This is a genomic window from Neisseria maigaei (genome assembly GCF_958267405.1).
In the GTDB taxonomy this organism is placed as follows: domain Bacteria; phylum Pseudomonadota; class Gammaproteobacteria; order Burkholderiales; family Neisseriaceae; genus Neisseria; species Neisseria bergeri.
Genome location: NZ_CATQFT010000001.1, coordinates 170741 through 224493 on the forward strand (window position 1 = coordinate 170741; position 53753 = coordinate 224493).

A 53753-nucleotide genomic window follows, 5' to 3' on the forward strand; every position below is an offset into this window, starting at 1 on the left:
ATCAACATCTTCAGCGCCGTACACTTTTTGGGCAATCGCACGGATTTTGTCTTTAATGCTTAACTCAACATCGTAGGCAAAGCCAAAGTTATTCGGTTGGTTTTCAATGGCATTGACGACTTTGCGTGCCAAGTCTGCACCACCTGCGCCGCCTTTGCCCCATACTTCAGTCAAAGAAACTTCAACGCCGTGTTCCGCACAAGCTTTTTCAATCATGGCCAACTCGGCATCGGAATCGGACACGAAGCGGTTGATAGCGACGACGACGGGCAGCCCGAATACATTTTTCAGGTTGGAAATGTGTTTCAAAAGATTGGGCAGACCTTTTGCCAAAGCGTCTAAATTTTCTTCGCCGAGGTTGGCGCGTTCCACGCCGCCGTTGTATTTCAAAGCGCGGACGGTGGCGACGACGACGGCTGCATCGGGTTTCAAACCGGCAAGGCGGCATTTGATGTCGCAGAATTTTTCCGCGCCCAAATCCGCGCCGAAGCCTGCTTCGGTTACGGCGTAATCGGCAAGGTGTTTCGCCAGACGGGTGGCCGTTACAGAGTTACAGCCGTGGGCGATGTTGGCAAACGGGCCGCCGTGTACGAAAGCGGGCGTGCCTTCGATGGTTTGTACCAAATTGGGCTTAATCGCATCTTTGAGCAATGCCGCCATCGCACCGTGGGCTTTCAAATCTTTGGCGTAAACGGGGCCGCCGTCTTTGGCGTAGGCGACGAGGATGTTGCCCAAACGCTCTTTCAAATCACTGATGTCTTTGGCAAGACAGAATACCGCCATCACTTCGGAGGCAACGGTAATGTCGAAACCGTCGGGACGCATCACGCCGTCAACAGGTTTGCCCATACCGTCGATGATGTTGCGCAACTGGCGGTCGTTCATATCAACCACGCGCCGCCACAGCACGCGTTTGGGGTCGATGTTCAACTCGTTGCCTTGGTAGATATGGTTGTCGAGCATGGCGGCGAGCAGGTTATTCGCCGCGCCGATGGCGTGAAAGTCGCCGGTGAAGTGCAGGTTGATGTCTTCCATCGGCAGAACTTGGGCATAGCCGCCGCCTGCTGCACCGCCTTTAACACCGAACACCGGGCCCAAAGAAGGCTCGCGCAGGGCGATAACCGAATCTTTACCGATATGGCGCAACGCATCCGCCAAACCGATGGTTACAGTGGTTTTACCCTCACCCGCAGGAGTCGGATTAATGGCGGTAACCAAAATCAGACGGCCTTGTTTTTGCGGCAGCTTGAATGCCTCGGCAGGATTGATTTTGGCTTTGTAATGACCATAGGGCTCGATGTTGTCAACGTTCAAACCCAGCTTGGCGGCAATTTCACCAATCGGGCGCATGGTGGAAGACTGGGCAATTTCAGCATCGGTTTTGAAGCTCATGATTTTCCTTTATTGAGAGAGGGAAAGGCCGTCTGAAACAATCTCAAGAGACGGCTGGAAGAAAAAGAATATTCGTTCTATTATAGCGTTTTCCAAAGACAAACCGCAGTGAAAATTTTGATATTTCATCAACAAGCGGACTCATATTGTCAACAATTTGAAACAAAGGAATAAAACATGAGCAGCAACGCATGGCTGTTTTGGGCATTGGCATCGGCAGGCTTTGCCTCATTGACCGCCATCTTCGCCAAAATGGGTTTGCAGGGCATAGATTCCGATTTCGCCACCTTTATCCGCACCTTGGTCATCCTCGCCGCTTTGGTACTGTTTTTGACCTACACCGGCAAATGGCAGGGCGTAAACGGCTTTACCGGCCGCAACTGGACGTTTCTGATTTTATCCGGACTCGCCACCGGCGCATCCTGGCTCGCCTACTTCAAAGCCCTGCAACTGGGCAACGCCTCGCAAGTCGCGCCCGTCGACAAATTCAGCCTGGTCTTGGTCGCGCTGATGGCGGTGGTTTTCTTGGACGAACGCCCGAACACGCAGGAGTGGATAGGCTTGGGGCTGGTAACGGCGGGCGTGTTGACGCTGGCGTTGAAGCGGTAAACCCACAAGAAATAAATGAAATGCCGTCTGAAAAACTGTTTTCAGACGGCATTTCCGTTTCTGTCCATCCTCAGCACTCAACCACGCGCACGGATATGGGGATAGCTTTTTTCTGGAGTGTGGCGGCGAGTCCGGCAAGCGAGGTTTCTTTGTAGGTCGCCTTCATATCCCGACCGGTCTGCAACATGGTTTGGATGACTTCGTCGAGCGAGACTTTTTTGTCCGTGCCGTCTTCCAAGAGCGCGAGCGTGCCGAGTTTGAGGGCTTTTTCGGCGGCGATGCCGTTGCGTTCGATGCAGGGGATTTGCACCAGTCCGCCGACGGGGTCGCAAGTTAAGCCCAAATGGTGTTCCATCGCCATTTCGGCGGCATTTTCCACTTGTTTGGGTGTACCGCCGATAACTTCGGCGTATGCGCCCGCCGCCATCGAACACGCTACGCCGACTTCTCCCTGACAACCGACATCCGCACCGGAAATGGAGGCGTTGGTTTTGTAGAGGATGCCGATTGCGCCTGCGGTGAGCAGGAAGTTTTCGACGCGTTCCTGTGTGGCGTGAGGGTTGAACTTGCGGAAATAGTGCAATACGGCGGGAATGATGCCTGCCGCCCCGTTGGTCGGCGCGGTAACGACGCGTCCGCCGGCGGCGTTTTCTTCGTTGACCGCCATGGCGTACACCATCGGCCAAAGCTGGGTGTTGACGATTTCGGTTTCGCGCAGGACTTTAAGCTTGGCGGCAAGCTGCGGGGCGCGGCGGCGGACGTTCAATCCGCCGGGCAGTTCGCCGTCCGCACCCAAACCGCGTTTGATGCAGCCTTCCATCACGTCGGCAACGGCAGCAACGCGGCGGCGGATCTCGGTTTCACTGCATCCGGCAAGCGCAGCCTCGTTTGCCAACACGACTTCGGAAATATCCAGCCGGTTCAGACGGCATTGGGCAAGCAGCTCGGCACAACTGTTGTAAGGATAAGGAACGGCTTTTTCCGTTTCCGACTGCCGCTCGAAATCTTCTTCGGTAACGACAAACCCGCCGCCGACCGAATAATAAACCTGCTCCTTCAAGACTGCCCCGTCTGAAGCATAGGCGGTAAAACGCAGTCCGTTGGGGTGTTTGGGCAGCACTTGATTGCCGCGTATGTGCAAATCGTGCCGGGGGTCGAACACAATTTCATTTCCGTTAAGCAGCAGGATATGCCGGGAGCGGATACGTTCGAGGCGGTCGGGAATGCCGGCAAGCGGAATATCGTGCGGCAGGCTGCCTTCCAAACCGAGCATCAGCGCGTCAAACGTACCGTGCCCGTATCCGGTCAGGGCGAGCGAGCCGTAAATGTCGATGGCGATGCGGGCGGTTTGCGCGTCCAAACCTGCGGCAAATGCGGCGGCGGCCTTCATCGGACCGACGGTGTGCGAGCTGGAAGGGCCGATACCGATTTTGAAAATGTCGAAAATGCTGATCATGGTTTTGCTCCGAAAGGCGGTTTCAGACGGCATGGCTTCCGTTTGACAAACCAAAAGGAGACGCGGCAAGCTGCCCGTCTCCTTTCTTAAAACGGCACTTATGCGTCGATATTTTGGGCAATCAGCGCGTTGTTTTCGATGAAGGCGCGGCGCGGTTCGACTTCGTCGCCCATCAGGGTAACGAACACTTCGTCGGCGGCGATGGCATCTTCGATGCGCACTTTCAACAGACGGCGCACGGCGGGGTCCATCGTCGTTTCCCAAAGCTGCTCGGGGTTCATCTCGCCCAATCCTTTATACCGCTGGATGGACATGCCTTTTTGGGCGTTTTGGAGCAGGATGTTCAGCGCGGCTTCAAAGCTGTCCACATCGTACTCGTTTTCGCCTTTGTAAAGCTTGGCGCCCTCGCCGACCAAGCCTTTGAGCGCGGCGGCGGTTTGGGTGAGGGTTTGGTAGGCTTTGCTGTTGAGGAACTTGGGTTCGATGTAGCTGACCATGACGTTGCCGTGCAGCTTGCGCGTGATTTTGATGAACTGGTGTCCTTCATGACCTTCGATGCGTTCGAGGGCGACTTCTTTTTCGTCGAGCAGACCGGAAAGTTCGGCAACGGCTTTATCGGCGTTTTCAGACGACGTCAAATCGATGGGCGACGCGTGCAGCATGGCGCGCAGGACGAGTTCGTCCACGAAGCGGCTTTCCTGTCCGATAACGGTTTTCGCCAACAGGAATTGTTTGGCGGTGTCGGCAAGCTCTGCACCTTCGATGGTGCGGCCGTCTGAAACGATTTTGGCTTTTTCCAAGGCGAGTCCGAGCAGCCATTGGTCTTTTTCCAACTCGTCCTTGAGGTAACGTTCCTGTTTGCCGTATTTCGCTTTATACAAAGGCGGCTGGGCGATATAGATGTAGCCGCGCTCGACCAGTTCGGGCATTTGGCGGTAGAAGAAGGTCAGGAGCAGGGTGCGGATGTGCGCACCGTCCACGTCGGCATCGGTCATGATGATGATGCGGTGGTAACGCAGTTTTTCGGGGTTGAACTCTTCTTTGCCGATGCCTGCGCCCAGCGCGGTAATCAGGGTGGCGACCTCTTGGCTGGCGAGCATTTTTTCAAAACGGGCTTTTTCGACGTTCAAAATTTTGCCTTTGAGCGGCAAAATGGCTTGGAATTTGCGGTCGCGGCCTTGTTTGGCAGAACCGCCTGCGGAATCGCCCTCAACCAGATAAAGTTCTGACAAGGCAGGGTCTTTTTCTTGGCAGTCGGCGAGTTTGCCGGGCAGTCCCAAGCCGTCCATCACGCCTTTGCGGCGTGTGATTTCGCGGGCTTTGCGGGCGGCTTCGCGCGCGCGGGCGGCATCGACGATTTTGCCGGTGATGATTTTGGCTTCGGTCGGGTTTTCTTCAAGGAAGTCGGTCAGGGCTTGGTTGATGACTTCGTTGACGACGGGGCCGATTTCGCTGGAAACCAGTTTGTCTTTGGTTTGCGATGAGAATTTGGGGTCGGGCAGTTTGACGGACAACACGCAGGTCAAACCTTCGCGCATATCGTCGCCGGCGGTTTCAACTTTGGCTTTTTTGGCGACTTCGTTGGCTTCGATGTAGCTGTTGATGGTGCGCGTCATGACTTGGCGCAACGCGGTCAGGTGCGTACCGCCGTCGCGCTGCGGGATGTTGTTGGTGAAGCACTGCACGCTTTCCTGATAGCTGTCGTTCCACTGCATCGCACATTCGACGCTCATGCCGTCTTTCTCGCCGAACGCGTAGAAGATTTTTTCGTGCAACGGCGTTTTTTTGCGGTTCATGTATTGCACGAACCCGGCCACGCCGCCGGAAAGGGCGAAGCTTTCGTGTTTGCCGTCGCGCTCGTCAATCAATTCGATGTCCACGCCGTTGTTCAGGAAGGAAAGTTCGCGGATGCGCTTGGCGAGGATGTCGAAGCTGTATTCGACGTTGCCGAAGGTTTCCGCGCTGGCGAGGAAGCGCACGGTCGTGCCTTTTTTGTCGGAATCGCCGACAACTTTCAACGGCTCTTCGGTTTCGCCGCGCACGAAGCGGACGAAGTGTTCTTTGCCGTCGCGGTAGATGGTCAGCGTAACCCAGTCGGACAGTGCGTTGACGACGGACACGCCCACGCCGTGCAGGCCGCCGGAGATTTTGTAGCTGTTGTTGTCGAACTTGCCGCCTGCGTGCAATACGGTCATGATGACTTCGGCGGCGGAGCGTCCTTCTTTCGGGTGGATGCCGGTGGGCATACCGCGCCCGTTGTCGGCGACGCTGACGGAATTGTCGGCATGGATGGTTACGGTGATTTTATCGCAATGTCCCGCCAGTGCTTCGTCGATGGCGTTGTCCAATACTTCAAACACCATATGGTGCAGGCCGCTGCCGTCCTGCGTGTCGCCGATGTACATGCCGGGGCGTTTGCGTACCGCTTCCAAGCCTTCGAGCACCTGAATGCTGTCGGCGCCGTATTCTTCGTGTTTTTGTTCAGTCATATTTTTTGCCGGATTTTGAAAAGATTTTGCGATGCCGCCAAAACAGTCCGCACCTTGTGGAAAAAGCGGGCGGGACGGCGTATATAATTGTGTATTATAGCCGATTTTGCCGCCTGATTCAGCGTTATCCGCATCCGTATGCCGTCTGAAAGGGCGGGCGGCGCATTGGCGGCCGGTAGGGGCGCGGGATTTGCCGGCAAAGTGGCAAAAGCGTTTTTTTGCCACTAAAATCTACGCCCTAAACTTTTCGGACAGGGGTGCGGAAATGGAAATATGGAATCTTCTGAACACTTGGCTCGATGCCGTCCCGATACGTGCGGAGGCGGTCGAATCCGTGGCGGCGGTTGCGGCTTTGCTGCTGGCGCGCGCCCTTCTGTTGAACATCCACTTCAGACGGCATCCGGATTTCGGCATCGAAAGCAAGCGGCGGTTTTTGGTTGCCAGCCGCAATATAACGCTGCTTTTGGTGCTGTTTTCGCTGGCATTTATCTGGTCGGCGCAAATTCAAACGCTGGCTTTGTCGATGTTTGCGGTGGCGGCGGCGGTCGTCGTGGCGACGAAGGAACTGATTATGTGTTTGTCGGGCAGTATTTTAAGGTCTGCCACCCAGCAATACTCGGTCGGCGACTATATCGAAATCAACGGCCTGCGCGGGCGCGTGGTCGACATCAACCTGTTGAACACGCTGATGATGCAGGTCGGCCCGAACCCCTTGGTCGGACAGCTTGCGGGAACCACCGTTTCTTTCCCCAACAGCCTGTTGTTGAGCCACCCCGTGCGCCGCGACAATATTTTGGGCGACTATGTCATCCATACGGTCGAAATCCCCGTCCCCATCCATTTGGATTCGGATGAAGCCGTATGCCGTCTGAAAGCCGTACTCGAGCCCTTGTGCGCGCCCTACATCCCCGCCATCCAACGGCATTTGGAAAACGTGCAGGCGGAAAAACTGTTTATCACGCCCGCCGCCAGACCGCGCGTTACCCGCGTGCCGTACGACGACAAGGCATACCGCATCATCGTCCGCTTCGCCTCCCCCGTTTCAAAGCGGCTGGAAATCCAGCAGGCGGTTATGGACGAATTTTTGCGCGTACAATACCGCCTGTTAAATCATCCCGCCGACTCCGAAACACTTTAACTTTCCCCGGTCGGCACCATTTCCGGCTTCAGACGGCATATTGCCGATATGCCGTCTGAAGCACAACACACAAAGGAACCCGACATGAACGATAACGTATTGCTCCACTTGGGCGAAGAACCCCGTTTCGACCAAATCAAAACCGAAGACATCAAACCCGCCGTCCAAACCGCCATTGCCGAAGCGCGCGAACAAATCGCCGCCATCAAAGCACAAACACACACCGACTGGGCAAACACCGTCGAATCCCTGACCGGCATCACCGAACGCGTCGGCAGGATTTGGGGCGTGGTATCGCATCTCAACTCCGTCGTCGATACGCCCGAACTGCGCGCCGTCTATAACGAACTGATGCCCGAAATCACCGTCTTCTTCACCGAAATCGGACAAGACATCGAACTATACAACCGCTTCAAAACCATCAAAAATTCCCCCGAATTTGCAACGCTTTCCCCCGCACAAAAAACCAAGCTCAACTACGACCTGCGCGATTTCGTATTGAGCGGCGCGGAACTGCCGCCCGAACAGCAGGCAGAACTGGCAAAACTGCAAACCGAAGGCGCGCAACTTTCCGCCAAATTCTCCCAAAACGTCCTAGACGCGACCGACGCGTTCGGCATTTACTTTGACGATGCCGCACCGCTTGCCGGCATTCCCGAAGACGCGCTCGCGATGTTTGCCGCCGCCGCGCAAAGCGAAGGCAAAACAGGCTACAAAATCGGCTTGCAGATTCCGCACTACCTTGCCGTCATCCAATACGCCGACAACCGCGAACTGCGCGAACAAATCTACCGCGCCTACGTTACCCGCGCCAGCAAACTTTCAGACGACGGCAAATTCGACAACACCGCCAACATCGACCGCACGCTCGAAAACGCCCTGCAAACCGCCAAACTGCTCGGCTTCAAAAACTACGCCGAGCTGTCGCTGGCAACCAAAATGGCGGACACGCCCGAACAGGTTTTAAACTTCCTGCACGACCTCGCCCGCCGCGCCAAACCCTACGCCGAAAAAGACCTCGCCGAAGTCAAAGCCTTCGCCCGCGAACGCCTGAACCTCGCCGATTTGCAACCGTGGGACTTGGGCTATGCCGGCGAAAAACTGCGCGAAGCCAAATACGCGTTCAGCGAAACCGAAGTTAAAAAATACTTCCCCGTCGGCAAAGTATTAAACGGACTGTTCGCCCAAATCAAAAAACTCTACGGCATCGGATTCGCCGAAAAAACCGTCCCCGTCTGGCACAAAGACGTGCGCTACTTTGAATTGCAACAGAACGGCGAAACCATAGGCGGCGTTTATATGGATTTGTACGCACGCGAAGGCAAACGCGGCGGCGCGTGGATGAACGACTACAAAGGCCGCCGCCGTTTTTCAGACGGCACGCTGCAACTGCCGACCGCCTACCTCGTCTGCAACTTCGCCCCGCCCGTCGGCGGCAGGGAAGCGCGTTTGAGCCACGACGAAATCCTCACCCTCTTCCACGAAACCGGCCACGGCCTGCACCACCTGCTTACCCAAGTGGACGAACTGGGCGTATCCGGCATCAACGGCGTAGAATGGGACGCGGTCGAACTGCCCAGCCAGTTTATGGAAAACTTCGTCTGGGAATACGACGTTTTGGCACAAATGTCCGCCCACGAAGAAACCGGCGAGCCCCTGCCGAAAGAACTCTTCGACAAAATGCTTGCCGCCAAAAACTTCCAACGCGGAATGTTCCTCGTCCGCCAGATGGAGTTCGCCCTCTTCGATATGCTGATTTACAGCGAAAGCGACGAATGCCGTCTGAAAAACTGGCAACAGGTTTTAGACAGCGTGCGCAAAGAAGTCGCCGTCATCCAACCGCCCGAATACAACCGCTTCGCCTTGAGCTTCGGCCACATCTTCGCCGGCGGCTATTCCGCAGGCTATTACAGCTACGCGTGGGCGGAAGTATTGAGCGCGGACGCATACGCCGCCTTTGAAGAAAGCAGCGACGTTGCCGCCACAGGCAAACGCTTTTGGCAGGAAATCCTCGCCGTCGGCGGATCGCGCAGTGCAGCAGAATCCTTCAAAGCCTTCCGGGGGCGCGAACCGCGCATAGACGCACTGCTGCGCCACAGCGGCTTCGACAACGCGGCTTGATCGATGTGAACAAAAAATGCCGTCTGAAACAATCAAACAGTGTTTCAGACGGCATCAGCATTTGCGCGGTTTCGCCATTTTCACAAAAACAGCAAGCCAAAATCCCGTCATTCCCGCGCAGGCGGGAATCCGGAAACTCAAAGTTGCAAGAATTTATTAGAAATGGCTGAAACTCAACGAACCTAGATTCCCACTTTCGTGGGAATGACGGGATATAGGTTCCCGTGCGGATGGATTCGTCATTCCCGCGCAGGCGGGAATCCAAAAACTCAAAGTTGCAAGAATTTATTAGAAATGGCTGAAACTCAACGAACCTGGATTCCCGCTTTCGCGGGAATGACGCGGAAAAGTTGCTGTGATTTCGGATAAATTTCCGCAACGTTTAATTTCCGTTTTACCCGATAAATGCCCGCAATCTCAAATCCCGTCATTCCCCAAAAACAAAAAATCAAAAACAGAAATCCCGTCATTCCCGCGCAGGCGGGAATCTAGTTTTGTCGGTACGGAAACTTATCGGATAAAACGGTTTCTTTAGATTTTATGTTCTGGATTCCCGCTTTCGCGGGAATGACGGAATATTTTTGCATTTTATTTTCCGACATCATTGAATCAAACCCAAATGCGACAAGAGCGTCCAAGTGCCGATGGCGATCAACACCAAACCTCCGGCAAACTCGGCGCGTTTGCCGAACAATCCGCCCAAAGCCCTTCCCGCCGTCAACCCGAACGCCACCATCACCGTCGTCGCCATACCGATGACGGCGGCGGCAAAGGCGATGTTTACCTCCATAAACGCCAAGCCCACCCCGACTATCATGGAATCAATACTGGTTCCAAAAGCAGTCAGAACCGTTATCCATAGGCTTTCCCGTTTGCTTTCGCGCACATTGTCCACCTCGCCGGACAACCCTTCGCGCATCATTTTCAGACCCAGCCCGCCCAGCAGGACAAAAGCCGCCCAATGGTCCCATTCGCTGATAAACGGCTTGGCATAAAAACCGCCCGCCCAGCCCGCCAGCGGCGTGAGTGCCTCAACCGTGCCGAACACCAAAGCCGTTGCCGCAATTTTGCGCGGGGGCATCCTGACCGCCGCACCCTTTGCCAATGCGACGGCAAACGCATCCATCGACATCCCCAGCGCAACCAAGAGCAAAGCGTAAAAACCCATACCGCACCCGTCCTTAAAAAGGGCGGATTATAGCAAAACAGCAAAGTGCGAAAAACGCCGCACGAAAACCCGCATCCCGTCATTCCCCAAAAACAAAAAAAATCAAAAACAGAAATCCCGTCATTCCCGCGCAGGCGGGAATCTAGGTCTGTCGGTACGGAAACTTATCGGGTAAAACGGTTTCTTTAGATTTTACGTTCTGGATTCCCGCTTTCGCGGGAATGACGCGGAAAAGTTTCCGTGCCGGTTTGAACCGGTGGGGATGGTGCGGGAATGACGGCGGAAAAGTGGGCTGTGGGGCGGGAATGACGGGATATTTTGCGTTTAATAAAAAACGCCCGCCGAAACGGCAAAGGCGGACGGAGGATACCGTCTGAAGCGGCAAAGGGGAATAGAAAATGCCGCCCGAGCGGTTCGGGCGGCATTTGTTTTCACGGCGGGGTCAAACCCGGTCATTGTCCTTATTTGGTGCGGCAGGAAGACGGCAGGAATTTGTCGTCCACAGTACCTTTTTTACATTCCCAAGAGAACGAGCCGGAGTTTTGTTGACCTACCAAAGTCAAAGTTTTACCTTTGATGTCGGCATTCACACCGGAAGATTTCATGGTAGAGGTAATTTGGGCACCAGACGTACCTACTTTACCAACTTCTACTTTAGCCACATATTTACCTGTAATTGTAGAAGCAGTAGCAATACCTGCGGAGGCATTGTTGGCAGGGAATACTCCGTTGTCGGAAAAATACTCGACCACTGCGGCTTTTTGACCTTCTGCCAAAGTCAGGGCTTCGGACATTTGGGCGCGCGCGGTGTAGTCTTGGTATGCGGGCAGGGCGACGGCTGCCAAGATACCGACGATGGCGATGACGATCATCAGCTCGATCAGGGTGAAACCTTTTTGGATTGCTTTCATTTGGATGACTCCTGTTTGAAAATGTTTAAGTTTGATTGGAATTTGCGGCATCCGCCGCAAACGTAAACCCGTAATGTATTTGACCGTGGTCTTTTTTGTTTCGGTTCGCCTTCTTTCCAGCAAGCGGCGTGCCAAAACCGGGTTCGGCTCGGCATTTTACAGAATATTTTTTTATTTGTCTGTTTGGTATGGGTATTTTTTTATATCAACGCGGTGTGGCCTGCGGCGGAATAATGCGGCGGGCTGACGTTTTTTGTCAGTTGTGACAATTTTTGTCAGTTTTGTGCTGACGTTTTTTGTCAGATTTTGTCAGATTGGGGTTTTTTTTTGGGGGGGGTGGGGCAGGGTGGGATTGGTGTGATGACGAAATATAAGTTTCCCGCCATTCCCGCGAAAGCGGGAATCCAGTTTTGTCGGCGCGGAAACTTATCGGGAAAAACGGTTTCTTTAGATTTTACGTTCTGGATTCCCACTTTCGTGGGAATGACGGGATATAGGTTTCCGTGCGGATGGATTCGTCATTCCCGCACAGGCGGGAATCCGGAAACTCAAAGTTGCAAGAATTTATTAGAAATGGCTGAAACTCAACGAACCTGGATTCCCACTTTCGTGGGAATGACGCGGAAAAGTTGCTGTGATTTCGGATAAATTTTCGCAACGCTTAATTTCCGTTTTACCCGATAAATGCCCGCAACCTCAAATCCCGCCATTACCCAAAAACAAAAAATCAAAAACAGAAATCCCGTCATTCCCGCGCAGGCGGGAATCTAGAGTTGTCGGCACAGAAACTTATCGGGAAAAACGGTTTCTTTGGATTTTACGTTCTGGATTCCCACTTTCGTGGGAATGACGGAGGAGGGGTTGCTGTTTTCCCGATAAATGCCCGCAATCTCAAATCCCGTCATTCCCCAAAAACAAAAAATCAAAAACAGAAATCCCGTCATTCCCGCGCAGGCGGGAATCTAGTTTTGTCGGTACGGAAACTTATCGGGGAAAACGGTTTCTTTAGATTTTACGTTCTGGATTCCCACTTTCGTGGGAATGACGGGATATTTTGCGTTTAATAAAAAACGCCCGCCAAAACGGCGGGGCGGGGTGTGGAAATGCCGTCTGAAGCGGTCAAACAACGTTTCAGACGGCATTTTTATGCCCGGTTATTTCCGGTAGCGGACGGCGCGGGACAGGATTTCTTCAATTTCCATCCACATAATTCCCCCTTACAGCAAACCGGGCTGTCCCAATGCAGGGTCGGTCGCGCGGGCGGCTTGTGCGTCTTCGACGGTCAGTCCGAGGGCTTTTGCCACGCCTTCGCCGTATGCCGGATCGCAACGGTAGCAGTTGCGGATATGGCGGTATTTGATGAAGTCGGGCGCGTCGCCCATTGCGGCGGCGGTGTTGCCGAACAAAGCCTGTTTCTGCTCGTCGTTCATCAGGTTGAACAAGGCGCGCGGTTGGCTGAAGTAGTCGTCATCGTCTTGGCGGTAGTCCCAGTGTGCCGCGTCGCCGTTGATTTTCAAAGGCGGTTCGGCGAAGTCGGGTTGTTGCTGCCATTGGCCGAAGCTGTTGGGTTCGTAGTGCGGCAGGCTGCCGTAGTTGCCGTCGGCTCGGCCTTGTCCGTCGCGCTGGTTGCTGTGAACAGGGCAGCGCGGACGGTTGACGGGGATTTGGCGGAAGTTTACGCCCAAACGGTAGCGTTGCGCGTCGGCGTAATTGAACAAACGCGCTTGCAGCATTTTGTCGGGGCTCGCGCCGATACCGGGAACGAGGTTGCTCGGTGCGAAGGCGGATTGTTCGACATCGGCGAAGAAGTTTTCGGGATTGCGGTTCAACTCGAATTCGCCCACTTCAATCAGCGGATAGTCTTTTTTCGGCCAAACTTTGGTCAGGTCAAACGGATGATAAGGCACTTTTTCCGCATCGGCTTCAGGCATGACTTGGATGTACATCGTCCATTTCGGGAAGTCGCCGCGCTCGATGGCTTCGTACAGGTCGCGCTGGTGGCTTTCGCGGTCGTCGGCGATGATTTTGGCGGCTTCTTCGTTGGTCAGGTTTTTAATGCCTTGTTGGGTGCGGAAATGGAATTTCACCCAAAAACGCTCGCCTGCTTCGTTCCAGAAGCTGTAGGTATGCGAACCGAAACCGTGCATATGGCGGTAGCCGGCAGGGATGCCGCGGTCGCTCATCACGATGGTAACTTGGTGCAACGCTTCGGGCAGCAGCGTCCAAAAATCCCAGTTGTTTGTGGCGGAACGCATATTGGTGCGCGGATCGCGTTTGACGGCTTTGTTCAAGTCAGGGAATTTACGCGGATCGCGTAGGAAGAACACGGGCGTGTTGTTGCCGACCACATCCCAGTTGCCTTCTTCGGTATAGAACTTCAAGGCAAAGCCGCGGATGTCGCGTTCCGCATCGGCTGCGCCGCGCTCGCCTGCCACGGTGGTGAAACGGGCGAACATCTCGGTTTTTTTGCCGACTTCGCTGAAGATTTTGGCGCGAGTGTATTGGGTGATGTCGTGTGTTACGGTAAACGTACCGAACGCGCCCGAACCTTTGGCGTGCATACGGCGTTCGGGGATGACTTCGCGCACGAAGTCGGCGAGTTTTTCATTCAGCCACAAATCCTGCGCCAGCAGGGGGCCGCGCGGGCCGGCGGTCAGGCTGTTTTGATTGTCGGCAACGGGCGCGCCGTTGTTCATGGTCAGATGGGTTACGGGGCATTTGGAGGCAGTCATCGCTCTTGTTCCTTTTCTCGGGTTGGTCAAATGGGGGGGGTAAACGGCTTACAGTACGATTTGGCGGAAAGCGTATTCGTAACCGGTTTCTTGATTGCAATAAATTTCTTGAATCGACATTTTGTTTTCCTTTTGCAAAAACTATGGATGCGACTATACGCCAAGATTTTCGCTATTAAAACTATGAAATCGATTTAATATTGTTATAAGCAATCGGTTTTTGATTTCCGTTTGTTTTTTGTTATCGGACAGAATCCGAACCCGCCCATTAAAACCATTTATAATGCAATGACGCTTTGCGGCATTTTTTGCGCCGGCAGGCTGAAAATAACAATTTTCCCCACATTATCATGACCTTACTCGGAATAAAGCTCAAACAGACCCAGCAGCTCGACCAGCGGCTGCAACAATCTTTGCGCGTATTGCAGATGTCGGGTATCGAACTTGAACGCGAGGTTGAGGACTGGCTGTCGGACAACCCCCTGCTCGAACGCAAAGAAACGGATGAATTTTCCGATGCCGAGTTCAGCCATTACACCGCGCCCGCGCGTCAAATCGGCGGAGACGAAGGCGAAGATATGCTGTCCAACATCGCCGGCGAAGAAGATTTCAAGCAATACCTGCACGCGCAAGTGTGCGAACACCCGCTTTCCGACCAAGAAGCCGCCTGTGTCCACATCCTTATCGATTTCCTTGACGAGCAAGGTTATCTGACCGACAGCATCGAAGACATCCTCGACCATACGCCCTTGGAGTGGATGTTAGATGAGGCAATGCTGCAACAAGCCCTGACCGCATTGAAAAAATTCGACCCGGCAGGCGTGGCCGCCGCCGATTTGAACGAATCGCTGATATTGCAGATAGAAAGATCGGACGGATGCACCGCCAAAACCGCCGCCCTGCATATCGTCCGAACCGCACTCGACAGCATTGACGGCAACCGCAGCCAAACCCTCGCGCGAATAAAAAAACGCCTGCCCCAAACCGACAGCGGCACGCTGGAAAGCGCACTCGACCTCATTGCCTCGCTCAACCCCTTTCCCGCCGCCGGTTTCGCCTCCGCCGCGCCCGTGCCGTATATCCGACCCGATGTTTGGGTGGAAGCGGATGGAAACGGCTGGAAGGTGCGCTTCAACGAAGATGCCCAACCCGCCTTGCAACTCAACCGCGAATATTGCGGACTGATGCCGTCTGAAGGCGTTTCCCCCGAATGGAAGGAAAAAATCAGCGAAGCCAAACAACGTATCGATTCACTGGAATTGAGGAAGGCAACCGTCCTCCTCCTTGCCAAATACATCGTCAAACATCAGGCAGACTTTTTCACTTTTGGTGAAATCGGACTTGTCCCCCTGCTGATGAAAGATGCTGCCGCCGAATTGGGTGTGGCAGAAAGTACCGTTTCCCGCGCGGCGGGCCAAAAATATTTGTCTTGCCCGCGCGGAGTGTTTGCGCTACGCTATTTCTTCACGCAGGCAGTTCAAATGGAAGAAGGCAAAGAAGCCGTCAGCCAACACGCCGTTAAAGCCGCGCTTTCCCAGCTTGTTAGCAGCGAAGACAAACGCAAGCCCTATTCTGACGAGGCACTCGCCAACCTGCTGGCTTTCCGCGGTATGGAAGTTTCCCGCCGCACCGTTGCCAAATACAGAGAATCCCTTGAGATTCCGGCAGCACACAAACGCAAAACCGCAGAATAATTTTTCAACACAATGCTACAACCCGTTTTTCCGTTCCGTCGCCGACGGACAGAACCCACCGAAGGAGCTGTATCATGAATCTGAAAATCACCGGTCTGAATTTTGACGTTACCGAAGCCATCAAAAACCACGTTTCCAAGAAACTGGAGCGCATCAACCGCCACGCTTCGGACATCATTTCTATAACTGTAACGCTGTCTGTGGAAAAAGCCGGCCATAAGGCCGAGGCAGACGTACACCTTGCCGGTAAAGACCTGCACGTCGAGTCCGACGGTCAGGACATGTATGCCGCCATCGACACCCTGACAGACAAACTTGACCGCGCCGTATTGAAACACAAAGAAAAAAGCGGCGAAATCCGCCATTGACCGAAAGTCCGTAACGGCAAAATGCCGTCTGAAACAGGTTTCCGTTTCAGACGGCATTTTGTTGCCCGATATATCGGGGCACAAAACCGTCCTCCGATATAGTGGATTAAATTTAAACCAGTACGGCGTTGCCTCGCCTTGCCGTACTATTTGTACTGTCTGCGGTTTCGTCGCCTTGTCCTGATTTAAATTTAATCCACTATATAGGCACAATCCCCAAAGAAATACGAAAAGGATACTAATTATGATATTTGGATGTAAGAAATTTTTTGCTATTGAAGTAACCAAGCTACCAATAAAATCCTATTATTCCACAATACCATTGAGAATTTGGATAAATTCTATACCGCTAGGAACATTTAATGATGAGACCTACAGTGGACGGTATGGCTACAATGATGCGGTAATTCATGTTAGTCCGTCATCGGTACAATCGCCTACACCGATACAACCAACACCACCGGTAACGCCGAATAAATAAGGCAAACTAAAACCCCAGCATTTGCTGGGGTTTCCTTTAATATCTTCTGATGAAAATTCGGTCTTTCGGTCGAACAGAATCGGGGCAATCTCCACCGACATCCCTACCGCCATTTTTGTACCATACATCAGTGCAGTATTCCAATTGCGTAATACGACCTTCACGATAGGCTTGAAGTCGCGCTGTCTCTTCACGAGTGTTCCACCAAACTCGACAAGCCCCATAACGTTCTTCCAAACGCCCTTCAAAGATAAAAGGACAGCCCGGAAAATCATTTTGTATTTTGTACAAGTAGGTGCGGATTTCCTCTGCCGTATAGCGAGAGCCACTGCGTTTTACAGTGGTTGAGCCAGTATTCAAAGCAGAGCAACCAGTCAAAACAACCAATGCGCAAACCATCAATAATTTTTTCATTTCAAGCACTCCTGTTCAATCAATTCATGTGGCTATATTAGCACATTGGTTGTCCTGTTATTCCCGTATTTATAGCCCGCCTTGAGCGATGTTTATCGAATCAAATTAGATTACCGGAAGATATTATTAATTCCAATACCAATAGGAAATTTTATTATCTAATCAATGATGAGACCACTAGTGAATATATTGTAGGGCTTGGGGATTCATTTGATGATTATCAAATGTATTATTTTAATAATAAAAATCGTGTTTCATTTTTATGGAAATTACGTGAAAATACATTTTCAAATTATAGCTATGAATACGATTGCAACGATTTATTTGAGTTTGAATTAGAGAAGAAGATAATTGAAAATAGTATACTAATTTTTAAGGAAGCTATCGATAATAATATTAAATATAATATTGTGAAAATAAATGAATGATTTTTAATAATTTTTTAATATAGGCTAAGACATCGGTGTTTGAATGTTTCAACACACAGGACGACACATAAAGCACCGCCCTATGTGCCGTCCTGATTTGGAAGGGCTTACACCCCCCAAAAATAAAGTCTGATCCTACCGCCCTAAAGGGCGGGGTTTCAACCGAAAAGGAAACACGATAAACAAACGGAACGCAAATCCGCATCCCGTTCCGTTTACTTCCAAGCCCCTGCAACGGCTTGAGCCTCTTTCAGACGGTTTACCGTACCGACATCCAGCCACAAACCCGTATGCTTCTGACCGCTGACGCGGTTTTGCCGCATTTCGCCACGCAATACGGGCGCGAGTTTCGCCACACTGCCCGCTTCGATACCTCCGAACATTTCGGGGCGGTAAATGCCCACGCCGCTGAATGTCAATCCGTTGCCGCCGGATACTTCCGGCCGCACGCTGCCGTCGGGCAGCAGGGAAAAATCGCCGTCGGGATGGTGCGGCGGATTGTCCGCCAGCCACAGATGGGCGGAAATATGCTCGGGCAAGGACGATGCCGTCTGAAACGCGGCGGTAAAATCGATGTCGGTCAGCACGTCGCCGTTGACCACCAAAAACGGCTGCCCACCCAACAGCGGCAATGCCCGTGCAATACCGCCTGCCGTTTCCAAACCGCCTGCGGGTTCGGGCGAATAGGCGATGTTCACACCATAAGCCGAGCCGTCGCCCAAAGCATCTTCTATCTGCCGACCCAGCCAAGCGTGGTTGATGACGATTTCGGTAAACCCCGCCTGCTTCAGACGGCATAAGTGCCAACCGATTAGAGGCTTACCCGCCACATCAAGCAGCGGCTTCGGAGTGGTGTCGGTCAAAGGGCGCATACGCTCGCCGCGCCCTGCCGCCAGTATCATCGCTTTCATATATATCTGTCCGAATATCAGTCTAAAGACCTAAACTGCCGTCTGAAATACAGCAGCGCGGGACGTTTGCACCCGCAGTTTTTGATTTCGTCGAGCCTGACGTAAAACACAAAATGCGTGCCGATTTCATGTTTGCCGACAATATGCCCGTGCAGGTGCGCCAACGCGCCCTCTATTTCAAGCTGTCCCGTTTTGCCGCGATGCCAGATGTGGTAGGCAAACCGCTCTTCGGGCGACAGGCCGGTCAGCCCGGCAAAATGTTCGGCAACATCCTGATGTTCGTCCGCCAGCGTATTGATGCAGAGGCTGCCGTTTTCCGACAGGATCGGAATGATTCGCGCACTCCGGTTGATGCACAGCATCACGGTTGGAGGCTCGTCCGTAACCGGTGTAACCGCAGTCATCGTGATGCCGTAACGTCCTGCCGATCCCTCTGTCGTAATGACATGAACACCTGCCGCGCAAGATGCCATCGCATCACGGAACGAAGTTTGAAAAGTTTTCTGCAAATCCGTCATTTTTCCCCTTAAACTGTCCCCTATATAAGAATGCTGCACACAAGGCATCCCCTATGTGCAGCAATCCTGATTCGGAATCCCGCCGTGCGGACGTTTCCGCACGTTACGGCGTATTACGAGTTCAACGCATCCTCGATTTTGGCAAGCTCTGCCAACAAATCTTTAAGCAGCAGCATCTTCTCGCGGGACAACACTTCTTCGATAGCATCGTAGCGTTCGTCCACTTCTTCGCCGATTTCCTCATACAGCTTCTCGCCCTCGGCAGTCAGCTTCAGATAAACGCGCCGTTGGTCGTTGGAAGGTTTCAGGCGGACGACCAACCCCGCTTTTTCAAGACGGGTCAGGATACCGGTCAGGCTGGGGCGCAAAATGCACGCCTGATTCGCCAAATCTTGAAAATCCAGCGTGCCGTTTTCCGCCAAAAGACGGATAATCCGCCACTGCTGATCGGTAATGTTTGCCTGACCCAAAATAGGTCTGAATTGGGTCATTAGGGCTTCCCTTGCCTGCACCAGGCCGATATTGATGGAAGCGTGTTTGGATGGGGTAGCCATTGCTCAAGTCTCCAAGTTGTCGAAAATCAAACCCTCAAACCGTCTGCGGGCATCATTTTGATACGACCGTTATACAACAAAACGAACAGATGGGGAAAATATGCCGCAAACCGCATCGGATTGCCGATTATCCTGTCCGAAAATATTTTAATGGTTATATCTTAATCTATTTTTCCCATAATCACAACAAGGGATTACACCGGCAGGCGCGCCGGCTCTTTCCCAAAAAACAAAAGCCGCCGCATCCGCCGTGCAAGGCATATGCCGTTTTATTCTCTACATAGCGGAAAGTTTAACAAAAACAAAGGTTAACCGAAAACATCCGCCTGAAAAATTCTTGCGCGTAAGCCCCAATAACTGCTGATTCCCGTCGTATAGTGGACCATTTTCCCATTTTTGACCAAAACGACAGTCGGCGTTGCCACAATCCGCCAAGCCCCTGACAGGCTGCCGTCTTCATCGTTGACCGTCGGAAAGCCCAAGCCGCGTTTTTCCATATACGCCGCCACTTCGGACGCGCTGCCGGAACGTACCGCCACGCCGACGACCGGAACGCCGTCCGCCGCCAAATCATCGATTATCGGCGACTGATAACGGCACACGCCGCACCAGCTTCCCCAAAAATACACCAAAACCGCCCTATCCCGTCCCAATTGTTCCAAAGTCAGCCGCTGCCCCGACAGCAGGGTCAAAGGCCGCCCTGCCGCGCCGGCAGGTTCGTCGGGCTTGCGTACCCAATCCAAAAACAGCGACACCAATAAAAACACCAATGCCGTCTGAACGGCAAATTTGATGCCCGAAAGCAATTTCTTTTTCATACGCCCCCTCAAACGGTACGCCCGCGCAACCGGCAGGCAAACAAAAAAGCCAAGTCCTAAAACTTGGCTTCCGGTTATCTGGTGGGTCGTGAGCGATTCGAACGCTCGACCAACGGATTAAAAGTCCGCTGCTCTACCGGCTGAGCTAACGACCCGATGAGCCGCGTATTATACAGCCCCGTTCCCCGCCGTCAAGCAATTTTTACAGGCTTGATTGCAGACCACTGTTTGCACGGGATATTTTGGCAACGGATTTTCACAATCCGCCGCATACCGTGTAAAAGTTCGCACAAGGAAAAGCAAACCGCCCGAAATCAATGTACACTTTCCGCCCGTTTCCCAAACTGCACACAGAAACACACATTATGAACATACAAAACATCCGCACCCTCCTCGACACCGTCGCCGTTCCGAATACGGCACGCACACTCGGCAGCGAAAAGGCCGTCCGCTCGGTCGAACAGCGTTCAGACGGCATCCATATCGCCCTGCATTTCGGCTTCCCTGTCGCGCACATTGCCGCCGCCGTCGCCGATTCCGTACAAGAAATCCTGATGCCCGAAACAGGCGACACACACATCCATCTGTCCATAGACACCGAAATCGGCACACACAAAGTCCAACCCGGCGTCGCCACCATCAAAGGCGTAAAAAACATCATTGCCGTCGCATCGGGAAAAGGCGGCGTGGGCAAATCGACAACCACCGCCAACCTTGCCGCCGCAATGGCGCGGATGGGCGCGCGCGTCGGCGTACTCGATGCCGACCTTTACGGCCCGAGCCAGCCCACGATGCTGGGCGTACACGACCGCAAACCCGATCAAAAAAACCAAAAACTCATTCCCGTCGAATCTTCAGACGGCATACAGGTCATGTCCATCGGCTTTCTCGTCGATACCGACCAAGCCGTCGTCTGGCGCGGGCCGATGGTCAGCCAAGCCTTGCAGCAGCTGATGTTCCAAAGCGAGTGGGACGAAGTGGACTATCTTTTCATCGACCTACCCCCCGGCACGGGCGACATCCAACTCACGCTGTCCCAACGCATCCCCGTAACCGGTTCCGTCATCGTAACCACGCCGCAGGACATCGCGCTGATAGACGCACGCAAAGCCGTGGATATGTTCCGCAAGGTCAACATTCCGATTTTAGGCGTATTGGAAAATATGTCCGTCCACATCTGCACCAACTGCGGACACAGCGAAGCCCTGTTCGGCACGGACGGCGGCAAAGACTTGGCGGCACGCCTCAACGTCCCCCTGCTCGGACAGCTTCCCCTAAGCCTGCCCGTGCGCGAAGCAATGGATGGTGGCACGACGGCACAACTGTTCGACAAGCACCCCGCCATCGCCCGAATCTACACCGATGCCGCATTCCAAATCGCCCTGGTCATTGCCGACAAAGGCAAAGACTTCAGCAGCCGCTTCCCCAAAATCGTCGTCGAATAAAGCCCCGCCCCCCGAAACCGCAACGCCGTCTGAAACCCCGCGCCTGCCGATACGCCGTCATTCCCGCGCAGGCGGGAATCTAGAACCATCGGCACAGAAACTTATCGGATAAAACGGTTTCTTGAGATTCCGCATCCTAGATTCCCACTTTCGTGGGAATGACGGGATGTAGGTTTGTGGGAATGACGGTTTAGGTATTTTTATAGCAAGCCGTAGGGCGCGATGCCGCCGGAGGGCATCATATTCTTGGAATAGCGCATTAAAAAGAGTATGATAATGGAAACACAAAAGATTCCGGCAATACCCGTGCGCCGTTCCCATCCGTCATTCCCACACGGGCAGGAATCCGAATCTGTCCGCACGGAAACTTATGCGCCGTCATTCCTGCGAAAGCGGGAATCCGGACCTTTCGGCACGGAAACTTATCGGATACAACGGTTTCTTGAGATTTTGCGTTCTGGATTCCCACTTTCGTGGGAATGACGGGATGTAGGTTTGTGGGAATGACGCGGTGCAGGTTTCCGTGCGGATGGATTCGTCATTCCCGCGCAGGCGGGAATCCAGACCTTTCGGCACAGAAACTTATCGGATAAACGGTTTCTCTAGATTCCGCATCCTAGATTCCCGCCTGCGCGGGAATGACGGTTCGGTTTTTTTATAAGGCAGATTCGCAAGGTGCGCCATAGAGTGGGCTGAAGCCCGCCCTACAGCCCGCCCTGCGAAACCCGCGAAACACCCTGCGAAACCTATGTTTCGGCACGCAGGGCGGCACATAAAGCGTCGCCCTGTGCGTCGCCCCGATTCGGAAGGGGTTGCGCCCCTCCCAAACAAAGTCTGATTCTGCCGCCGCGAAGGACGGATGTCCGAGCGGCGGGGTTTCACCCAAAAAGGAAAACGGAAAAGGAAAACGACATGTTTCAACACACAGGACGACACATAAAGCGTCGCCCTATGTGTTGCCCTGATTTGGAAGGGGTTACCCCCCCTCCCAAACAAAGTCTGATTCTACCGCCCCAAAGGGCGAGGTTTCAACCAAAAAGGAAAACGGCATGAAAAAAACACCCAAACGGCACTTGCTCCGCCATACCGCGATTTATACCGCGATGCTCTTGGCGGTATCGTCCCAACAGGCGTTCGGCGCGGACGATAGTGAAACTTTCAACTTTATCGTCAAAGACGACGGCAGCGTAGAAGGCGGTAAGATACCCGGCGGTCAGGGCGTACGCAACGGTCGGAAATTGTCTATTCAGAAGGGTCAACCCGGTTCGGTAAGCACAAAACAAGCGTGTACCGATCTAGGAATCACACCCGGAACTCCCGAATGTAATTTTATCGTGTCGCTGACTAATGAATTTACCTACGCAAATACCGACACGCTGCTTGCGGGCAAGGTCGGCAAGCTGATCCTCGGCGGCGGTTCCGCCCCGCTGTGGGGCAAGGTTTCTGGGCTTGATGCCGACAATATGGCGGGGCGCAAGACCGACAATTGGCTGACGACCACCCACAAAGGGAAGATGGGTTACGATTTTACCGGCATCAGCTGTGCCCTTAAGAATGTTGCGACCGGATCGTCGAATCAAAGCCGCCAGTGTCCCGATTTGCCTTTTAAATTTTATTTCAACTTTAAGGACAGCGCACTCGACCCCACATCGGCGGGAATCAGTCCGGACGGTCTGCCGATATACAAGCTGAAAGACCATCCGTGGTTGGGCGTTTCCTTCCAATTGACTAAATCGAGCGGCACTGCGCCGCAATGGATAACCATTAATAATGACCATACGCTGATAAACGAAATGATTACCCAGCCGACAGGGGAAAGAAGCAGCGGCAGAGCCTTCTCCATGCGCGCCAAGTTGCATCTGCTGGGCACTCCGAGCAGCCTCAACGCCCAAGAAATCAAACTGGGCGAGATTAATATGCCCGACTTCAACTTTATGCCGTATAACGCAAACGGCAGGGGACGGACAGGTACTCTGTACAGGGTGCGCGAACACGGTCATATCGACGTAAAACTCCAGCTTCCCAGCATAGGCGCGGGCGGCTGTACGCGGCCTCAATATACCGCCGCCGGCCCGGACGGCAGCCAATACGCCATCGTCGCCCCCGCCCCTTTGAGCGCGGGTTTCCCGGGCAAGGCGGCGGCGGTCGTTACCGATCCCAAGTCGGCAAGCAGCCGCATCCTCTTTTACACCTTGGATAAAGACAATAAGAAAAAAGGCGGCGCGGATTATCTGCCAAGCAAAGGGTTTACCGAACCCGTCTTTATCGGACGCAAGGCGGCAATCCGCCTGGCAAACGGCGTATCCTTGAGCGACAGCAATATTAACGGCATTACGAATGGCACATTCGGTATCGGCGATAATGGGAATAATCAGCAAGAGTGGAAAGACGTGTTATTGCGCTGGACCGACAGGCGCGATGGAAACGACAATCAGTTTAACTATTTTAACAATGCGATAGACGCTCAGACACGCGGCAAACTGTATAGCCAGCAATACCGCATCCGCGACAACGGCAAGCGCGATTTGGGCGACATCGTCAACAGCCCGGTAACGGCGGTCGGCGACTATCTGGCAACCGCCGCCAACGACGGGATGGTGCATATCTTCAAAAAAAGCGGCGGCGGCTACAATCTGAAGCTCAGCTACATCCCCGCTGAAATGCCGCGCAAAGATTTGGATAACGCGGATTCCACTTTGGCAAAAGACCTGCACAACTTTGCCAACGAAAACTACACGGGCGGTTTGTACGGCGTGGACGGCGGCTTTGTCTTGCGCCAAGTTGGCTTAAACGGGCAAAACCGCGTGTTTATGTTCGGCGCGATGGGTCAGGGCGGCAAAGGCGCGTATGCCTTGGATTTGACCAAAGCCGAAAGCAACCAAACCGGCGTTTCCCTGTTTGATGTAAAAGATAACGGCTTGGGCTACACCGTCGGCACGCCGCAAATCGGCAGAACCCACAACGGCAAATACGCCGCCTTCCTCGCTTCCGGTTATGCGACTAAGGACATTGACAGCCAAGAAAATACAACCGCGCTGTATGTGTATGATTTGGAAAGCAGCGGCACGCTGATTACAAAAATTACCGTACCCGGCGGCAAAGGCGGGCTTTCGTCCCCCACGCTGGTGGATAAAGATTTGGACGGCACGGTCGATATCGCCTATGCCGGCGATCGGGGCGGGAATATGTACCGCTTTGATTTGGGCGGCAACGACCCAACCAGATGGTCGGCACGCGCCATTTTCCAAGGCACAAAACCGATTACTTCCGCGCCCGCCGTTTCCCAACTGAAAGACAAACGCGTCGTCATCTTCGGCACGGGCAGCGATTTGACCGAAGAAGATGTGGCAAGCCAAGAAATCCAACACGTTTACGGTATTTTCGATAACGATACAGACTCTTTGCCGGCACAAGACGGGCTGGGCAAAGGGTTGCTTGAGCAAGTGCTGACAAAAGACGGCAACAATACGCTGTTCTTGAGCGACTACAAAAGGTCTGACGGCTCGGGCGATAAGGGCTGGGTAGTGAAATTGCAGCCCGGACAGCGCGTTACCGTCAAACCGACCGTGGTATTGCGTACCGCCTTTGTTACCATCCGCAACTACAATGCCAACGGCTGCGGCGCGGAAACGGCATTCTTGGGCATCAATACCGCCGACGGCGGCAGGCTGACGAAGAAAAGCGCGCGCCCCGTCGTGCCTGATTCCCGCGTGGCAAAAAAAGTCGGCGAGAAAAAAGACGCGAAAGGCAACAATATCCCCGTGGGCTGTATGGAAAAAGGCAATGAAACCGTCTGCCCGAGCGGATATGTTTATCCGAAACTGCTGACCGCAAGCTATTTGGACAGCCAAAAGACAAGCGACAACCCGACAACGGCAGACGGCGACGCGGGCGGCAGCGGCAATGACAACGCCCCCTTCCAAAAATCCGGCAACCGCTGCTTCTTCAGCAAAGGCGTGCACACGCTGCTGATGAACGATATGTCCGACTTGGACGTTGCCGGCCCGATCTGCAATATGAAACGGGTAAGCTGGCGCGAAGTCTTCTTCTGACCCACCCGCGCGTCCGATTCCCCCTCAAATGCCGTCTGAAAGCCCTTCAGACGGCATTTTTTTTGCATTTTTCGGGATGGGGGGCAAATGAAACGCCGACAAATTCGGGAGGGGGGAACGCCGTCAAACCGATGCCGTCATTCCCGCGAAAGTGGGAATCCAGAATGCAGGGTTAAGGAAACCTACATCCCGTCATTCCCACGAAAGTGGGAATCTAGGGACTCAGGACTGGAGAAACCTTCAGTTTTACCCGATAAGTTTCTGCACCGACAGGTCTAGATTCCCGCCTGCGCGGGAATGACGGTTCAGTTGCGTAGAACCGGATTGTAAAAAGGGGCGGATTCGGGGTATTCGATGAAAACGGTGGAAATGTGGGATTGATGGAATCGGTGTATTCGGTGGAAATGTGGGATTGATGAAATCGGTGGGCTGAAGCCTACCCTACAAGAGCGTTCAGACGGCATTTTTTGCGTTTTTCGGGAGGGGGGGGCAAATGAAACGCCGTCAAATTCGGGAGGAGGGAAAACGCCGTCAAACCGATGCCGTCATTCCCGCGCAGGCGGGAATCTAGAATGCAGGGTTAAGGAAACCTACATCCCGTCATTCCCACGAAAGTGGGAATCTAGGACTCAGGACTGGAGAAACCTTCAGTTTTACCCGATAAGTTTCTGCACCGACAGGTCCGGATTCCCGCCTGCGCGGGAATGACGGTTCGGGTATTCCTGACGGTTTGGGTATTCCTGACGGTTCGGGTATTCCCATAGTTTCCCCGGGCGGACGTGGGGAAATGCGTAACGGGCATAGTGGGCGCGGAGCGGGCGGTTTTATGCCCCGGATTTCCGTTTTCGCGCGAACATCTCAGCCCGCCGGACGCGTTCGCGCTTGAAATCGGGTAGGTTTCGTCTTAAAATATGCTGCTTTCAGGGTATAGGCACTTGCCCGAAAAGCACGTTACGCGCCTTTCTTGCGCGGCGTGTTTTTTTTTGACCGGATTTTTCCGACCGGATGACCCTGCCGAAGTCCCTTCAGACGGCATTGTCAAGAATTTTATTAAAAACAGGATTCCCACTCATGAGCACCCCCGCCCTCCTCGTCCTCGCTGACGGCAGCGTATTTCACGGCACATCAATCGGTTATGAAGGTTCGACTTCCGGCGAAGTCGTGTTCAATACTTCGATGACCGGCTATCAGGAAATCCTGACCGACCCTTCCTACTGCAAACAAATCGTTACCCTCACCTACCCACACATCGGCAATACCGGCACCAACGCCGAAGATGAAGAAAGCCGCAGCGTTTACGCCGCCGGCCTGATTATCCGCGACCTGCCGCTCTTGCACAGCAACTTCCGCGCCTCCGAAAGCCTGCACGACTATTTGGTACGCAACCAAACCGTCGCCATCGCCGACATCGACACCCGCCGCCTGACCACGCTGTTGCGCGAAAAAGGCACGCAAGGCGGCGCGATTCTGACAGGTGCGGACGCTACGGTTGAAAAAGCGCAAGAACTCATCGCCGCGTTCGGCAGTATGGTCGGCAAAGACTTGGCAAAAGAAGTTTCCTGCACGGAAACTTACAAATGGACGGAAGGCGAATGGGAATTGGGCAAGGGTTTCGTTACCCCTGACGAACAGCCTTACCACGTCGTCGCCTACGATTTCGGCGTGAAAACCAACATCCTGCGTATGCTCGCCTCGCGCGGCTGCCGCCTGACCGTCGTCCCCGCCCAAACCAGTGCGGAAGACGTGTTGGCACTCAATCCCGACGGCGTGTTCCTGTCCAACGGCCCCGGCGACCCCGAGCCTTGCACCTACGCCATCGAAGCCGTGCAAAAACTGATGGAAAGCGGCAAGCCGATTTTCGGCATCTGCTTGGGACACCAGCTCATCAGCCTCGCCATCGGCGCGAAAACCCTGAAAATGCGCTTCAGCCACCACGGCGCGAACCACCCTGTGCAAGATTTGGACAGCGGCAAAGTCGTCATCACCAGCCAAAACCACGGTTTCGCCGTCGATGCCGACACCCTGCCCGCCAACGCGCGTATTACCCACAAATCCTTGTTTGACAACACCTTGCAAGGTATCGAACTGACAGACAAACCCGTGTTCTGTTTCCAAGGACACCCCGAAGCCAGCCCGGGCCCGCAAGACGTCGGTTATTTGTTTGACAAATTCATTGACAATATGGAGGCGACAAAACAAGCATAATGGCTTTCAGACGGCATCCGAAAAGTATGCCGTCCGAACCCGCAAACAGATTCCGATACAAGGCATACGGACGGTATCCCGACACCGTTTTCCGCCCCAAAATCAGAAAGGACTATTTTGACTGAAAAACAAATGCGCATCCTTTCCGCCGCCGCCACCCTGACCGCCGTGGGTATGTACGTTTCCTACATCCCGCAAATCCAAAACAACCTCGCAGGCAACCACGGCTCGCCGCTGCAACCCTTCGTCGCCGCCATCAACTGCACATTATGGACTGCCTACGGCTTTTTGAAAGAAAAACGCGACTACCCCGTCATACTGGCAAACATCCCCGGCATCATTTTGGGTCTGATTACATTTGTTACCAGCTTTTAAGGAAGTTTTCAGACGGCCTGTGCGAAATAAAAACGCAAAAGGTCGTCTGAAAAAGAGTCACCAAAATATCAACGGCAGGAATTTTTCAGGTAGCCTTTATCGCAAGGCAGATAGAACAAACGTCGCGAGCATTTTTTCAGACGACCTTTAAACCCAAGTGGTAGGGTGTGCCGCAAGGCACGCACGCGGCGGGTTGGGGTTGCAGGGAAAATGGGGAACACGTGCGTGCGTTCCGCACACACCCTACATGCGGGCTACGGCTTGCTAAATTAGCATAACAGTTCATTTTTTAATTATAGGTGCAGATTTTTTAAAGGTGTTTATTTCATGTCTAAAAAGAATCAATCTTCTCGATTAACCAATCAGCATAAATCATCACAGGGAGTTATTGGGATATTTGGAGATGAAGCAAAAATCCATGATAAAACAGTTGGAGAAATTGCAAGACTTGTACAAAAGCAATTAGAGACTGACTACCCGAAATTATTATTTAGATATAGAACAACAGTAACAAAAGAAGAAATTAATCAATCATTAAAAGAACTTGATCCTGAACTAGGGCAAACCCTCTTTGTTGAAAATTCTAGTATCAAGCCTGACGGAGGAATTATTGAAGTTAAAGATGATTCTGATAACTGGAGAATTATTCTAGTTACAGAGGCTAAACATCAAGGAAAAGATATTGAGAACATCAAAAAAGGAATTTTAGTTGGCGCACAGAATAATCAGGATTTAATGGCTGCTGGAAATGCTATTGAACGGTCTCATAAGAACATTTCTGAGATTGCAAATCTAATGCTAAAAGAATCCTATTTCCCATATATTTTATTCTTAGAGGGTTCCAATTTTCTGACTGAGACAATTGAGGTTGCCAGACCTGACGGGAGAATAGTAAAGCTTGAATATAATTCAGGATTATTGAATAGATTAGATAGATTAACAGCCGCCAACTATGGAATGAGCATTAATACCAACTTATGTAAGAATAAATTTCTGAGGCATGGAGATAAAACAATTATGTTGCAAGCAACATCAATTTATACACAAGGGCAAGGCATTGCTTGGAATAAAACAGAAATGTTTAATATTATGTATGGTGTAGCCGACACCTCACTTCAAGTGTTAGGAAGTGATTTATTTAAACAACTAACTAAAAAATAGAATTACTATGACTCGAAACGTAGATCGTACATTTTTAAAAAATGCAAAAATAAATAGAAACGATGAATTTTATACACAGTTGATAGATATAGAAAACGAACTGATCCATTATAAGCATCATTTTAAAGACAAAATTGTACTTTGTAATTGCGATGACATAAGATTTAGTAACTTCTTTAGATATTTCTCATTGAATTTCAAGAAATTAGGGATTAAGAAATTAATTTGCTCATCCTACAAGAAAGAGTATATAGGAAACAACGAACAAGGTTTCTGGTATGAATATACAGGAAATGAAGGCAGTGAAATAAAAACTGATGATATTATGTTTTTCAAGGGAGATGGTGATTTTAGAAATATTGAGAATATTGAACTGTTGAAAAAAGCTGATATTGTCGTAACAAATCCACCATTTTCACTATTTAGAGAATATATTGACCAAATAATAAAGTATGAGAAAAAATTTCTTGTGATTGGAAATATCAATTGTATTACATATAAAGAAATATTCAAATTAATACAGAATAATCAAGCTTGGTTAGGTATAAACCTAGGTAGAGGAATTTCAGGTTTTATTGTACCAAAGCATTATGAACTTTATGGAACAGAGACTAAAATTAATGAAAATGGAGAAAGAATTATTTCTCCAAATAATTGCCTATGGTTAACAAATCTAGATAATTCAAAACGACATGAGAATATACCGCTGACTAAGAAATACTATGGAAATGAAGGAAATTATCCTAGGTATGATAATTACGATGCAATTAATGTAAATAAGACAAAAGATATACCTATTGATTATAATGGGATTATGGGAGTTCCCATTACGTTCTTACACAAGTTTAATCCTGAACAATTTGAAATTATTCAGTTTAGGAAAGGTAGTGACGGAAAAGATTTATCTATAAATGGAAAAAATCCATATTTCAGAATTTTAATCAAAAAAAAATTTTGATTCCCAAAACTTCATGAAAGAAAGACCCACCCATGCCCAAACGTACCGACCTAAAATCCATCCTTATCATCGGCGCCGGCCCTATCGTTATCGGTCAGGCCTGCGAATTTGACTATTCGGGCGCACAGGCCTGTAAGGCTTTGCGTGAAGAAGGCTATAAAGTCATTCTGGTGAATTCCAACCCCGCCACGATTATGACTGACCCTGAAATGGCGGATGTTACCTACATCGAGCCGATTATGTGGCAGACGGTGGAGAAGATTATCGCCAAAGAGCGTCCTGACGCGATCCTGCCTACCATGGGCGGCCAAACCGCGCTGAACTGTGCGCTGGACTTGGCGCGCAACGGCGTGCTGGCGAAATACAATGTCGAATTGATCGGCGCGACGGAAGACGCGATTGACAAGGCGGAAGACCGCGGCCGCTTTAAAGAAGCGATGGAAAAAATCGGTTTGTCTTGCCCGAAATCTTTTGTCTGCCACACGATGAACGAAGCCTTGGCGGCGCAAGAACAGGTCGGCTTCCCTACCCTGATTCGTCCGTCTTTCACGATGGGCGGTTCGGGCGGCGGCATTGCCTACAATAAAGATGAGTTTTTGGCGATTTGCGAACGCGGTTTCGATGCGTCGCCCACGCATGAGCTGCTGATTGAGCAGTCCGTCCTCGGCTGGAAAGAGTACGAGATGGAAGTGGTGCGCGACAAGAACGACAACTGTATCATCATTTGTTCGATTGAAAACTTCGACCCGATGGGCGTGCATACGGGCGACTCGATTACGGTTGCGCCGGCGCAAACATTGACCGACAAAGAATACCAAATCATGCGTAATGCTTCGCTGGCGGTATTGCGCGAAATCGGCGTGGACACGGGCGGCTCGAACGTGCAGTTTGCGGTAAACCCTGAAAACGGCGAGATGATTGTGATTGAGATGAACCCGCGCGTGAGCCGTTCGTCCGCGCTGGCTTCCAAAGCAACGGGCTTCCCGATTGCGAAGGTGGCGGCGAAGCTGGCGGTCGGCTTTACGCTGGACGAGTTGCGCAACGACATCACCGGCGGCAAAACCCCCGCGTCGTTCGAGCCGTCTATCGACTATGTGGTAACCAAAATCCCGCGTTTTGCGTTTGAAAAATTCCCTGCCGCAGACGACCGCCTGACCACGCAGATGAAATCGGTGGGCGAAGTGATGGCAATGGGTCGCACCATTCAGGAAAGTTTCCAAAAAGCCTTGCGCGGTTTGGAAACAGGCTTGTGCGGCTTCAATCCGAGAAGCTCCGACAAAGCGGAAATCCGCCGCGAACTGGCGAACCCAGGCCCCGAACGTATGCTGTTTGTGGCAGACGCGTTCCGCGCAGGCTTCACGCTGGAAGAAATCCACGAAATCTGCGCCATCGACCCTTGGTTCCTGGCGCAAATCGAAGACTTGATGAAGGAAGAAAAAACGGTTTCAGACGGCATTTTGAGTGATTTGGATTATGCCGCCCTACGCCGTCTGAAACGCAAAGGCTTCTCCGACAAACGTTTGGCACAATTGTTGAACGTAAGCGAAAAAGAAGTTCGCGAACACCGCTACGCGCTGAACCTGCATCCGGTTTACAAACGCGTCGATACCTGCGCCGCCGAGTTCGCCACCGGAACCGCCTACCTCTATTCCACTTACGAAGAGGAATGCGAAGCGCGTCCTTCCGACCGCAAAAAAGTGATGATTCTCGGCGGCGGCCCGAACCGCATCGGTCAGGGCATCGAGTTTGACTACTGCTGCGTTCACGCCGCACTTGCCCTGCGCGAATCGGGCTTTGAAACCATCATGGTCAACTGCAACCCCGAAACCGTGTCCACCGACTTCGACACCAGCGACCGCCTGTATTTCGAGCCGCTGACGCTGGAAGACGTGTTGGAAATCGTCCGCACCGAAAACCCGTGGGGCGTGATTGTGCATTACGGCGGACAAACCCCACTCAAACTCGCCAACGCATTGGTTGAAAACGGCGTGAACATCATCGGCACGTCCGCCGACAGCATCGATGCCGCCGAAGACCGCGAACGCTTCCAAAAAGTGTTGAACGACTTAGGCCTGCGCCAACCGCCCAACCGCATCGCCCACAACGAAGAAGAAGCACTCGTCAAAGCCGAAGAAATCGGTTATCCGCTGGTCGTGCGCCCGTCTTATGTTTTGGGTGGACGCGCGATGCAGATTGTCCACTCCTCCGAAGCCTTGCAAAAATATATGCGCGAAGCCGTGCAGGTTTCCGAAGACAGCCCCGTGCTGCTCGACTTCTTCCTCAACAACGCGATTGAAGTCGATGTGGACTGCGTTTCAGACGGCAAAGACGTGGTTATCGGCGGCATCATGCAGCACGTCGAACAGGCGGGCATCCACTCCGGCGACTCCGGCTGCTCGCTGCCGCCCTACTCGCTCAGCGAAGAAATCCAAGACGAAATCCGCCGCCAAACCAAAGCCATGGCGTACGCGCTGGGCGTAGTCGGACTGATGAACGTGCAGTTTGCCGTACAAGACGGCGTGGTGTTCGTGTTGGAAGTGAACCCGCGCGCCAGCCGTACCGTGCCTTTTGTCTCCAAAGCCACCGGCGTGCCGCTCGCCAAAGTCGGCGCGCGGGCGATGGTGGGAATTGCCCTGAAAGTGCAGGGCGTGGAAAAAGAAGTCGTCCCCGATTTCTATGCCGTCAAAGAAGCCGTGTTCCCCTTCATCAAATTCCCGGGCGTGGATACGATTTTGGGTCCGGAAATGCGCTCCACCGGCGAAGTGATGGGCGTGGGCGCAAGCTTCGGCGAAGCCTACTACAAAGCCCAACTCGGCGCGGGCGAACGCCTCAACCCGACCGGCAAAATCTTCCTCTCCGTGCGCGAAGAAGACAAAGAACGCGTTATCAAAACCGCTAAAAACTTCCAGGTTTTAGGCTACGGCATCTGCGCCACACGCGGCACGGCGCAATACCTGACCGAACAGGGACTGATTGTACAAACCATCAATAAAGTCCCCGAAGGCCGCCCGCACATCGGCGACGCACTGAAAAACGGTGAAATCGCACTGGTCGTGAATACCGTTTCCAGCGATCCGCAATCCGTGTCCGACAGCCACATCATCCGCCAAAGCGCATTGCAGCAACGTGTGCCGCAATACACCACCACTGCCGGCGGCGAAGCGATGAGCGAAGGTGCGAAAAGCCGCGAGCACTTGGGCGTGTACAGCGTTCAAGAGTTGCACGGGCGTTTGAAAAACCGCAACTGATGCCTGAATCAGGTTGAACAATGCCGTCTGAAGCCGTTTTGCGGTTTCAGACGGCATTTTGTCATTTGGAAAGCCGATGTTGCCACATACAAGCCGTACATAAGGAACAGCCCTATCACGCTCCCCATACAGACTGCCATTGCCGCCGGCTATACATCATCTTATTTATTTTTTCTCAAAGTTATTAAGTGAGCAAAAACAGTTTTATGACGGATTTTTATAGAATTATCCACAGAGATTGTTTCCCAGTTCCTCCGCCAAAAAATCCAAAAATACGCGTAAGCGGAGGTTGACGGCTTTATCGCTGTAATAAACAGCATTGAAGGGGTGCGTTTTATTGGAGGTTTGTTCGGCGAGCAGGGGAATTAACTTTCCTTCAGCGATGTCGTTGTCAACCAAAAAATCTGATAAGCAAGCAATACCGCAACCTGAAAGGCACAACGAGCGTAAGATTTCACCGCTGCTGGCGGTAAAGTGCGGGGAAATTTTATAGGGATTTCCCTGCTCATCCAAAACCGCCCATGTATTTAGAGAACCGGGTTCGGTGAAGCCTAAACATTGGTGGCCGGCAAGCTCTTCTACAGATTGCGGCGTGCCGTGTTTTGCCAGGTATTCAGGACTGGCGACTACGCGGAAGCGGCTGTCAAACAGATGGAGTGCACGCAGCCCGGAATCGTCCAATTCTCCGGCCCGTAAGGCAATATCGACTTTGCGTTCAATCAGATTGATATAGCCTTCGGAAGAAACGAGCGAAAGTCGGATATGCGGATAGCGTTCGTTGAATTTTGCTGCCAGCGGCGCCAGCAGATGCAGCACCATCGGCATCGCGGAATCCACGCGCAACACGCCTTGCGGCACTTCGTGCACTGCCAGCATTTCGGTTTCCGCCGCTGCCATTTCTTGCAGGATTCTCTGCGCGCGGCGGAAATATTGCGCGCCCTCTTCCGTCAGACTGAGTTGCCGCGTGGTGCGGTTGAGCAGGTTCACGCCCAACTTTTCCTCCAGCCGTTTGACGATGCGGCTTACGGCAGAATTTGCCATCTCCAACTGCTCCGCCGCACGGCTGAAGCTGCCGCTTTCCACCACTTGAACAAATACGGTCAGTTCTTCTGAATTGGTTTTCATCGTGTTTCCTTTTCGGTTGAAACCCCACCCTTTAGGGCGACAGGATCAGACTTTATTCGGGAGGGGCGTAACCCCTTCCGAATCAGGACGGCACACAGGGCGGTGCTTTATGTGTCATCCTGTGTGTTGAAACATCTGATTATTCCATTTGACGCAAAAGTGTTTTCTTATTTTTGTACTTTTAAATCATAAAGTAAAACAGTACAATACATTCATCAATTCACAAACGAGGTAACAAATGAATATTTTATTATTAGACGGCGGCAAGGCGTTCGGACATTCTCACGGCGGGTTAAACCACACGCTTCACAAAAAAGCGAAAGAAGTTTTGACCGCGCTCGGACACAATGTTCAAGAAACCGTGATTGATGCCGGCTATGATGTTGAGGCAGAAATCGAAAAATTCGTTTGGATGGATGCCGTGATTTGGCAGATGCCGGGCTGGTGGATGCACGAACCTTGGACAGTGAAAAAATATATGGACGAAGTCTTTACCGGCGGACACGGCAAACTCTACCAAAGCGACGGCAGACACCGCGTCAATCCGACTGAGGGCTACGGCACAGGCGGCTTGTTGCAAGGCAAAAAACATATGCTTTCACTGACTTGGAATGCGCCGATTGAGGCGTTTACCCGCGAAGGCGATTTCTTTGAAGGCAAAGGCGTTGATGTTTTGTATATGCACTTCCACAAAGCCAACGAGTTCATCGGCTTGAGCCGCCTGCCGACATTCTTGTGTAACGATGTGATTAAAAACCCGCAAGTGGAAAAATACTTGGCAGACTATCAGGCACACTTGGAAAAATTGTTCGGCTAAAAATTTGTCTTATAAACAAAGGCCGTCTGAAAGATTGAATGATCTGCACCCCTAAAGTTGGATTAACCAACCGACTAAGGTGCAGATTATTTTTTGTTGCTTTTTCAGCTTTTCGTTGGGTTAGATATTCTTGCTCACTGTTTTCAGTCAGCCTTGAATACAAAAAATGGCGTATGTAATATGCTTATACGACCAAAACGGAATGAATTTTAATGTATTGCGCGTCATCAACAATGACTGAGTTTCTCGCCTCTCGCACCTGAATCTATGTCATACAGTTCCTTTCATTCAAATCAACAAAAGAATGCCGTCCGAACATCCGTTCAGACGGCACTTGTCTTCCCCCAATAGACTTGAGGCTGTTCTAACGTACCACCCCTTCGTTCCGCCCCAAAACCATCGCATCGCCGTAGCTGAAGAAACGGTATTCGCGTTCGACCGCATGACGATATACGGCGCGGATATGACCCATACCCGAAAACGCGCTGACCAACATCAGCAGCGTCGATTTCGGCAGATGGAAATTGGTAACCAGCCTGTCGGCAACATTAAAACGGTAGCCCGGCGTGATGAAAATATCGGTGTCGCCCTGCCCCGCTTTCAGACGGCCCGTCTCGCGCGCGGCAGACTCGAGGGCGCGCATAGAAGTCGTGCCGACCGCCCAAACCTTGTTCCCCCGGGCTTTTGCCGCCTCAACGGCGGCGGCGGTTTCAGACGGCACTTCAAACCATTCGCTGTGCATTTTGTGTTCTTCGATTTTATCGACGCGCACGGGTTGGAATGTTCCCGCACCGACGTGCAGGGTTACTTCTGCGGTTTCTACGCCTTTATCTTTCAGACGGCGCAAAAGTTCTTCCGTAAAATGCAGGCCCGCTGTCGGCGCAGCGACCGCGCCCTGATATTTGGCATAAACGGTTTGGTAACGGCTGTCGTCGTCCGCATCGGCGGCACGTTCGATATAAGGCGGCAGGGGCAGGTGTCCGTTCTGTTCCAAAAGTTCGTAAACGGTTTGACCGCCTTCAAAACGCAGGCAGAACAGTTCGCCCTCACGCCCGACCATCACGGTGCGGATGCCGCCTTCAAACACCAGCCCCATACCGGGCTTGGGGGACTTGGACGAACGGATATGCGCCAGTGCGGTATGACTGTCTAAAACACGCTCGATCAAAGCCTCGATTCTGCCGCCGCTGTCTTTCTGCCCAAACAGCCGCGCCTTCATGACTTTGGTGTTGTTGAACACCAAAACGTCGCCCGCCTCGACATAATCCGGCAAATCGCCGAACACCCGGTCTTGCAGCGGCATATCGGGCAGCGCGACCAAAAGGCGGCTGCTGCCGCGCACCTCGGGCGGATGCTGGGCAATCAGGTGTTCGGGTAGGGTAAAGTCAAAATCTGAAATATCCATTTTTACACTCTCGTTCGGGCAAGCCGCCATTATACGCACTTTAGCCCTTTTTCAGACGGCATCTTTGCCCAAAAAACCAACAGATTAGAATAAACACTCTTAACCCCGGGGCATCTTGTGCGCAAAATCAAACTTCCTGCACATTTCCCCCAAAAACCGCCGTTTTTTGATATTTTACTGGACATTTACCGACAACTTCGGGAAAATGGACACATTCTCACGGTCGTTTTCCACCACAGGAAAACCGTATCCGAACACCATTCCGCCCGGTTTGCGCCGTTGCCGCAAGCCGGCTGTTTTCTGAAAAACCAACGCAACAACCCGCCGGAACACCGGCAGCCTTTAAAGGAACAGAAATGGATTTGCGCAAATTAAAAAAACTGATTGATTTGGTTGAAGAATCGGGCATCGCCGAAATCGAAGTAACCGAAGGCGAGGAAAAAGTCCGCATTACCCGTACCATTGCAGCTGCGGCAGCTCCCGTTTACGCCGCGCCCGTACCTGCCGCCGCACCCGTTGCGGCATCCGCGCCCGCCGCCGCACCGGCCGCCCGCGATTTGTCCGACGCGCAAAAATCGCCTATGGTCGGCACGTTCTACCGCGCACCCGGCCCGAATGCCGCCGCATTTGTCGAAGTCGGTCAACAGGTTAAAGCCGGCGACACGCTGTGCATCATCGAAGCGATGAAGCTGATGAACGAAATCGAAGCCGAAAAATCCGGCACGGTCAAAGAAATTCTGGTCGAAAACGGTACGCCCGTCGAATTCGGCGAACCGCTCTTCATTATCGGATAATCCTGTTTTCAGACGGCATAAACTTCCTATGCCGTCTGAAATGCTTTCCCCCTTCAGCGTTCCCGCACCCTTTTTTACGGACGGGTTGCCGGAACCGCAGGAAAAGTCATCATGTTGAAAAAAGTTTTAATCGCCAACCGCGGCGAAATCGCATTGCGTGTGCTGCGGGCCTGCCGTGAAATGGGCATTGCCACCGTCGCCGTCCACTCCGAAGCCGACAAAGACAGTCTGCACGTCAAACTCGCCGACGAATCCGTGTGTATCGGTCCCGCCTCCTCGGCACAAAGCTATCTGAATATCCCCGCCATTATCGCCGCCGCCGAAGTTACCGATGCAGATGCCATCCACCCCGGCTACGGCTTCCTTGCCGAAAACGCCAATTTCGCCGAACAGGTCGAACAATCGGGCTTTATCTTCATCGGTCCTAAAGCAGACACCATCCGCCTGATGGGCGACAAAGTCTCCGCCAAACACGCGATGATAGCGGCGGGCGTACCCTGCGTCCCCGGCTCTGACGGCGCGCTGCCCGACGATGATGCCGAAATCCTCAAAATCGCCGACAAAGTCGGTTATCCCGTGATTATCAAAGCATCGGGCGGCGGCGGCGGACGCGGTATGCGCGTGGTCGAGAAAAAAGAAGACCTGCTCCAATCTGTCGAAATGACCAAGGCCGAAGCAGGCGCGGCATTCGGCAACCCGATGGTTTATATGGAACGCTACCTGCAACGTCCGCGCCACGTCGAAATCCAAGTGATTGCCGACGAACACGGCAACGCCGTCTACCTTGCCGAGCGCGACTGTTCTCTGCAACGCCGCCACCAGAAGGTCATCGAGGAGGCACCCGCCCCGTTCATCGATGAAGAGGCACGCAAAAAAATCGGCAAAGCCTGTGCCGACGCGTGCAAACGCATCGGCTACCGGGGCGCGGGCACGTTTGAGTTTTTATACGAAGACGGCGAATTTTTCTTTATCGAGATGAACACGCGCGTTCAGGTCGAGCATCCGGTTACCGAACTCATCACCGGCGTGGACATCGTGCAGGAGCAACTCCGCATCGCATCCGGCCTGCCGCTGCAATACAAGCAAAAAGACATCAAAATCGAAGGACACGCCTTCGAGTGCCGCATCAATGCCGAAGACCCGTACAACTTCATCCCCAGCCCGGGCTCGATTGAAAGCTGCCACCTGCCCGGCGGCTTCGGCATCCGCGTGGACAGCCACATCTACCAAGGCTACCGCATCCCGCCGTATTACGACAGCCTGATCGGCAAAGTCTGCGTACACGGCAAAACGCGTGAACAGGCAATGGCGAAAATGCGCGTCGCCCTCGCCGAGCTTGCCGTTACCGGCATCAAAACTAATACGCCGCTGCACCGCGACCTGTTCGCCGATGCAGGTTTCCAAAAAGGCGGCGTCAGCATCCACTATTTGGAACACTGGCTGGAAGATCGCAAAGCCAAACAGGACAAATAAGCCGTCCCCGATATGCCGTCTGAAACAGTTTGTCCGTTTTCAGACGGCATTTCCGTTACACACCCATCCCCTTATACAGTACGACCCTATTCCAAAGGTCTGTTAAGAAAGCCCGCTATGCCTTACCAACAAATCACCGTCACCGTCAACGATGCCGTCGCCGAACGCCTCGCCGACGCGCTGATGGAACACGGCGCACTCTCCGCCGCCATCGAAGATGCCTACGCCGGCACCGAAAACGAACAAGCCATCTTTGGCGAACCCGGTATGCCGACCGAACAAATCTGGCAGCAAAGCAAAGTCATCGCCCTGTTCGACGAACACGACGAAGCCGCCGTCATCATCGATGCCGCCGCACAGGAATGCGGGTTAAAAGACTTGGCATACACCGGCGAAACCATCGAAGACCAAGACTGGGTGCGCCTCACGCAATCGCAATTCGACCCCATCCGAATTTCCGACCGCCTGTGGATTACCCCCTCCTGGCACGAAGCACCCGAAGGCTGCGCCTTCAACCTCCGCCTCGATCCCGGACTCGCCTTCGGCACCGGCAGCCACCCGACCACGCGCCTCTGCCTCAAATGGCTGGATACGCAACTCAAAAACGGCGAAAGTGTCCTCGACTACGGCTGCGGTTCGGGCATCCTGACCATTGCCGCCCTCAAACTCGGTGCAGGTTCCGCCGTCGGCGTGGATATTGACGGACAGGCCGTCCGCGCCGGCAGGGACAACGCCGCGCAAAACAACGTCGATGCACAATTTTATTTGCCCGAACAATTGCCATCCGGACAATTCGATGTCGTCGTCGCCAACATCCTCGCCAACCCTTTACGTATGCTCGGCGAAATGCTTGCCGCCCGCACCAAACAAGGCGGCCGCATCGTGTTATCCGGTTTGTTGGACGAACAAATCGAAGAACTCAGCGGCATTTACAGCCAATGGTTCGATCTCGATCCTGCGGAAACCGAAGAAGGATGGGCGCGATTGAGCGGGACAAAACGCTGACAAGCAAAGGAAATATCATGCAGGATAAAAACAACCTCTGCTGGCTCGATATGGAAATGACGGGGCTGAATCCCGAAACCGACCGCATTATCGAAGTCGCGATGATTATTACCGACTCGGATTTGAATGTATTGGCGCAATCCGAAGTTTACGCCGTCCACCAAAGTGACGAGCTGCTCGACAATATGGACGAGTGGAACACCGCCACACACGGTAGGACGGGGCTGACGCAGCGCGTACGCGAATCGTCGCATACCGAAGCCGAAGTCGAACAGAAACTGCTGGACTTTATGTCGGAATGGGTACCCGAACGCGCCACGCCGATGTGCGGCAACTCCATCCACCAAGACCGGCGCTTCATGGTCAAATATATGCCGAAACTGGAAAACTACTTCCACTACCGCAACCTTGACGTTTCCACGCTCAAAGAGCTTGCCAAACGCTGGAATCCGCCCGTTGCCAAAAGCGTCGTCAAACGCGGTTCGCACAAGGCATTGGACGACATTTTGGAAAGCATCGAAGAAATGCGCCACTACCGCGAACACTTCCTGATTTCCGCCACCAAACCCGATACGGAATAAGAAACAAAAAATGCCGTCTGAAACGCAGTTTGCATTTCAGACGGCATTTTTACAGCAGATTGAAATCAAAAATATACACGCCCGTCATTCCCGCGCAGGCGGGAATCCGGAAGGTCGGGCTTACCGTTATTTTCAATCATTACAGAAACTGAAAGGTCTGGATTCCCGCCTGCGCGGGAATGACGGCGGTGTGCATTCTTATAGTGGATTAACAAAAATCAGGACAAGGCGACGAAGCCGCAAACAGTACAAATAGTACGGAACCGATTCACTCGGTGCTTCAGCACCTTAGAGAATCGTTCTCTTTGAGCTAAGGCGAGGCAACGCCGTACTGGTTTTTGTTAATCCACTATACTTCAATCTGCCAAACAAATCGAACAGAGAAACCCTGTCCGTCAAAACATCATGCAGCCATCGCCTTGAACACTTCAACCGCAACCGCAACCGTTTCGTCAATCAACTCGGACGTATGCGCGGCAGAAACGAAACCTGCTTCATAAGCGGACGGGCCGAAGGCAATGCTGCGGTCGAGCATGCCGTGGAAGAAGCGTTTGAAAGCGTCGATATTGGAGCGCGCCATGTCGGCATAGTTTCGCGGCGCGTGTCCGGCGAAATACAGACCGAACATACCGCCCACGCTGTCGGCGGTGAACTCGATACCGTGCACTTTGGCGGCGGCGGCAAGCCCATCAGCGAGGCGGCGGGTCAAGGCGGTCAGGTTTTCATAAAACCCTTCGCGCTGGATGATTTCGAGCGTTTTCAAACCGGCGGCGACGGCAACCGGGTTGCCGGACAATGTACCTGCCTGATACACGCCGCCCAGCGGGGAAATACATTCCATAATGTCTTTGCGCCCGCCGAACGCGGCAAGCGGCATACCGCCGCCGATGACTTTGCCCATCGTGGTCAGGTCGGGCGTGATGCCGTGCAAAGATTGCGCGCCGCCGAGCGCGACGCGGAAGCCGGTCATCACTTCATCGTAAATCAACACCGCGCCGTGTTTTTCGGTCAATCCGCGCAAGGCTTTGACAAAGGCTTCGGTCGGGCGGACGAGGTTCATATTGCCGACGAAGGGTTCGACAATCACGCAGGCGATTTCGTCGCCGCTTTGGGCAAAGGCTTCTTCCAGTTGGGCGATATTGTTGTATTCGAGTACCAAAGTATGTTTGGTAAAGTCGGCAGGCACACCGGCGGAAGACGGGTTGCCAAACGTCAGCAGGCCGCTGCCGGCTTTCACCAACAGGCTGTCGGAATGGCCGTGGTAGCAGCCTTCAAACTTGATGATTTTGTCGCGGCCGGTAAAACCGCGTGCCAGACGGATGGCGGTCATCGTTGCTTCCGTACCGGAGCTGACAAGGCGCAGCCGTTCGACGGACGGCATGATTTTGGCGATTTCTTCGGCAATGGCGATTTCGCCTTCGGTAGGCGCGCCGAACGACAAACCGCCCAACGCGGCTTCGCGCACGGCTTCGACGACTTCGGGATGCGCGTGTCCGACAATCGCAGGCCCCCACGAGCCGACATAATCGGTGTAGCGCGTGCCGTTTTCGTCCCAAACATACGCGCCTTCGGCTTTTTTGATAAAGCGCGGCACACCGCCGACACTGCCGAATGCACGCACGGGCGAATTCACGCCGCCGGGAATGACCGCCTTGGCGCGGTCGAATAAAATTTCGTTACGGTTCATATTTATCCTCAAATGCCGTCTGAACGGCAGGTTTCGGGCTTGGAAGCAGAAAGCCCCATTTTATCATTTTTCAGGTTGCGACAAGGATTTGCCCGCTTCTTTGCGGATTACGCCAACCGCATCCCGGATGACGGAACGCTCGTCTTTTTCCACTTTATGTGTAAAGCGGTAGTCTCGGACGACTCCCTCCCCGTCGTAATCCACACACCACTCCCAATGCCGCCGCTCCGATTTCATATAGATGAAATTGGTCGGCAGAAAATTGTAAATCGGCAGGCTGACTTCATGATAGGCATAACAACCGAAAGGGTTGCGCTTCCCGAAACGCGCTTCCACTTCCGCCCGGGTCGTTTTGCCCCTAACCGCAAACTGCGCGATTTTTTCTTCCGTCTGATCACGCAGGAACTGATGTTCCCTGTCGCCAAAATTGCTGGTACACGCACACAGCAGCAATGCCGCCCATACAGCCGGTTTCATACACATCTCCCATTAAAGCCAAACATTATACAGCCGTCCCGACCGATTAAATTCATATTTTAAAACAATATCCTGCCTCCAAAACCCACATCGTGCTATAATCCGCACCGATTTTCAGACGGCATCGTCGTGCCGTCTGAAATTTTTTCATTCCAACAACCATCAGCCCCGCGATTACGGCTGCCTGAGAAAGACACAAACCATGAAAAAAGTATTTATCCGCACCTTCGGCTGCCAGATGAACGAATACGACAGCGACAAAATGCTCGCCGTCCTTGCCGAAGAACACGGCGGCATCGAGCAGGTTACCCAGCCCGACGACGCCGACATCATCTTGTTCAACACCTGTTCCGTGCGTGAAAAAGCGCAAGAAAAAGTTTTCTCCGATTTGGGCCGCGTGCGCCCGCTCAAAGAAAAAAATCCCGACCTCATCATCGGCGTTGCGGGCTGCGTCGCCTCGCAAGAAGGCGAAAACATTGTCAAACGCGCGCCGTATGTGGACGTGGTTTTCGGCCCGCAAACGCTGCACCGCCTGCCCAAACTCATCGTCGATAAAGAAACCACTGGTCTCTCGCAAATCGATATTTCCTTCCCCGAAATCGAGAAATTCGACCACCTGCCGCCTGCGCGCGTAGAAGGCGGTTCGGCATTCATTTCCATTATGGAAGGCTGTTCCAAATACTGCTCTTACTGCGTCGTCCCTTACACACGCGGCGAAGAATTCTCCCGACCGCTCAACGACGTATTGACCGAGATTGCCGGCTTAGCACAACAAGGCGTTAAAGAAATCAACCTCTTAGGCCAAAACGTCAATGCCTATCGCGGCGAAATGGACGACGGCGAAATCTGCGACTTTGCCACTTTGTTGCGCATCGTCCACGAAATCCCCGGCATCGAACGCCTGCGCTTTACCACCAGCCATCCGCGCGAATTTACCGACGCGATTATCGAGTGCTACCGCGACCTGCCGAAGCTGGTTTCCCACCTGCACCTGCCGATTCAAAGCGGTTCCGACCGCGTATTGAGCGCGATGAAACGCGGCTACACCGCTTTGGAATACAAATCCATCATCCGCAAACTGCGTGCCATCCGTCCTGATTTGTGCCTCAGCTCCGACTTTATCGTCGGCTTCCCGGGCGAGACCGAGCGCGAGTTCGAGCAAACCTTGAAACTGGTGAAAGACATTGCCTTCGACTTGAGCTTCGTCTTTATTTACAGTCCGCGCCCTGGCACGCCTGCCGCCAACCTGCACGATGATACGCCGCATGAAGAAAAAGTGCGCCGCCTCGAAGCTTTGAACGAAGTCATCGAAGCCGAAACCGCGCGCATCAATCAAACCATGGTCGGCACGGTTCAACGCTGCTTGGTCGAAGGTATCTCCAAAAAAGACCCTGACCAACTGCAAGCCCGTACCGCCAACAACCGCGTGGTCAACTTTACCGGCACACCCGACATGATTAACCAAATGATCGATTTGGAAATCACCGAGGCCTACACCTTCTCCCTGCGCGGCAAAGTTGTCGAAGCCTAAACCCTCACGCCGAAAAAATGCCGTCTGAAGCGTTTCAGACGGCATTTTTCAGTCTTGCAGCGTACCGGTTCAATTGACAGCAGATTGAAATATAGTGGATTAACTTTAAACCAGTACGGCGTTGCCTCGCCTTGTCCTGATTTTTGTTAATCCACTATAGAACACGCCAAACATCAGAACGTTTTGTTAAACTCGACAAACACCCGATTTTTCTCATATTCGTTAAACACATCGTTACTCCACGTTTCGCGGTGCGACAGCGTCAGGCGCGGCGTGATGCCTTTGAAATGCAATGCCCGGTGCCAAAGGCTCAAGGATGTGTCCAATTCTTTATCCCTGCGCCTTTCCCCTTTAAAACCGCTGAAAAAGCCGGGTTTTTCATAATGCCGTTTCGCCGCGCCGAGGCGCAACAGCGAAGACAGGCCGCTGCCGCCCCATTCCTGCCCCCCAGGCAAAGCGCAGGCCGTAACGGTTGAAATTGTCGCCACGGTCGGCGGGGTTGCGCTCGCGGTAAAAATCCAAACCGCCCGTCCAATATTGGCGCGCATTCCGGTAAAACACCAGCGAATTGGAAATTTGCAAATGGGTATTGTCGGAACGCGCCCGGCGCGTATTCTTCAAACGCCCCCACTCCGCCGAAGACAGCGTTTGCCATTTCGGGGTTTGCCAACGGTTGAAATAAAGGCGTGCGCCGTTGGCGTAAGAATAAGCGTCGTTGCCGTAGGTGCGGCGTTCGTGGAACACTGCCAGCCCGACATCTTTACGCCGGTCGGCAAAACCGATGCCGCCGGAAACACCTGCCGTCATATCGTTGAATTTCTTATTCCCCGGATAAACCCTGCCGGACACGTCGCCGCCCGCCGTCGTGTACCAGCCGTTTTTCAGCGACCATTTTTTCTCCGCGCCGAGCCGGTAATTGACCGCCGTGCCGTCCACCTGTTTCGGGAAAGTCCAGTTGCCGTACTGCTGCTGTTTCGGGGCTTGGTTGATATTGTGTTCGCGGGTAACGCTGAAACCGCCGTTTACCTTCCACGCATCGCGTTCGCGCAATGCCTTGCGGTACAGCTCGACCTGTTCCATAAGCTGCGACGGCAGGTTTTCCGCCTTCAGGCGGTCGAACTGGTCTGCCGCCGCCTCGTTCTGCCTGTCTTCAAACAATGCCGCCGCCAAACGCATACGGACGGCGGGCGCGTCGGGTTGGGCGGCAATCAATTCCCGGTAATGGGAAATCGCTTCTTTCACCCTACCGTCTGCCTGCGCCAAAATCCCTTGTGCATAAAGTGCCAGCATCTTATCCTGCTGCGCCTGTTGTAGGTAAATCGGCAAAATAACGCGGATACCGGCAATATTGTTTGAAACTACTGCGGAATACATCGCGCGGGACAGCAATTCGGGATTTTTCAGCAGGGTTTCGCCGTCAATCTGCAAAACTTTTCCTTTTTCCCGCACCTGCCCCGGTACCTTCTCCCTGTCGATCGGTTTGGCCTCCGCTTCATGAAGCCTGAACTCGGGACGGCTTCTCAAATCCGGTTCGCGCGGTGTTTCTTCGGCATATGCCGCGCTTGCCAATAAAGGCAGCAGCAGCATCCATCTGTTTCGTGCAGGCATAAATGTCTTCCCACAAAAATAAAAATAAAAAATAACCATTATCAACCAGCGGATTGTATCAGTTTTTTATGCCGCTGTTCCAAACCCTGCCGCCCGATGCCGCGACAATGCCGTCTGAAGCCAGAATCGGGTTTCAGACGGCAGCAAAAAACCGGCGGTTTTCCGCCGGTTTCATCATTATGCCCCGCCCTTCGGGGCGGCAGGGTTCGGATCGGTTTGCGGGGCCGTGCCGGTGTGCCGCCTGTGCGTCAAAACATTTCCCTACGCATCAAAACAGCCATTTGACCAACAATGCGGCTTCTTTGTCGCCGTCCGTCCTTTTGCCGTATCCGATGCGTGCGGACATATAGCCTTTCCAACCGGCTTCAATGCCAAACCGCCCTTCGAGCGCCGTCCTGCCTGCCAGCGTCTGTTTTTCGCCGTCCATTTCCACGCCGAAAGATTTTGACCTGTGCAAAACATTAAAAGCGGCGAAAGGCTGAAGATTGACACCATTACGCAAAGCAAAACGGGTTTTTGCCCGAATGCCGGCGCGGCTTTGCCACTGACCGCTGCCGAGCAGTCCGACCGCCGTCCCCTCGCTGTCGGTAAAGCCGCCGTTTACGCCCAAGTAGGTAAACTGCGCCTGCGGTTGCAGATAAAACCGCACATTATTGCCTTTTCCGACAACGCCTTCCGCCACAAGCGCGTTGTAGCCGCCTTCGACAGAAGCCGTCCAACCTTTGGTTTTGTAGCGTTCCGCACGGTTTTCATCATTGATGCGGTGTTTGAAACGTTGGTATTGCAACCAGCCGTCCAAATACGCACCCGTTTGTTTATCGCGCAACTGATGCCACGCAGCATAAACACCCCCGCCATAACCATGCAAATAACTGCCTGCCGCACCGCCTTTGCCGTTGACTGATGCGTGCTGGCCGACCCTGCCGCCCATCACGCCGATTGCCAGCCGACTGCCTTCATTTTGCTGTACAAACACCTCGCCGCCGATTTGCACGCCTTTGCGCCGCCCGTCCGCAGCCGCGCCGCCCCGTATATTTTGATGCGACCGGCCGCCGATGAAGCGCAGCCACAATTTTTGACGGGACGGATCGGCGGCATACACGTCGTCGCCCCTGTCGGCGGCACGCAGCCCAAACAAAGTATTTGCCGCATAAGCCTGTTGGGCATATAAAACTGCTTCCGCCTCAGGGATAGCCAAACGCTGCACACCCAAGCAAAATCCGCCTTCGCATTGCTTGAGCAATAATTCGTACAGTCCCTGCCGGTAATTTTGTTTAAACGCAAACGAATTAGGGTCTGCCTTTTCCGCCGCAATCAGTTTGCGCCCGTCGAGCGTTTTCAAATTTTCCGGCCGGCGTTCCAAAACCACGCCGGATTTTCCGCTGACCTCGTCTTCAAAGGTCAGGGCGGGTTCGTCCGACTCCCGCACGTTGTAGCCGAACAGGAAATCCGCGCCGCCCTGATACGCTTTATGGACGGTCAGTTTTTCATCTTTCGTGTTCAGGCGGATGCGGGCATTATCGGAAGTTTCCAGCGTATGGATGTCGGAATGGCGGCGCGGTTCCCAAAGGGAATCTTTCAGCGTCATCTTGGTCAGTTCCAACACCTGTCCGGCGACGTGGGATTTGTTTTCGATTTTGACGTGCAGTGTTTTATTGAAGATGTTGTCGAGATTAGTCTGTGGTGTATAAGGAGTAAGTACGGCGTCTTCTATCAATTGATTAATTATATTGGGTCTTTTCTGTTTAAGTATATCAAATGTTCCTCCAAGCTGTTTTCTATATACTTCCTCAACTATTTTTTTATTTTTTTCCCAATCTTCGGGTTTCGTGTCGTACAAAGCCTTTAATTGCTTCTTAACCGCATCCTTTAAATTATCCCCGTAAGTATCTGTAACATATTTCTTAACAACGGGCATATTATCGACGGCGAGGATGCCGCTATTGTAGTTTTTACCCGTAATATTGATTTCGTCATACCCATATTCGGATGAATTTTGATCGGTTTTACCGCTGGAAAAATAATGGGAAACACCGTTTACCGGCTTGTCTGAAAATGAAAAATCGGTATCGTTGCCGATTTCGGTAGAACGAGTATTTGAACCGGGCTGATAACTGAAAGCACCGAAGCAATCAAAAGATATGCTGCACGGGCCGCGCCAAACGTGGGAATTTCTGTCTTCCGCCGCTTCTAAAATAAATTTGTTTTTAATCTCGGCTTCTTTGACGGGATCGTACGCATCCGAACCCCAAGCATATGGCGTGCAAAACAGCGATAAAACAGATAATGTTAATAGATTAACCCGACTGCTTGCTTGCTTGCTTGCTTGCTTGCTTGCTTGCTTGCTTGCTTGCTTGCTTGCTTGCTTGCTTTCAGTGTCATGAGAAATTTTCCTTTGTCAAGTGTTGAAATTATAATGATTATATGCTACATCACACTACATCGCAATGAAAAATCAGGAAAAACAAAAAACCCCGCCGCCGTCATTCCCGCGAAAGCGGGAATCTAGACCTTTCGGGGCGGAAACTTATCGGATAAAACGGTTTCCCCTGCATCCTAGATTCCCACTTTCGTGGGAATGACGGGATATAGGTTTCCCTACGGACGTGTTCAGATTACCGCCTGTGCGGGAATGACGGAATTTCAGATTGTTGTTTTTGATTTTCTGTTTTGTGGGAATAACGGGATTTTGGATGATGTGCATTTATCGGGAAAACTAAAAACCCTCCGCCGTCATTCCCGCGAAAGCGGGAATCTAGACCTTTCGGGGCGGAAACTTATCAGATAAAACGGTTTCCCTTGCATCCTGGATTCCCACTTTCGTGGGAATGACGGGATATAGGTTTCCCTACGGACGTGTTCAGATTCCCGCCTGCGCGGGAATGACGGCTCAAAAGTTACGAAACGAAAAATAACCGAAACCAGACAAGTCGGATTCCCGCGCGGGCGGGAAGGACGATAAGCGTAATTTCAATCTGCCATATTGTCTTTTCACTTGCCTGAAAACAGATTTCAGCCGCCTATCCCTGCATCCGGCGGCTGATGTAGTCGGCAATCAAATCCCGCTTGTCCCAAAAAAACTTCTGCATTTTTTGTTCGGAATACAGTTTGCGTACCAGAGTGGGCAGACCGCTGTGGACGATGGCGGCGATTTCTTTGTTGCCTTTTTCCTCCCGCATCGCCGTCTGAAAATCCATACCCCTTCCTTTCAGATATGCTGCAAGGCGGTTGCGGACGTGGGAATTGAGTTCGATGGATTTGAGCATTTTGCCTCCGTTTTGCGGTAAGGATTTATTCGATTTGTTTATCCGCCTGATTTTATCACGTTTCCCAAGCGGTTTGCCTGTACAATACCGCTTTTCGGCAGGGTGTGGGCGATGATGTTTTCTTGGTTCAAGCTGTTTCACTTGTTTTTTGTCATTTCGTGGTTTGCAGGGCTGTTTTACCTGCCGAGGATTTTCGTCAATATGGCGATGATTGATGCGCCGCGCGGCAATCCCGAGTATGTGCGTCTGTCGGGCATGGCGGTGCGGTTGTACCGTTTTATGTCCCCTTTAGGTTTCGGTGCGGTCGTGTTCGGCTCGGCGATACCGTTTGCCGCCGGTTGGTGGGGCAGCGGTTGGGTACATGTCAAACTGTGTTTGGGCTTGATGCTCTTGGCCTATCAACTGTATTGCGGCGTGCTGCTGCGTCGTTTTCAGAATTACAGCAATACTTTCTCACACCGCTGGTATCGCGTATTTAACGAAATCCCTGTACTGCTGATGATAGGTGCGCTTTACCTGGTTGTGTTCAAACCGTTTTGACGGAGTGCCTTATGACGGTAGAAATCGAACGCCGCTTTTTGATTGAAAACGACAAATGGCATCAATACGCCGATGAGCCGCTGCTCTTGAAACAGGCTTATCTTTCTGTCGAGAAAGAACGTACCGTCCGTGTCCGTATTGTCGGACAACGGGCGTGGCTGACACTGAAAGGCTATATTTCGGAACTCAGCCGCAGTGAGTTTGAATACGAAATCCCGCTTGCAGATGCGGAAAAGATGATGGAATCGATGTGCCCGTTTAAAATGGAAAAATGGCGCTATCCGGTCAGATGGGGCGGCAGCCTGTTTGAAATCGATGTTTTTCTTGGCGATAATGCGCCTTTAGTCGTTGCGGAAATTGAGTTGCCCGACGAGAATGCCGATTTTGACCGGCCGGACTGGCTGGGACGGGAAATCACTTCAGACGGCATGTTTACCAATGCGTACTTAAGCAAACACCCGTTCTCAAGCTGGAAAAATGCCGTCTGAAACGGCTTCAGACGGCATCTGCCTTGCGGTTATCCCTTGAGGTAATGCACGAATGTATATGCAACGCCTTTGCTGCTGACACGGCGTTCCGTCCGCTCTGCTTCTTTCCAATACGTCCGGTCTATTTCGGGGAAAAATGCATTTCCTTCCACAGACAAATCCACTTCGGTTATCCGCAAATCGGTCGCCAACGGCATCGCTTGTGCGTATATCTGCGCGCCGCCCATAATGACGATTTCCTCCACACCGGCACACAATGCCAATGCAGCCTCCAAACTTGCCGCCGTTTCCGCACCTGCCGCGCAATAATCCGCCTGCCTGCTAATAACAATGTTTCTTCTTTCAGGCAGGGGTTTGACCGGTAAAGACTCCCATGTTTTCCGTCCCATTATCACCGGCTTCCCCAAGGTATAGGCTTTGAAAAATGCAAAATCTTCCGGAATATGCCAAGGCATGGCGTTTCCCGCCCCAATGCACAGATTCTCCGCACACGCTGCAATTAAGGTTATTTTAGTCATGTCGTCTCCATAAAAATGCCGTCTGAAAGCTGCAGACGGCATTTTATGATATTCCGTATCAAAAATCTCAACTTGCCCGAGCAATACGTATTTTGTTGGCACCCGCCAACAATGCCAACAGTTCTTCAGTCGCATCCCAACCGATACACGCATCGGTAATGCTTTTACCGTAAACTTCCGGCTTATCCTGTCTGCCTTCTATTAAATGGCTTTCTACCATTACACCCATAATATTGCTCCCGTCCTGTTCCAATTGGGCGGCAATATCCCGTGCCACGTCCATCTGCTTGGTATAATCCTTGCGGCTGTTAGCATGGCTGCAATCAATCATCAGCTTATCGTTTACACCGGCTGCCTTTAACTGCTCAACCGCAGCACTGACGTGTTCCGCATCATAATTCGGCTCTTTACCGCCCCGTAAAATAACATGACAATCTGGATTGCCACTGGTATGGACAATGGCGGAATGCCCAGCTTTAGTTACAGACAAGAAATGATGGGAATGGCTCGCCGCACCAATTGCATCGATTGCAATCTTCAAATTACCGTCCGTACCGTTTTTAAAGCCGACGGGACAGGACAGACCGCTTGCTAATTCACGGTGGACCTGGCTTTCAGTCGTCCGTGCACCGATTGCCCCCCAAGAAATCAAGTCCGCATAATATTGCGGCGTAATCATATCCAAAAATTCGGTAGAGGCAGGCATACCCATATTGTTCAGGGATAACAACAGGCTGCGCGCCTGACGCAAACCGAAATTAATATCGAATGTTCCGTCCAAGTGCGGGTCGTTAATCAAACCTTTCCAACCCACCGTCGTTCTCGGCTTCTCGAAATAAACTCGCATCACAATCAAAAGCTCGTTTTCATACTGCTTGCGGAGTTTCAACAAACGCTCCGCATATTCCAACGCCGCTTTTGGATCGTGAATCGAACACGGTCCGATAATGACCAACAGCCGCTTGTCCCTGCCGTGAACCAAATCGGAAATTTCCTGACGGGTGCGGTGAACCAGACCCGAAGCCTCTTTGGAAATCGGCAGCTCGTAAAGATGGGCAATCGGCGGCAGCAGTTCTTTAACTTCTTTAATCTTAATATCGTCAGTGGGGTAATGGTGTGTCATCTTGCATCTTTCCTGATGGGTTTTTATACGCGGCTTAGGTTACATCGTTTACCTTGCACAAACAAGTGCAACATATTACTACAAAGCTATTTTATTTCAAAATAACTGATATATCTTTTTTCATAGATTTTAAATTTCATATTTTTAATATTTTAGGAATTTTATTTCAAAGAAAAAGAAACAGATTGATAAAAACAATACCAGCCATTCATTCGGGCAAAACCGCACGGAACATCTGTTTTCCCGTTTCCACGACAATCCGGTACAGGACACCCCGCTGCCGATTCCGCCTGCACATCCGGCAAAATTTCATACGCAAGGAAAATGTTGAAAACAAAAAGAACTAATTGCTTGAAAAAATATTTAATTGGAATGCGGGTATTTCCCGCACTTTCTCCATTTATTTATCCTCATTATAAAACATGAAAAAAACCCTGCTTGCACTCTTACTTGCAGCCGTGTCCGCCGTTACGGTAGCCGATATTCCCGAGTCTAACGGCAAAAGCGAATACAAAGTCTTTGCCGCTTATGTTAAAGGCAAAGCCACTACCGGTAATTTGAAAGAAAAACAACGCACACCGTCCATCGGCTTCCGTTCAACGAACGCCACAGTATGCGTTTTGAGACAGAGTACGCCCAAAGCAAAACGATGCAGACGACAAAAGAGGGAATGCACACATCGCTAACGGCGCAATAGGCAAAACAGCTGCCGTGTATGCCGGTTATACCTACACCCAACCGGTCGGCGAATCCACACGTTTCCGTGGCGGTTTGGAGCGCGTCCAAGTTAAACGTTATCTGGGAGAAAAGTGCTGCGGCTACGCCTGTCCAAAAAGCGAACGCCTCCCCCAGCAAGCAGATGGTAAAATCCGTCAAAACCTTGGCGAAGGCTGGTTTCTGAAGCCATGAGCGGGGTGGCTGTCTATCTCCGCAACAAAAACAAAATAGCAACTGCCTCCCAAGATGCCAACCTAAACTCCAAAGACCGGTTCGTCAGCACCGGTCTGAATGTGGGCAAACAACTGACCGGCAGTCTCGACGTAGAGTTTGACCCATACTACCGCCACCGCGCAATCCGCAAGTCTGCCGAATTTGTCTCGAATACTACCAAAACCAAAACAGACAGCGAGAAGTTTAACGAGTACGGCTTCCGTGTAGCCGCAACGTTCTAAAACGCTTGTGTGAATAGGAAGACTGCAAAATATTACTGCCTTTTTCTGTTTGCTTTGAATAAATCGAAAATGCCGTCTGAAACCGATTTTCAGACGGCATTTGCCCCTTAAAACACGTTTTCTCAAGCGCAACCATACCAAACACCCACAGGTTGCCTTCCACCCTTCGTACAACCTTTGCTCCATCAAACACCCGCTTCCCAAATACTGATGTCTGCTTGGGTTGAATCGGCATTCGTGCGATTACGGCGCACCGCCTAATCTGTACCTGCATCTGTTGCGCCCAATACCAAAGGCTACCTGAAAATCTCCCAAACTTTTCAGGTAGCCTAAGACCTTTGCAAAATTTCCCAAAATCCCCTAAATTCCCACCAAGACATTTAGGGGATTTCTCATGAGCACCTTCTTCCGGCAAACCGCACAAGCCATGATTGCCAAACACATCGGCCGCTTCCCACTATTGAAGTTGGACCGGGTGATTGATTGGCAGCCGATCG

45 protein-coding genes, 1 tRNA gene and 3 pseudogenes (1 of these 49 cut by a window edge) are annotated in these 53753 nt (G+C 52.3%); 26 read left to right on the forward strand and 23 right to left on the reverse strand.

What is annotated here, in order from left to right; genetic code table 11:
* A protein-coding gene (locus Q3O06_RS00795; protein WP_301817069.1) for a formate--tetrahydrofolate ligase crosses the window boundary here: on the reverse strand, positions 1-1392 show its 5' portion. 285 nt of this gene lie to the left of the window's left edge; 1392 of the gene's 1677 nt are visible here — the first part of the coding sequence; the start codon lies at positions 1390-1392; the stop codon falls past the left edge of the window.
* A gap of 177 nt (positions 1393-1569) precedes the next feature.
* Between Q3O06_RS00795 and Q3O06_RS00800 the strand changes: the two genes are divergently transcribed.
* Positions 1570-2001, forward strand: coding sequence for an EamA family transporter (locus tag Q3O06_RS00800; RefSeq protein WP_107820059.1), 432 nt, complete (start codon positions 1570-1572; stop codon positions 1999-2001).
* Between the two features lie 70 nt (positions 2002-2071).
* On the opposite strand, the gene Q3O06_RS00805 is transcribed toward Q3O06_RS00800, so the two are convergent.
* Positions 2072-3457, reverse strand: coding sequence for an L-serine ammonia-lyase (locus Q3O06_RS00805; protein ID WP_301817133.1), 1386 nt, complete (start codon positions 3455-3457; stop codon positions 2072-2074).
* A gap of 98 nt (positions 3458-3555) precedes the next feature.
* Positions 3556-5946, reverse strand: a complete 2391-nt coding sequence (gene gyrB / locus Q3O06_RS00810; RefSeq protein WP_301817071.1) for a DNA topoisomerase (ATP-hydrolyzing) subunit B — start codon at positions 5944-5946, stop codon at positions 3556-3558.
* Positions 5947-6211: 265 nt separating this feature from the next.
* Between gyrB and Q3O06_RS00815 the strand changes: the two genes are divergently transcribed.
* From Q3O06_RS00815 to Q3O06_RS00825, 3 genes are all read left to right on the forward strand, one after another.
* Complete coding sequence (locus tag Q3O06_RS00815) at positions 6212-7084, forward strand: mechanosensitive ion channel family protein (protein ID WP_045750347.1); 873 nt, start codon at positions 6212-6214, stop codon at positions 7082-7084.
* Between the two features lie 84 nt (positions 7085-7168).
* Positions 7169-9205, forward strand: a complete 2037-nt coding sequence (locus Q3O06_RS00820) for a M3 family metallopeptidase (protein ID WP_301817134.1) — start codon at positions 7169-7171, stop codon at positions 9203-9205.
* 16 nt (positions 9206-9221) lie between these two features.
* A complete protein-coding gene (locus Q3O06_RS00825) occupies positions 9222-9365 on the forward strand; it encodes a hypothetical protein (RefSeq protein WP_301817073.1) in 144 nt (47 codons plus the stop codon).
* Between the two features lie 441 nt (positions 9366-9806).
* Here the strand turns inward: Q3O06_RS00825 and Q3O06_RS00830 are convergent, their stop codons facing one another.
* The 4 genes from Q3O06_RS00830 to katA all read right to left on the reverse strand — a co-directional run bounded on the left by Q3O06_RS00830 (position 9807) and on the right by katA (position 14016).
* A complete protein-coding gene (locus Q3O06_RS00830) occupies positions 9807-10373 on the reverse strand; it encodes a manganese efflux pump MntP (RefSeq protein ID WP_301817075.1) in 567 nt (188 codons plus the stop codon).
* A 461-nt stretch (positions 10374-10834) separates the two neighbouring features.
* Positions 10835-11284 carry a pilin gene (locus Q3O06_RS00835; protein WP_301667449.1) on the reverse strand — a complete coding sequence of 150 codons (450 nt, stop codon included), beginning with the start codon at positions 11282-11284 and terminating at the stop codon, positions 10835-10837.
* A 962-nt stretch (positions 11285-12246) separates the two neighbouring features.
* Complete coding sequence (locus tag Q3O06_RS00840) at positions 12247-12426, reverse strand: hypothetical protein (protein WP_301817076.1); 180 nt, start codon at positions 12424-12426, stop codon at positions 12247-12249.
* 75 nt (positions 12427-12501) lie between these two features.
* Positions 12502-14016, reverse strand: a complete 1515-nt coding sequence (katA, locus tag Q3O06_RS00845) for a catalase KatA (protein ID WP_301817078.1) — start codon at positions 14014-14016, stop codon at positions 12502-12504.
* 350 nt (positions 14017-14366) lie between these two features.
* On the opposite strand from katA, the gene rpoN reads away from it, so the two are divergent.
* On the forward strand, positions 14367-15710 hold the full coding sequence (rpoN, locus tag Q3O06_RS00850; RefSeq protein WP_301817080.1) for an RNA polymerase factor sigma-54: 1344 nt from the start codon (positions 14367-14369) through the stop codon (positions 15708-15710).
* A gap of 74 nt (positions 15711-15784) precedes the next feature.
* On the forward strand, positions 15785-16078 hold the full coding sequence (hpf, locus tag Q3O06_RS00855; RefSeq protein ID WP_301817082.1) for a ribosome hibernation-promoting factor, HPF/YfiA family: 294 nt from the start codon (positions 15785-15787) through the stop codon (positions 16076-16078).
* Positions 16079-16174: 96 nt separating this feature from the next.
* Here hpf and Q3O06_RS00860 read toward each other — a convergent pair.
* The 7 genes and pseudogenes from Q3O06_RS00860 to Q3O06_RS00890 form a co-directional block, all read right to left on the reverse strand.
* Positions 16175-16282: pseudogene (locus Q3O06_RS00860) on the reverse strand (IS5/IS1182 family transposase); the annotation flags it as partial.
* A 313-nt stretch (positions 16283-16595) separates the two neighbouring features.
* A complete protein-coding gene (locus Q3O06_RS00865) occupies positions 16596-16973 on the reverse strand; it encodes a hypothetical protein (RefSeq protein ID WP_301817083.1) in 378 nt (125 codons plus the stop codon).
* A gap of 643 nt (positions 16974-17616) precedes the next feature.
* Positions 17617-18312, reverse strand: coding sequence for an N-acetylmuramate alpha-1-phosphate uridylyltransferase MurU (murU, locus tag Q3O06_RS00870; RefSeq protein WP_301817084.1), 696 nt, complete (start codon positions 18310-18312; stop codon positions 17617-17619).
* A gap of 17 nt (positions 18313-18329) precedes the next feature.
* Positions 18330-18830 carry a 4-hydroxyphenylacetate 3-monooxygenase, reductase component gene (gene hpaC / locus Q3O06_RS00875; RefSeq protein ID WP_301817086.1) on the reverse strand — a complete coding sequence of 167 codons (501 nt, stop codon included), beginning with the start codon at positions 18828-18830 and terminating at the stop codon, positions 18330-18332.
* 113 nt (positions 18831-18943) lie between these two features.
* Complete coding sequence (nadR, locus tag Q3O06_RS00880) at positions 18944-19384, reverse strand: MarR family adhesin repressor NadR (RefSeq protein WP_301817088.1); 441 nt, start codon at positions 19382-19384, stop codon at positions 18944-18946.
* A 308-nt stretch (positions 19385-19692) separates the two neighbouring features.
* Complete coding sequence (locus Q3O06_RS00885) at positions 19693-20202, reverse strand: protein disulfide oxidoreductase (protein WP_096108114.1); 510 nt, start codon at positions 20200-20202, stop codon at positions 19693-19695.
* A gap of 79 nt (positions 20203-20281) precedes the next feature.
* Positions 20282-20357 (reverse strand) — tRNA-Lys (locus tag Q3O06_RS00890).
* A gap of 210 nt (positions 20358-20567) precedes the next feature.
* On the opposite strand from Q3O06_RS00890, the gene apbC reads away from it, so the two are divergent.
* The 7 genes from apbC (at position 20568) to carB (ending at position 33646) form a co-directional block, all read left to right on the forward strand.
* Positions 20568-21647: an iron-sulfur cluster carrier protein ApbC gene (gene apbC, locus Q3O06_RS00895; protein WP_301817092.1), complete on the forward strand. Its 1080-nt coding sequence runs from the start codon at positions 20568-20570 to the stop codon at positions 21645-21647.
* 1049 nt (positions 21648-22696) lie between these two features.
* Positions 22697-25699 carry a PilC family type IV pilus tip adhesin gene (gene pilC, locus Q3O06_RS00900; RefSeq protein WP_301817094.1) on the forward strand — a complete coding sequence of 1001 codons (3003 nt, stop codon included), beginning with the start codon at positions 22697-22699 and terminating at the stop codon, positions 25697-25699.
* Positions 25700-26770: 1071 nt separating this feature from the next.
* Entirely contained in the window at positions 26771-27904 is a 1134-nt protein-coding gene (carA, locus tag Q3O06_RS00905) for a glutamine-hydrolyzing carbamoyl-phosphate synthase small subunit (RefSeq protein ID WP_118792859.1), read from the forward strand.
* A 117-nt stretch (positions 27905-28021) separates the two neighbouring features.
* Positions 28022-28279, forward strand: coding sequence for a SemiSWEET family transporter (locus tag Q3O06_RS00910; protein WP_118792860.1), 258 nt, complete (start codon positions 28022-28024; stop codon positions 28277-28279).
* A 327-nt stretch (positions 28280-28606) separates the two neighbouring features.
* Complete coding sequence (locus Q3O06_RS00915) at positions 28607-29440, forward strand: EcoRI family type II restriction endonuclease (protein WP_107810555.1); 834 nt, start codon at positions 28607-28609, stop codon at positions 29438-29440.
* Positions 29441-29447: 7 nt separating this feature from the next.
* Positions 29448-30398 (forward strand): adenine-specific methyltransferase EcoRI family protein, encoded by a 951-nt coding sequence (locus tag Q3O06_RS00920; RefSeq protein ID WP_107810556.1) that lies wholly within the window; start codon positions 29448-29450, stop codon positions 30396-30398.
* Between the two features lie 32 nt (positions 30399-30430).
* Positions 30431-33646: a carbamoyl-phosphate synthase large subunit gene (gene carB / locus Q3O06_RS00925; protein WP_301817099.1), complete on the forward strand. Its 3216-nt coding sequence runs from the start codon at positions 30431-30433 to the stop codon at positions 33644-33646.
* Between the two features lie 225 nt (positions 33647-33871).
* Here the strand turns inward: carB and crgA are convergent, their stop codons facing one another.
* Positions 33872-34771, reverse strand: a complete 900-nt coding sequence (crgA, locus tag Q3O06_RS00930; RefSeq protein ID WP_301817100.1) for a LysR family transcriptional regulator CrgA — start codon at positions 34769-34771, stop codon at positions 33872-33874.
* Positions 34772-35009: 238 nt separating this feature from the next.
* On the opposite strand from crgA, the gene Q3O06_RS00935 reads away from it, so the two are divergent.
* Positions 35010-35588 (forward strand): NAD(P)H-dependent oxidoreductase, encoded by a 579-nt coding sequence (locus Q3O06_RS00935; RefSeq protein WP_301817101.1) that lies wholly within the window; start codon positions 35010-35012, stop codon positions 35586-35588.
* Positions 35589-35952: 364 nt separating this feature from the next.
* Here Q3O06_RS00935 and queA read toward each other — a convergent pair whose 3' ends face one another.
* Positions 35953-36993, reverse strand: coding sequence for a tRNA preQ1(34) S-adenosylmethionine ribosyltransferase-isomerase QueA (gene queA, locus Q3O06_RS00940; RefSeq protein ID WP_301817103.1), 1041 nt, complete (start codon positions 36991-36993; stop codon positions 35953-35955).
* Between the two features lie 117 nt (positions 36994-37110).
* Between queA and Q3O06_RS00945 the strand changes: the two genes are divergently transcribed.
* The 5 genes from Q3O06_RS00945 to orn all read left to right on the forward strand — a co-directional run bounded on the left by Q3O06_RS00945 (position 37111) and on the right by orn (position 40846).
* Positions 37111-37368 carry an acetyl-CoA carboxylase gene (locus tag Q3O06_RS00945; protein WP_301817104.1) on the forward strand — a complete coding sequence of 86 codons (258 nt, stop codon included), beginning with the start codon at positions 37111-37113 and terminating at the stop codon, positions 37366-37368.
* Entirely contained in the window at positions 37350-37787 is a 438-nt protein-coding gene (gene accB, locus Q3O06_RS00950; protein WP_301817105.1) for an acetyl-CoA carboxylase biotin carboxyl carrier protein, read from the forward strand. The genes Q3O06_RS00945 and accB overlap by 19 nt, the downstream gene beginning before the upstream one ends.
* Positions 37788-37898: 111 nt before the next feature.
* On the forward strand, positions 37899-39260 hold the full coding sequence (gene accC, locus Q3O06_RS00955; protein ID WP_301817106.1) for an acetyl-CoA carboxylase biotin carboxylase subunit: 1362 nt from the start codon (positions 37899-37901) through the stop codon (positions 39258-39260).
* 117 nt (positions 39261-39377) lie between these two features.
* Positions 39378-40265 carry a 50S ribosomal protein L11 methyltransferase gene (gene prmA, locus Q3O06_RS00960; protein ID WP_301817136.1) on the forward strand — a complete coding sequence of 296 codons (888 nt, stop codon included), beginning with the start codon at positions 39378-39380 and terminating at the stop codon, positions 40263-40265.
* Between the two features lie 17 nt (positions 40266-40282).
* Complete coding sequence (gene orn, locus Q3O06_RS00965; protein WP_107860287.1) at positions 40283-40846, forward strand: oligoribonuclease; 564 nt, start codon at positions 40283-40285, stop codon at positions 40844-40846.
* Between the two features lie 403 nt (positions 40847-41249).
* On the opposite strand, the gene hemL is transcribed toward orn, so the two are convergent.
* Together hemL and Q3O06_RS00975 are read right to left on the reverse strand one after the other, a co-directional pair.
* Positions 41250-42533 (reverse strand): glutamate-1-semialdehyde 2,1-aminomutase, encoded by a 1284-nt coding sequence (gene hemL / locus Q3O06_RS00970; protein WP_301817108.1) that lies wholly within the window; start codon positions 42531-42533, stop codon positions 41250-41252.
* 63 nt (positions 42534-42596) lie between these two features.
* Entirely contained in the window at positions 42597-43010 is a 414-nt protein-coding gene (locus Q3O06_RS00975; RefSeq protein ID WP_301817110.1) for a glucosamine-fructose-6-phosphate aminotransferase, read from the reverse strand.
* Positions 43011-43212: 202 nt separating this feature from the next.
* On the opposite strand from Q3O06_RS00975, the gene miaB reads away from it, so the two are divergent.
* A complete protein-coding gene (gene miaB, locus Q3O06_RS00980; RefSeq protein WP_301817111.1) occupies positions 43213-44541 on the forward strand; it encodes a tRNA (N6-isopentenyl adenosine(37)-C2)-methylthiotransferase MiaB in 1329 nt (442 codons plus the stop codon).
* Between the two features lie 173 nt (positions 44542-44714).
* Here miaB and Q3O06_RS00985 read toward each other — a convergent pair.
* The 3 genes and pseudogenes from Q3O06_RS00985 to Q3O06_RS00995 form a co-directional block, all read right to left on the reverse strand.
* Positions 44715-46182 (reverse strand): annotated as a pseudogene (locus tag Q3O06_RS00985) (surface lipoprotein assembly modifier).
* A 235-nt stretch (positions 46183-46417) separates the two neighbouring features.
* A complete protein-coding gene (locus tag Q3O06_RS00990; protein WP_301817137.1) occupies positions 46418-48538 on the reverse strand; it encodes an autotransporter outer membrane beta-barrel domain-containing protein in 2121 nt (706 codons plus the stop codon).
* Positions 48539-49169: 631 nt separating this feature from the next.
* A complete protein-coding gene (locus Q3O06_RS00995; protein ID WP_107819723.1) occupies positions 49170-49415 on the reverse strand; it encodes a hypothetical protein in 246 nt (81 codons plus the stop codon).
* A gap of 111 nt (positions 49416-49526) precedes the next feature.
* Here Q3O06_RS00995 and Q3O06_RS01000 point away from each other — a divergent pair, with 111 nt between their 5' ends.
* Both Q3O06_RS01000 and Q3O06_RS01005 read left to right on the forward strand, forming a co-directional pair.
* Complete coding sequence (locus Q3O06_RS01000; protein ID WP_002216376.1) at positions 49527-49955, forward strand: CopD family protein; 429 nt, start codon at positions 49527-49529, stop codon at positions 49953-49955.
* Positions 49956-49966: 11 nt separating this feature from the next.
* Entirely contained in the window at positions 49967-50443 is a 477-nt protein-coding gene (locus tag Q3O06_RS01005; RefSeq protein WP_301817112.1) for a CYTH domain-containing protein, read from the forward strand.
* A gap of 29 nt (positions 50444-50472) precedes the next feature.
* On the opposite strand, the gene Q3O06_RS01010 is transcribed toward Q3O06_RS01005, so the two are convergent.
* Complete coding sequence (locus Q3O06_RS01010) at positions 50473-50961, reverse strand: dihydrofolate reductase (RefSeq protein ID WP_301817140.1); 489 nt, start codon at positions 50959-50961, stop codon at positions 50473-50475.
* 67 nt (positions 50962-51028) lie between these two features.
* The gene (gene aroG, locus Q3O06_RS01015; protein WP_107863837.1) at positions 51029-52084 is read right to left on the reverse strand and encodes a 3-deoxy-7-phosphoheptulonate synthase AroG; all 1056 of its coding nucleotides are present in this window, start codon (positions 52082-52084) and stop codon (positions 51029-51031) included.
* A gap of 422 nt (positions 52085-52506) precedes the next feature.
* Between aroG and Q3O06_RS01020 the strand changes: the two genes are divergently transcribed.
* From Q3O06_RS01020 to Q3O06_RS01035, 4 genes and pseudogenes are all read left to right on the forward strand, one after another.
* On the forward strand, positions 52507-52770 hold the full coding sequence (locus Q3O06_RS01020; RefSeq protein ID WP_301817113.1) for a hypothetical protein: 264 nt from the start codon (positions 52507-52509) through the stop codon (positions 52768-52770).
* A 25-nt stretch (positions 52771-52795) separates the two neighbouring features.
* Positions 52796-52993: a hypothetical protein gene (locus Q3O06_RS01025; RefSeq protein WP_301817114.1), complete on the forward strand. Its 198-nt coding sequence runs from the start codon at positions 52796-52798 to the stop codon at positions 52991-52993.
* Positions 52990-53256 (forward strand): hypothetical protein, encoded by a 267-nt coding sequence (locus Q3O06_RS01030; protein ID WP_301817115.1) that lies wholly within the window; start codon positions 52990-52992, stop codon positions 53254-53256. The genes Q3O06_RS01025 and Q3O06_RS01030 overlap by 4 nt, the downstream gene beginning before the upstream one ends.
* 394 nt (positions 53257-53650) lie before the next feature.
* Positions 53651-53753: pseudogene (locus tag Q3O06_RS01035) on the forward strand (IS5/IS1182 family transposase); the annotation flags it as partial.

Bases quoted from the DNA above. Each gene is read 5' to 3' on its own strand.
- apbC (WP_301817092.1), top strand. From the start codon at position 20,568: ATGAACATACAAAACATCCGCACCCTCCTCGACACCGTCGCCGTTCCG.
- pilC (WP_301817094.1), top strand. From the start codon at position 22,697: ATGAAAAAAACACCCAAACGGCACTTGCTCCGCCATACCGCGATTTAT.
- Q3O06_RS01000 (WP_002216376.1), top strand. From the start codon at position 49,527: ATGATGTTTTCTTGGTTCAAGCTGTTTCACTTGTTTTTTGTCATTTCG.
- carA (WP_118792859.1), top strand. From the start codon at position 26,771: ATGAGCACCCCCGCCCTCCTCGTCCTCGCTGACGGCAGCGTATTTCAC.
- Q3O06_RS00920 (WP_107810556.1), top strand. From the start codon at position 29,448: ATGACTCGAAACGTAGATCGTACATTTTTAAAAAATGCAAAAATAAAT.
- Q3O06_RS00915 (WP_107810555.1), top strand. From the start codon at position 28,607: ATGTCTAAAAAGAATCAATCTTCTCGATTAACCAATCAGCATAAATCA.
- aroG (WP_107863837.1), bottom strand. From the start codon at position 52,084: ATGACACACCATTACCCCACTGACGATATTAAGATTAAAGAAGTTAAA.
- Q3O06_RS00805 (WP_301817133.1), bottom strand. From the start codon at position 3,457: ATGATCAGCATTTTCGACATTTTCAAAATCGGTATCGGCCCTTCCAGC.
- Q3O06_RS01010 (WP_301817140.1), bottom strand. From the start codon at position 50,961: ATGACTAAAATAACCTTAATTGCAGCGTGTGCGGAGAATCTGTGCATT.
- accB (WP_301817105.1), top strand. From the start codon at position 37,350: ATGGATTTGCGCAAATTAAAAAAACTGATTGATTTGGTTGAAGAATCG.
- Q3O06_RS00995 (WP_107819723.1), bottom strand. From the start codon at position 49,415: ATGCTCAAATCCATCGAACTCAATTCCCACGTCCGCAACCGCCTTGCA.
- katA (WP_301817078.1), bottom strand. From the start codon at position 14,016: ATGACTGCCTCCAAATGCCCCGTAACCCATCTGACCATGAACAACGGC.
- Q3O06_RS00825 (WP_301817073.1), top strand. From the start codon at position 9,222: ATGCCGTCTGAAACAATCAAACAGTGTTTCAGACGGCATCAGCATTTG.
- Q3O06_RS00935 (WP_301817101.1), top strand. From the start codon at position 35,010: ATGAATATTTTATTATTAGACGGCGGCAAGGCGTTCGGACATTCTCAC.
- murU (WP_301817084.1), bottom strand. From the start codon at position 18,312: ATGAAAGCGATGATACTGGCGGCAGGGCGCGGCGAGCGTATGCGCCCT.
- Q3O06_RS00885 (WP_096108114.1), bottom strand. From the start codon at position 20,202: ATGAAAAAGAAATTGCTTTCGGGCATCAAATTTGCCGTTCAGACGGCA.
- rpoN (WP_301817080.1), top strand. From the start codon at position 14,367: ATGACCTTACTCGGAATAAAGCTCAAACAGACCCAGCAGCTCGACCAG.
- crgA (WP_301817100.1), bottom strand. From the start codon at position 34,771: ATGAAAACCAATTCAGAAGAACTGACCGTATTTGTTCAAGTGGTGGAA.
- Q3O06_RS00820 (WP_301817134.1), top strand. From the start codon at position 7,169: ATGAACGATAACGTATTGCTCCACTTGGGCGAAGAACCCCGTTTCGAC.
- carB (WP_301817099.1), top strand. From the start codon at position 30,431: ATGCCCAAACGTACCGACCTAAAATCCATCCTTATCATCGGCGCCGGC.
- Q3O06_RS00865 (WP_301817083.1), bottom strand. From the start codon at position 16,973: ATGAAAAAATTATTGATGGTTTGCGCATTGGTTGTTTTGACTGGTTGC.
- orn (WP_107860287.1), top strand. From the start codon at position 40,283: ATGCAGGATAAAAACAACCTCTGCTGGCTCGATATGGAAATGACGGGG.
- accC (WP_301817106.1), top strand. From the start codon at position 37,899: ATGTTGAAAAAAGTTTTAATCGCCAACCGCGGCGAAATCGCATTGCGT.
- nadR (WP_301817088.1), bottom strand. From the start codon at position 19,384: ATGGCTACCCCATCCAAACACGCTTCCATCAATATCGGCCTGGTGCAG.
- hemL (WP_301817108.1), bottom strand. From the start codon at position 42,533: ATGAACCGTAACGAAATTTTATTCGACCGCGCCAAGGCGGTCATTCCC.
- Q3O06_RS01030 (WP_301817115.1), top strand. From the start codon at position 52,990: ATGAGCGGGGTGGCTGTCTATCTCCGCAACAAAAACAAAATAGCAACT.
- Q3O06_RS00815 (WP_045750347.1), top strand. From the start codon at position 6,212: ATGGAAATATGGAATCTTCTGAACACTTGGCTCGATGCCGTCCCGATA.
- Q3O06_RS00975 (WP_301817110.1), bottom strand. From the start codon at position 43,010: ATGAAACCGGCTGTATGGGCGGCATTGCTGCTGTGTGCGTGTACCAGC.
- Q3O06_RS01005 (WP_301817112.1), top strand. From the start codon at position 49,967: ATGACGGTAGAAATCGAACGCCGCTTTTTGATTGAAAACGACAAATGG.
- Q3O06_RS00835 (WP_301667449.1), bottom strand. From the start codon at position 11,284: ATGAAAGCAATCCAAAAAGGTTTCACCCTGATCGAGCTGATGATCGTC.
- gyrB (WP_301817071.1), bottom strand. From the start codon at position 5,946: ATGACTGAACAAAAACACGAAGAATACGGCGCCGACAGCATTCAGGTG.
- Q3O06_RS01020 (WP_301817113.1), top strand. From the start codon at position 52,507: ATGAAAAAAACCCTGCTTGCACTCTTACTTGCAGCCGTGTCCGCCGTT.
- queA (WP_301817103.1), bottom strand. From the start codon at position 36,993: ATGGATATTTCAGATTTTGACTTTACCCTACCCGAACACCTGATTGCC.
- Q3O06_RS00830 (WP_301817075.1), bottom strand. From the start codon at position 10,373: ATGGGTTTTTACGCTTTGCTCTTGGTTGCGCTGGGGATGTCGATGGAT.
- prmA (WP_301817136.1), top strand. From the start codon at position 39,378: ATGCCTTACCAACAAATCACCGTCACCGTCAACGATGCCGTCGCCGAA.
- Q3O06_RS00840 (WP_301817076.1), bottom strand. From the start codon at position 12,426: ATGCCGTCTGAAACGTTGTTTGACCGCTTCAGACGGCATTTCCACACC.
- Q3O06_RS00800 (WP_107820059.1), top strand. From the start codon at position 1,570: ATGAGCAGCAACGCATGGCTGTTTTGGGCATTGGCATCGGCAGGCTTT.
- hpaC (WP_301817086.1), bottom strand. From the start codon at position 18,830: ATGACGGATTTGCAGAAAACTTTTCAAACTTCGTTCCGTGATGCGATG.
- miaB (WP_301817111.1), top strand. From the start codon at position 43,213: ATGAAAAAAGTATTTATCCGCACCTTCGGCTGCCAGATGAACGAATAC.
- hpf (WP_301817082.1), top strand. From the start codon at position 15,785: ATGAATCTGAAAATCACCGGTCTGAATTTTGACGTTACCGAAGCCATC.